This is a genomic window from Maribacter stanieri (assembly GCF_900112245.1).
Taxonomy (GTDB): domain Bacteria; phylum Bacteroidota; class Bacteroidia; order Flavobacteriales; family Flavobacteriaceae; genus Maribacter; species Maribacter stanieri.
On the sequence record NZ_FOYX01000002.1, the window covers coordinates 576,717 to 634,387 of the forward strand.

The window sequence follows — 57,671 nt, forward strand, 5'->3', positions numbered from 1 at the left end:
AAAGCCTATTTCGTTTTGGTAATACCGTATTCGTTCTTGTAATACTCCATTATTGGTGGAAAAGGTCCGTATTTGTGTTGTTCTGGAGAAAAATCATCTGCCCAAGGACCATAAGGCGTAGAAACCGGTTTTAACGTCTTATCAGGATAATCGTTTTCGGTATTCAATTTATGTGGTCTAGAAAAACTATTAATATATCCTGCTACATGAAATGCTTCTTCATCTGTTAGTTTCGGGTTGTCCCAAGTGGCTTGTAAATACGGCATGTTACTTTTAATAAATTCCGCAGAAGTTATTACCCTATGCATACCTGCACCATCGTTAAAACTATCTGGACCCCAAAGTGGCGGATACGTGTAGCTTTTACCATCGACAGTATTGAGAATTCCTTCGCCATTAGTACCATGACAGATGATACACTCTTTTTTATACACCTGACTTCCTTTTTCCAAATTGACCGCCACTGTAGGAATTTCTATATTTGGATATCCTTTAAATTCTGCTTTTCTATGTTCTGGCACTCCTTCGCTCAACCAATTCATATACGCTACAATCGCCTTCATCTGGTTAGAATCTACCGGAAGCATTTTGCCATTCATGCTACGCTCCATACATCCATTTATGCGATCTTCAATAGTACCTATTTTGTTACCACGACCACCAAACTGAGGAAATCGTTCTATAATACCCACCCAAGATCCAGAACCAGCTTGGGCTCCTTTTTGTAAATGACAATTGGCACAAGCTAAATTATTACCGCTATATCGATCTTCGGCACGCGCAGCATTCGGACCCATGTATTTTGAAGATTCGGCAATAAGATAGTACCCTTCCTTAACCGTCGCTGGCATGGAGGGCAACTCTGCTATTGCATCTTTAGGCTGCCAAACTTCGTTGGCTACAATTTCTTCAGTTTCAATAATCACCTCTCTTTCTGCACTTGGCTCATACGTTAATAGCCATGTAAAGACAAGACCGATTAAAACGAATACTATCGCAAATAGCTTAAAAAATTGTTTTGCCAATATTCGTAATTCATTCATAGAACTGTAATCTTACGCGAATTTAAATAACGAATCTATAATTTAAACATGATAACTACAGTAACCATAGTTACACTAACGTTAAATACTTTAGCTTACTTTTATTACTTTCAAAAATAGCGGACATTAGTAGTAATCAAAATTTTATTTCAACCAAATTATATTCTTTTTAAAATTGACGAACACATGAAAAAAGCACTTCTAATTGCAATAGTACTTATGGGAACACAAATAATCACTGCCCAAGAATGGACTACCCCTATCATTGATGGATACGGAAAAATTAAAGAATTTAAAGATGTGGCTACTCAGCCAGACCCAACTAAAGAATATAACCTTGTATTTGATCTTAAAGATGATCGTGAATTGGAAGGTATTAATGTAGGGTATTTCAAAATCGCTAGAATGATAAACATGCTAGGCGCCAGTGGGGTTTCTGCAGATAAAGTGAACGTCGTTGCAGCTATACATGGTGGCGCAACTTTCACTGCTTTAAACGATGCGAAATACAAAGAAAAATATAAAAAAGAAAATCCTGATGCAGCCGTTATAAAATTATTAAAAGACTACGGAGTAAAATTTTATGTTTGTGCACAAGCAACAGCATCTAGAGGCATTGTTGCCGAAGATTTGAACCCTAATACAGAATTAGGGCTATCTGCAATGATGGTACTTGCCAATTATCAAATGGATGGGTATATATTAATACCATAAATAATTACCACATGAAAGATTTTTGGAACGAGCGTTATGACGAAGAAAGTTATGCTTATGGGAGCTCACCAAATGAATTCTTTAAACAACAACTAGATAAATTAAATGTAGGTTCTATTTTACTGCCTGCCGAAGGTGAAGGTAGAAATGCCCTTTATGCACTATCTAAAGGTTGGGAAGTATTGGCTTTCGACTTTAGTGAATCTGCTAAAATCAAAGCCAAAAAATTAGCTACTGACCATGGCTTCGACTTAAATTATCAAGTAATAGATGTTCTTGAATTTAAATCTGTGAAAAAGTTTGATGTAATCGCCTTCTGTTATGCGCATTTTCCAGCAGCTATTAGAAAGAAAGCAAACCAACATCTTTTAAAATCATTAAAACCAAACGGACATATCATTTTTGAGGCATTCTCTAAAAATCAACTAGGAAAATCTTCTGGTGGACCTAAGAATATTGACATGCTCTATGCAATTGATGAAATTGAAAATGAGTTTAATGGAATAAGTTTTGAAATTTTAGAAGAAAAGGAAATAGAATTGAACGAAGGAATTTACCATATTGGTGATGCTTCGGTTATTCGTTTTACCGGCACTAAAATATAAAAAGGGACCAAATTTGGTCCCTTTTTTATAGCTTATTTATTAAAATTCATATTGAACAAAAACCGATAGATTTCTTCCTGAGTCATTGATGGGTTCCGTTCCAAATTCAGCCTGATTATTAAATGCGAAATTAAGGTGATTACTATATGTTTTATCGAAAACATTTAATGCAGCAACACCTAAGGTTAGGTTCTTCATTGGTATTACACCTAAACGTAAATCCATTATTTCATACCCTGGTGTAACCTGCTCACCAAAAGAATACGCAATATTATCTTGCTTGGCAGTCAGCCTATATTCTGCATTCACCCAAAACTTTTCTTTTTCAAAGCCTAATTTAAACCTTGTAACTAAAGGTGGTACCAGAGGTAATGACTCATTTAAGTCATTATTCTTCGCATATACATAAGCAAGTTCAGTGGTGAAATTGAAATGATTACAAAAGTCTACACCTGCCATAATTTCAAAACCTGTCTTGTACGCATCATCTAAATTTCTAAAAACCTTTGCGTTAGATGGTTCATTCATTGGCATGAATTTTCTTGTTTGTGTTTCATCTATGATAGCGACTATATAATTTTCGTAAAGGGAGTAATAGAATGAAGTGCTATACCTAAACATATCTAAAGTGTTTTCTGAAATAGGCATCTTCCCTTTAAAACCTACCTCAAACTGATTATTTACTTCTGCCTCTAAATTAGGATTACCAACATATTCATACGCGTCTTGACCTACGCTAAAATGATTAATAAAACGTTCTATCATATTTGCTGATCTAACACCACGACCATACGCCACTTCCATAATAAATTGCGGAGAATACACATATTTAATTGAAGCTGTACCACTAAAATTATGTTCGGTTCTTTTATCTAGATTAGTATATAAAGCAGCAAAATCAGCTTCTGGATCTTTAGATTCAGAAGTAACATTATCATAACGTACACCTGCAGTTAACATGGTTTTTTCTGTTATGGGGTATTTACCTTCTGCAAATAAACCAATATCATTTATATAGGAATCTTGCCATATCTTATCTTCAAATGTCAAGGGTGTTTCTAAAACTCCCATAGTATTGCTTTTTACTAGACGTGTTCTATTGCCATCTCGAGCAATATGCAAAACATCAACACCTGTAAATAGGGCAAGATTGTCTGTTGGTTTTAATTTTAACTCTACTTTACCACCTGCCGTTGTAGCATCAATTGCAGAAATTGCAGATGTCATCATAAAAGTTGGCCTATTGTAATTGGTCATTACATGATCAACATAACTATAATAGATTTTAGAATCTATGCTTTCTACAAGACCTGGCATACTGCCTAATTTATAATCTAAAGAGAGAATACTACTATTATCCTCTTCGGTATCCATAGGAAGACCAGCGTGTAAAACATCTCTACCGAATGACTGTCGCCAATGTGCTTGTAGTCTTTGATTTTCAGTAAAATTAACACCCGCTTTTATGCCATAATCCAAGCTTCTAAAAGAAGACGGAATTTCTGTACCGTCACCATCTTCATAATTACCAAAATCACGAAAACCAATATTACCTGCTACGTCATATTTTTCAGTTGCCTGTTGTAACCTCGCCATAGAGACCATAGAATTACCGTTGCTTTCATAACCACCACTTACACTACCGTGAATACCATAATCTTCTATCGTGGGTTTTTGGGTTACCATATTAACGATACCACCAAAAGTTGCACCATATCTAACAGAGTATGGTCCTTTTATAATTTCAATTTTTTCAATTTCTTCTGGTATCACATGGGTAGTAATGGGATCCATACGATTGGGGCAAGCATTCATGGCTTTTGTACCACCATCAAACTGCACATTTAACTGCTCATATTGCGTTGCTCTAAAACTAGGATCAATTGCATAATTCCCTCTTTTAATCAATGAAAAACCATTAACATCATTGAATAAATCAGCCACGTTTCTGGGCTGAACTATTTTTTTGACATAATCATTGGTCTCTAAGGTAAGTACTGGGTCAATTTTCATATTTCCTGTCACTAAAACTCGATTTATGGCAATAGGCGCTTCCTGTAAGGTGATTACTATTGGGGTATTAATGTCAAGTACTTGCTGTTGTATGGTTTTATACCCAACATAAGATATGGTCAATATCACATTTTCTTCAACATTTTTTAAAACAAAATCACCATCAAAATTAGTATATGTTGCTAATCCGTTATTAGTCAAAATGTGAGCACCATCAAGTGGTTGTTGGTCAATTTTAGAGATGATTTTTCCTGATAAATTTTGTGCGTATAATAAGGGTGTCGATAATAATACCGATAGTACCCAAAGATATTTTAGGTTCATTTTAAAAATTTTAATTAATAGAAATACTATCCAACCTCCTCTTAATAAGGAGTTAGATACATTAAATTGAAATGAAAATTCTTAAATTTTGGGAGGATGTTTGATACGTTCAAAGAAATGAAAATCGTAAAGAACACGATACAGTACATTATGCACAACTTTTCTAGGTTGTTGTACAAACTGATATGTAGTCAACGACCCAATAAACAATACTATTTCGTTTTTAAGCAAGTCTAAATTAATTGGTGTCTTTTCATTATCAGCTTTCTGAGATAACATTTGAGATAGGGCACATTTACCATCACATTTTAATTCTGGTCGTTCTTTATTCTCGCAAAAGCGCTCAACAAAATCATCTGTAAACACAGCATAATAGCTCATTACACTAGCAGTCTTAAAACAACTTGCCAATGAAATGAATGTAAACAGTATTGATATAGAAAAGCTTGATAACTTCATGCTTCAAAATTAAGCGCCCTTATTGATTTAAAATGTGACATTAGTCACATAACTAACTTAATCTTGACTGTACTAATTATTATGTACAAAAGCTAAATTACAAGGTTAAGCTTGATTGTATTTGTAAAAAATTGTTAAAAATTGATATGTGTAACCAAGGTTACATTGTAAACCTGTTTGATAATTTAATTTTATCAAAAAATATAAAACTATAAATAATATTTATTATGAACAACGAAAATAGTATACAGGAACAAGTGATTTCAATGCCTAGAATTGGTGATATAGCACCAGATTTTGAAGCTGTAACAACTAAGGGTAAAATTAAAATGTCTGATTTTGCTAAAGACAAATGGATTGTTATGTTTTCGCATCCCGCAGATTTTACTCCGGTTTGTACAACTGAAATGAGTGGATTTGCAACTCGTAAAAGCGAATTTGACGAACTTAATACCGAGCTTTTAGGCTTAAGTATAGACAGTGTTCACGCACACTTAGGATGGGTACAGAACGTAAGAGAAAATACAGGTGTGTATTTCGACTTTCCGATTATTGCAGATCTTGACATGAAGGTTTCTAAAGCTTACGGAATGTTACAACCCAACGAAAGTGAAACGGCTGCGGTAAGGGCAGTATTTTTTATTGATCCTAAGAAAAAAATTAGATTAATAATGTACTATCCATTAAATGTAGGCAGAAATATGGATGAAATTTTACGTGCCCTAGATGCATTACAAACTTCTGACAAGCATAAAGTTGCTATGCCTTTAGACTGGAAAAGAGGTGATAAAGTTATTGTATCATCTCCAAAAACCTTAGATGAACTAAATGCTCGTTTAGAAGATGATACTTTAGAAAAAGTTGATTGGTACCTTGCCAAAAAATCTTTATAATTATATTGAAATCGGTTTTGAAAACTTTTCAAAACCGATTCTTTGATAATCCTTAAAAACTGATCTTATGATAATCAAACAATTTGAAGATAAACCGTTGGCTCATTATTCATACGCGATTTTAAGTGGTAATGAAATGGCTTTAGTAGATCCATCTCGAGATCCCGAACCGTATTATAAATTTGCCGAGGAAAACGATGCTAAAATTGTTGCCATTTTCGAAACGCATCCTCATGCCGATTTCGTTAGTGGACATTTACAAATTCATAAAGAAACTGAAGCCGTAATTTATGTGAGTGAGCTAGTAGGCGCCGATTATCCCCATAAAACATTTGACGATGGCGCTACTGTAATAATGAATGAGGTAACCTTTACCGCAATCAATACCCCTGGACATTCACCTGACGGAATTACCATTGTAGCAAAAGACAAAAATACTAAACAAGCCATATTTACAGGCGACACTTTGTTCATAGGTGATGTTGGCAGACCCGATTTAAGAGAGAAAGCTGGTAATATGAAAGCGAAACGAGAGCAACTTGCCGAAGCTATGTTTACTACAATGCAGACCAAATTCAATCATTTACCTGATGACACCTTAGTTTATCCGGCACATGGAGCTGGTTCACTTTGCGGCAAAAACATGAGCAATGAATCTTCCAGTACTTTAGGCAATGAACGTCTTGGTAATTGGGCATTTAAAAATTTAACCAAAAAAGAATTTGTTGCCCATATTTTACAAGATCAACCATTCATTCCATCTTATTTTGGCTATGATGTAGATATAAATAAAAAAGGTGCATCAAATTTTAAAAATTTTATTTCTCAAATACCATTAAAAATAGGCGCTTTCAAAATTGAAAGGGATATTTTAATAATTGATACAAGAGATGAAGAAGAGTTCAAGAAAAATCATTTACCAAATTCCATTAATATTATGGCTCGAAATATTGATGATAAACTAGAAACTTGGCTAGGTTCCATAGTTGAACCTTCAGAGCCTTTTTATATGGTGGTGGAAAGCATAAGCGATAGACAGGACATACTTGAACGAATAGCAAAAATAGGGTATGAACAGCAGATAAAAGCAGTATTGACTTTAAATGACAACTACGAAAAGTCGGATAATTTTGACTTTACAAAGTTTGATCAAAACAAAGAAAATTTCACCATTTTAGACATAAGAAACAAAAGTGAATTTAATGAGAACAAATTTTTTGACAATGCTATTAACGTACCTTTAAACGAATTACGCAATTCAATAGATAAAATACCTACGAACAAGCCAATTGTTATTCATTGTGCTGGAGGTTATAGAAGTGCTGCAGGATATAGCATTGTATCAAAAGAGATTAAGAATACACCAGTATTCGACCTAAGTGAAAAAATTAATAATTACAATTAATAATTATGACAAATACAAATTTATCAAACATCGGATTAGACAAAAACAGCACTAACGATATCGCAACTCATTTAAATGATGTGTTATCTAACTACCAAATGTTTTATATGAATCTAAGAGGTTTTCATTGGAATATTAAAGGAAGAAAATTTTTTGAACTTCATATGAAATTTGAAGAATTGTATAATGATGCTTTAATTAAAGTAGATGAAATTGCAGAACGTGTACTTACTTTAAGCAATACACCTATTCATACTTTTGCCAAGTATATAGAAAGTTCTGAGATTAAGGCTATAGAAAATGTTGTTGACGGCGATAAGGCTGTTGACAATATATTAGAAAGCTTAAGTATCTTATTAAAAAAAGAAAGGGCTACACTTAAAATCGCTGCTGAGGCTGAAGATGAAGGTACAGTATCATTAATGAGCGATTATATTACACAACAAGAAAAATTAGTTTGGATGCTTTCTGCATATAAAGACTAACGCAAACGCTTATATACCTCAATCCCTAGAATTGGTTATATAATTTCTAGGGATTTTTCTTTTCCCTTATTTCTTGAGTAGTTTATTCTAATGAAAAACATAGTGTTAAATAACAGTTTATATGTATAATACTATAGGCTCTTAAATTATGTTTTAATTATGATTATTCTTCAAATATGTAACATAGGTTACCTAACCACCCTATGTATTTACCTAATTTTGTATAAAAATTACCTGTTATGGATGTTGAAATTCTTGCCCGTATCCAATTTGCTTTTACTATTGCTTTTCACTACATATACCCGCCATTAAGTATAGGAATTGGCTTAATTATGGTAATAATGGAAGGTTTATACCTCAAAACAGGAAATAAACAATATGAAATCTTAACCCGTTTTTGGTTAAAAATATTTGCTATTACTTTTGGTATTGGTGTTGCCACCGGTATTATTATGGAATTTGAATTTGGTACCAATTGGGCCGTTTATTCTAGGTACGTTGGCGATATTTTTGGTAGCGCATTAGCAGCCGAAGGTTTGTTTGCTTTTGGTTTGGAGAGTACCTTTTTAGGTATATTACTTTTCGGGTGGAACCGTGTATCGCCTAAGGTTCACTTCTTATCAACCATTATGGTTTTTTTAGGCTCAATGTTTTCTGCAGTTTGGATCGTGGTAGCGAATAGCTGGCAGCAAACACCTGCAGGTTATCATATTGTAGGCGAAGGTTTTAATGCCAGAGCCGAAGTAACAGATTTTTGGGCTATGGTATTTAACCCATCTAGTGTTGATAGGGTTATACATGTGTGGCAAGGAGCACTTTTAGCAGGTGCTTTCTTAGTATTAAGTGTACATGCCTATTATTTATTGAAAGGTAGATATGTTGAAATCTCGAAAAAAGCTTTTAAAATTGCTCTTGCTGTAGCAACCATCTTTTCATTAACTCAACTACTATCTGGGCACAGTTCTGCTGATGGTGTTGCTGTAAACCAACCTGCAAAATTAGCTGCTATGGAAGGGCATTATGAAAAATCTGCCCCTGCCGATCTCTACTTGTTTGGTTGGGTAGATAATGAAACGCAAGAAGTTACAGGAATAAAACTACCTGGCGGCTTATCGTTTCTCGTTCATCAAGATTTTAAGGCTCCTATTACAGGTTTAAATGCCTTCCCAGAAAATGAACGTCCAGGTCAAGTAAATGCTGTCTTTCAGTTTTATCATATAATGATTTCTATCGGAATGTTCTTAATTGCCTTAACCCTGTATGCCAGTTTTTTATGGTGGCGAGGTACTTTATTCGATAAAAAATGGCTTTTACATATTTTTGCGTTTGCCGTATTATTACCGCAGATAGCAAATCAAGTAGGCTGGTTTGCCGCAGAAATGGGAAGACAACCGTGGATCGTTTACGGACATTTAAGAACAGATGAAGGGTTTTCGCAAGAAGTATCTGCCAACCAAATTCTATTTTCATTGATACTCTTTTTAGTCGTTTACGCTGTACTTTTCCTATTATTTATTTATTCGGTGAATAAGAAAATAAAGCATGGTCCGTACGATGAAGCTAAAAATCCTGATGAATTTTTAAAATACGTTTAATCACAAATTATGGAAACTTTTTTAGGTATAGATTACCCTACCCTTTGGTATTTAGTCGTCGGATTATTATTTTCTGGATATGCAGTCTTAGAAGGATTTGACTATGGTGCAGGTTCATGGCATCTTTTTTTTAAAAAAGATTTGAGCAGGCGTATCGCCATCAATGCCATTGGTCCGTTATGGGATGCTAACCAAGTTTGGCTTATTATAGGTGGTGGTGCATTATTTGCAGGTTTTCCAGTTATGTACGCAACTATGCTTTCGGCGATGTACATTCCTTTCATGTTATTTTTACTTTTGTTGGTCTTACGCTCTTCTGCAATTAAGTTTAGAAGTGCCGAAAAGATGTTATGGTGGCGAAAAACATGGGATATCGTTTATTTCACATCTAATGTTCTAATAGCTTTTCTATTAGGTGTTGTACTCGGAAATATATTACAAGGTTTTGAATTGGAAGAAAACTTCAGTTACAAAGGAGGCATATTCTTTTCATTTCTAAGTCCGTATGCAATCATGGCAGGTTTTACCACACTATCGTTGTTTATGACACAGGGTGCTATATTTTTACTTCTAAAGACCGAAGGTCGTTTACATGCAAGACTGACCTTTTTACTTAAAAAAGGAATGATTTTTTTTATCTCAAGTTTTGCAATAACCTCACTGTATACTTTAATATTCATACACGGAGTAACAGACAAATTTAAAGAACAACCATTATTCTTTATTTTACCCATATTGGCTTTCTTGGCAGTGGCCAATGTACCTAGACTGGTTTCGAAGAAAAAATATTTTCAAGCACTGATATTCTCTTCATTGACAATGGCGTTTTTATTAATGTTGGTTGCTTTTCAATTATATCCTGTTTTATTACCGTCTACTATCGACCCAACTTATAGTGTTACTATTTATAACGCAGCATCATCTCAAAAATCTTTGGGTATTATGTTGACCATGGTCGTTGTAGGTGCACCGTTATTAGCGGGTTATCTTATTTTCCTCTATAAAACGTTTAATGGAAAAGTGCAATTAGACGATACGAGCTATTAATTGAAAACACTAAAAAAGATAAAGCTTCTTGTAGAATTTGACGGTTTTTAAATAAAAATAAATCCATAAAAAACTACCTTTTAAAAACATGGCTTCGAAATTAGTTTAGATTAGCCTATTCTTTCTCTTCTTTTTTCTTGTTGAGCTTATAAATAAGCCAAATAAAACCTACGACAAAGTGAAGCATGATGATACCTGCAATAATATAAATCAGTGTATTTGAACTTCCTCTCATTTGTAATCTTTCTTAAAAAACACCTTCAAAACTAATCATCACACAGAAATAGAAATATGATATTAATCAATTTTAGACTGTAAATCGGTCTTTTCTATTTTACTTAAAATTACATAGTGAATAATGGTCCATATGTAACAAATGTTGCTGTACAACATTAAGATTAAAGTGAACTTCGTGTAAACTTTAAACCTTGTCATAATGTCAAAAATAGTCATATTAGGTGCAGGAATTTCGGGACATGTTGCTGCTGCGCACCTTCGAAGAAAACTATCGAAAGAACATGAAGTTCTGGTTATTTCGCCCAATAGCAATTACCAATGGATACCATCTAATATATGGGTAGGTATAGGTCGTATGAAGTCTGAACAAATTCTATTTCCCTTAGCTCCAATATACAGGAAAAAAAATATCGGTTATAAACAAGCTAAAGTAACTACGTTTCACCCAGAAGGTGATATAGAAGTTGCAAAGCCTTTTGTAAAAATTGAATATGTAAACGATGAGAAAAAAGGACAAACCGAAAAAGTAACCTATGATTATTTGATAAACGCTACTGGTCCCAAATTAGCCTTTGACATGACTGAAGGTTTAAATCCGGGAACTAATAAAGCATATTCTGTTTGTACATATACCCACGCCGAACATGCCTGGCAAGCTTTGAACGACTTGATTCAGGAAATGAAACAAGGTAAAAAAGTAAAAATACTTATTGGCACTGGTCACGCAAAATCTACATGCCAAGGCGCAGCTTTCGAATATATTTTAAATGTTGAACAAGAACTGAGACGACACAATGTACGTGATAAAGCTGAAGTTGTTTGGATTGCCAATGAGCATCAATTAGGTGATTTTGGTATGGATGGCATGCTACTTAGTTACGGCAACAATATCATGAAATCTAGCGAAATGGTAGAGATGGTTTTTGAAGACCGTGGTATAAAATGGATTATTGGTGCAGGGGTCAATAAAATAGAAGACGGTATAGCTCATTATGAAACACTAGATGGTGAATACCATACTGAAACTTATGATTTTGCTATGCTAATACCTGCTTTCTCAGGGCATGGATTTAAAGCGTTTGATAAAAATAACGAAGATATTACAGAAAAGCTCTTTAAAGGATTTATGTTGGTAGATGCTGATTATACGCCTAAACCATATGAAGAATGGAGTGTACAAGATTGGCCTGAAACGTATCAGAATCCATCTTATAAAAATATTTTTGCACCAGGTATTGCTTTTGCCCCACCTCATGCAATTTCAAAACCTAGGGTTAGCAAAAATGGTACAACTATATCCCCAGCCCCACCTAGAACAGGAATGCCTTCTGGTATTACCGCAAAATTAGTGGCAGATAATATTATTGATATTATTAACGGAAAAAAAGAATTACACCACAAAGGTTCGTTAGGTAACATGGGTGCTGCGTGTATTGCATCGGCAGGATATGGAATGACAAAAGGTAGTGGCGTTAGTATTACCACCTACCCTATTGTACCTGATTATCACAAATATCCCGAGACACAAGGTAGACAATTAGGTAAAACTTTTGGTGAAATTGGGTTGGCCGGACATTGGTTAAAACTAGCCTTACACTATGCCTTTATCTATAAAGCAAAAATGAAACCTTTTTGGTGGCTAATTCCTGAATAGCTTAAGGAAGGGTACTCTAAATTTTAAATTAATTAAACTTAAGACCAAAAAAATGACACAGAGAATATCAAAATCGAAACGCTTTTATATGATGAACCCAATAATTCAATTTTTTAAGTTCATTTGGTTAAGCATAAAAATAATGTTAGTAGTGGCTGGTGGTCATGGCGGTACTAGAAAAGCAAATAATTAATGATTAAAAAAGGGATTTTTCTAACCACAATCGGTGTGGTGATCGGTGCTATTGCAGGGTATTTGTATTACGCAGAAATTGGTTGCCTTAATGGTACTTGTGCCATTACTTCTAAACCAATAAACAGTTCAATATATGGCGGTTTAATGGGCGGACTACTATTCAATATTTTTATTAAATCTACTAAAACATAAACTGAATATACATTTGTTTTTCAGTTGGTTGTAGAAGGCTCTCTTTATAAAAGAGTGCCTTTTCTTTTTTAAACAGCTATTTTTTTAAGAAAGAAATTTCCTTCGGTAACATTAGTTACTGTACAGGCTGTTTTAGCACCCTAATTTTGTATTAAATAAATGAATACGATGAAGTATAAATTAGGATTGATATTGTTATTCGTCTTTTATTCTGGACTTGCACAGCAAACTAAGTCTATTACAAAAGATGAAGTTCTAGCTAAAGTTAAGGAGCGCAATAACACGTTAAAAATGGCACAGCAAGATGTGTTATCAGCTAAGGGTGATTTTAATCAGACCAATGCTATTTTATTGCCCAATATTAGTGTATCGCATACTGGTATTGCTACCACTAACCCGCTGATGGCATTTGGATCTAAACTGAACCAAGAAATTTTGACTACGGCAGATTTTAATCCTGATGTATTAAATGACCCTAGCCAAATAGAAGATTTTGCGACCAGGGTTGAAGTACAACAGCCGCTTATAAACTTCGATGGAATTTATCAACGTAAAGCAGCAAAAGCTAAGTTAACAGCTACTGAACTACAGTCTGGACGAACAGAAGATTATTTAGCGCTTGAGGTTGAAAAAGCGTATATGCAATTACAACTCGCCTATAAAACGGTGAAGGTTTTAGAAAAAGCCCAAGAAACAGCTTTAGAAAATAAGCGTATAGCTGACAATAGCTACAAACAAGGCTACCTACAAAAATCTGATGTTCTTTCTGTAGAAGTGCGAGTTACAGAAATAGAGAATCAACTTCAATATGCAAAAAGTAATATTCTAAATGCCAGCAACTACCTATCTGTTTTAATGAATGCTGATGAAAATGAAATTTTAAAACCTTCAGATTCACTAGCTATCACTAATGATGCGACTGCAACGGTTGTAAACTTATCTGAAAACAGAAAAGATATTTTAGCCATGAATTCTGCTACCGAAGCATATAGACAAATGCATAAGGCAGACCAAATGGCTTTCTTACCTAGATTAAATGCCTTTGGCACTTATGAGTTACATGACGATGAAATTTTTCAAGGTCAAGCCCAAGGATATTTATTTGGCGCAGAATTAAAATGGAATCTTTTTGAAGGAAGTAAGCGTTTTGGAAAATCTCAAAAGAGCAAGGCTGAATATGACAAATCTAAACTACAGTTAGAACAGTATAAATCTGAAAGCCAATTAGAACTTAACAAAGCAAAAAGAGGTTATGAAGATGCTAAAAACAAATTAAAACTTACAAAATTGGCTCTTGAACAATCTGAAGAATCATTACGTATACGCACCAATAGGTTCAAGCAAGGTTTAGAAAAAACTACAGATTTACTAATGTCCGAAACGCAATACTCTCAAAAGCAATTAGAATATTACGCAACAATTTTTCAACATAATTACGCCTTGGCGTATGTACAATTTCTAACGAAAGAATAGAATAATTCCATTACTTAATACCAAGCATAAAGATGAAAAATAAAAAATATATAATCACGGCAATTTTAGGAGCAACAATCCTAATCTCTAGTTGTGGAAGCGAAGATAAAAAAGCTGTAGTTGATAACTCGCCAGCTATAGCCGTTCAAATAAAAACTGTTTCTGAAGATAGTAGTAGTCCGTTTTTAACCGTAAGTGGAAAAATTGAAGCCGCTAAAAGTGCAAATATTAGTACCCGTATGATGGGGTATGTAGATAAGATATATGTAAATGTTGGTGATAAAGTGAATAAAGGTCAATTATTAATGAGTGTTAATAATGCTGATGTATCGGCTCAATTAGCACAGGTAAATGCAGGAATCACTGAAGCTGAAGCTGCTTTTACTAATGCCGAAAAGGACTTTAATAGATTTTCAACTTTATTTAAAGAAAACAGTGCTTCACAGAAAGAACTAGATGATATCACAGCCAATTATAACATGGCTAAGGCACGCTTAGAGTCTGCTAAACAAATGAGAAACGGTGTAAATGCACAAATGGGTTATGCGAATATTCGTGCTCCTTTTAATGGTGTGGTCACCAATAAATTCATTAGTGCAGGTGATATGGCAAACCCAGGTATGCCTTTACTAGAAGTAGAATCTCCAGGAAAATATCAAGTTTTGGCAATGGTTCCGGAATCTGAAATTCTTGCTGTTAAAAATGATACTGAGGTTACCGTTCAGGTAAAAGCTTTAAATGAGAGTGTAAAAGGTAAGGTAACAGAAGTGAGTACTTCTTCTAAAAATACAGGAGGTCAATATTTGGTAAAGGTAATACTAGACAAAACCGATGCTCAGATTTTATCTGGTATGTACGCAACCGTACAATTTCCCGTAGCACGAAAAACAACAAGTTCTGCCGTAATGATACCTGTACAAGCCATTGTTAAGAAAGGTCAATTATCCGGAATTTATACCGTGAGCCAAAGCAACACAGCCTTATTACGTTGGTTGCGATTGGGAAGAACTTTTGGTGATCAAGTAGAAGTATTATCAGGACTATCGGCAGATGAACAATATATAGTTTCTGCAGAAGGAAAATTATTTAACGGAGCAAAAATCTCCAATCAATAAACGAGTCTGGGTTAGGGAATGAAGCGGTTACCCCACAGGCACTTTTTGTGCCGAGGAGTATGAGCGGAAAGCCCGACCGCCTGCCAACCGGCAGGTGGTAACACACAAATAAAATATAGAAATAATGAAGGAAGGTTTAGCTGGTAAAATTGCCAAATTATTTATAGGCAGCAAGTTAACGGTATTACTCATGATTGTTTTCATGGTCGTTGGGGTGTACAGTTCGTTTTTGATTCCGAGGGAAGAAGAACCACAAATTGACGTGCCAATGGCAGACATATTTGTAGGCTACCCTGGTGCGAGTCCTGCTGAAGTAGAATCTCGTGTTATTAAGCCTTTAGAGAAATTAATCTCGAACATTAAAGGTGTAGAATATGTGTATTCAACATCTATGAAAGAACAGGGTATGGTCATTGTTCAGTTTTACGTGGGCGAAGACATAGAGCGTTCTTTTGTGAAATTATACAATGAAATTAATAAGCATATGGATATTATGCCGCAGGGCGTAACATTCCCATTGGTAAAAACCCGTGCTATTGATGACGTGCCTATGCTTGGACTTACCTTATGGAGCGAAAACTATGACGGGTACCAGTTGAGCCAAATGGCACAGGAGCTAGAAAGCGAAATTAAAAAAGTAAATGATGTAGCTACTACCCATAAAATTGGTAATCAAGATCGTCAATTACGTGTGGTTTTAGATAAGGATAAACTAGCCGCCAGTGGCTTAGATTTCTTATCTGTTTCTGAAATGATTAAGGCTAACAATGCTCAATTGAGCTCTGGTAGTTTTGATAAGAATGATACCGAGTTTTTGGTAAATACCGGTAATTTTTTGGCTTCTGTTACCGATGTTGAAAACCTTGTGGTTGGTGTACAACAGAACCAGCCAATTTATTTAAAACAAATTGCGAGCATTATAGACGGACCAGAAGTTCCTCAAAGTTATGTGTCGTTAGGTTTTGGTCAAGCAAGCGATAAGGTATCAGATTATAAATCTGAATACCCAGCGGTTACCATTTCGGTAGCAAAAAGAAAAGGTGCCGATGCAATGAAAATTGCAGATATCGTTATTGATAAAGTTGACCATTTACGTACGACACTTATCCCAGATGATGTTCACGTAGAAATCACTAGAAACTATGGAGAAACGGCATCTCATAAAGTGTCCGAACTTTTATTACACTTAATAGGGTCTATAATTGCGGTAACATTAGTGGTTATGTTAGCAATGGGCTGGCGTGGTGGTTTGGTCGTATTTTTATCCGTACCCATTACATTTGCTTTGACGTTGTTGAGTTATTATATGCTTGACTACACCTTAAACAGAATTACATTATTTGCCTTGGTTTTTGTAACAGGTATTGTGGTAGATGACTCCATTATTATAGCCGAGAATATGCACCGGCATTTTAAGATGAAACGCCTACCCTTTAAACAGGCGGCACTCTATGCTATTAACGAAGTCGGTAACCCAACTATTTTAGCAACGTTTACCGTTATAGCTTCTGTACTACCTATGGCATTCGTATCTGGACTTATGGGTCCATATATGGCACCTATGCCTATTGGGGCTTCTATTGCCATGATCTTATCTCTTTTTGTTGCCTTGACCATAACGCCTTATTTAGGGTATATTTTCTTGAGAGAAAAAGATAAAAAAGGTGAAGTTGAAAAGAAAGAAAAGCCATTAGAGGAAACCTTTATTTACAGAATTTATAATAAATATGAACGCCCTCTAATTGAAAACAAAAGCAAACGTTGGTTGTTTTTAGGACTGACTTTTTTAATGCTAATGGGATCAATGGTATTGTTTTTCACCAAATCTGTAGCTGTAAAAATGTTGCCTTTTGACAACAAAAATGAGTTTCAAGTGGTTATTGATATGCCAGAAGGCACCACCCTTGAACGCACAGGTGTGGTTGCTCAAGAAATTGCTCAATATTTATCTTCTAGACCAGAGGTTGTTAATTACCAAAACTATGTAGGTACCTCTGCCCCTATTACCTTTAACGGTTTGGTTCGTCATTATGATTTACGTGGTGGTAGTAATATGGCAGATATTCAAGTAAACCTTATTGATAAAGACGAACGTTCTGCGCAGAGTCATGATATTGCAAGTTTACTACGTCCAGATATACAGAAAATAGCTGCTAAATACAATGCCAATGTTAAGTTGGTTGAAGTTCCGCCAGGACCTCCTGTGCTTTCTACAATTGTAGCTGAAGTTTATGGGCCTGATTATGAGGAACAGATTAAAATTGCGAGTAGTGTTAAAAATATCTTGAAAAACACTGATGATGTTGTTGATATCGATTGGCTAGTAGAAGCTGACCAAACTGAATATAAATTCGAAATCAACAAAGAGAAAGCAATGCTTTATGGTGTGGCACCACAGCAAATTGCCTATACCATGAACATGGCATTATCCAATAGAGCCATAACTAATTTATACGATGAAAATGCTAGCAACCAAGTAGGTTTACTATTGGCTTTAGATGAAAAGGAGAAATCAACAATTTCAGATATTTCACAGTTAAAGATTACTTCTAAACAGGGTAATATGGTACCTATTGCAGATTTAGTTGATATTAAAGAAACCATAAGTGCTAAAAGTATTTACCGCAAAAATCAAAAACGCGTGGTATATGTAATGGCAGATATGGCAGGAGAATTAGAGAGCCCCGCATATGCTATTTTGGGTATGGAAGAAAAGCTTAAAGAAATAGCATTGCCTAAAGGATATCAAATTACCGAAATGTACTTAGGTCAACCTGAGTTTGAAGATGACTATACCGTTAAATGGGATGGTGAATGGCAAATTACTCTTGAAGTATTCCGTGATTTAGGAATTGCCTTTATGGGAGCCATCATCTTAATTTATATTTTAATTGTAGGATGGTTCCAAAACTTTAAAGCACCTATTGTAATGATGGTAGCCATACCATTATCATTAATTGGAATTATTTTAGGTCACTGGATTATGGGCGCATTTTTTACCGCTACTTCATTTATTGGAATGATTGCCCTTGCTGGTATTATGGTACGAAATTCGGTACTACTTATAGATTTCATTAATCTACGTTTAGCCGAAGGTGTGCCCTTAAAACAAGCTGCTATTGAAGCTGGTGCGGTACGTACCACTCCAATTTTGCTTACTGCAGGCACCGTAGTTATTGGAGCTTTCGTAATCTTATTTGATCCTATTTTTCAAGGTCTTGCGATTTCATTGATGGGAGGTACTATTGTATCTACAGTTCTAACCTTATTGGTGGTACCATTGGTGTATTATATGATAGAAAAAAAGAATTATCCTGAAACGGATAGTACAGAAAATAACAAATAAAAAATTCAGGAATCAACAGCACTTTAGTGGTGTTGTTGATTCTTCTAAAAATAGAATAACATGTTAAACACATATTTTAGAGTTATAGTAGGTACAATGGTTTTATTGAGTGTTGTATTAGCTGTCTATGTAAATATCAACTGGCTATGGTTCATCGTTTTTATAGGTGTAAATATTATACAGTCGGCTTTTACGAAATGGTGCTTATTAGAGACTATTCTTAAAAAATTCGGAATTAAAAATTAGTGAAATATTTAATTCATGTGATTTGAAACATGATTAATACTGTGTTAAACTTGTAAAGCTGGTCTTATCATTAAAAAAATAAAAAAGCAGCTCATCATTTACTCATAACATACCGAATTTCAGAATTTTACACTACCTAAACTTCCTATCGCAATTAGGTCTCTAATTCAGAAAATAGTAATTCATTTAAGTTAATGTCATTCTTATGTAACCTTGGTTACATAAGAATGATTTTCTTTGCGCTTTCTTTAGCGGTTTTGAACTTGAATTAAATAGATAATGAATTTACTATATGACCCATGGCCATGGTATGTGGCCGGACCTTTAATTGCCCTAACGATGTTTATTCTACTTTATGTAGGAAAACAATTTGGAATGTCTTCTAACCTTAGAACCATGTGTTCTATTGGTGGTGCTGGCAAATACTCAGATTTCTTCAAGTTTGATTGGCGAGCTCAACGGTGGAATTTGGTTGTTGTAGTTGGTGCTGTAATTGGCGGCTTTATCGCTTCCCAATTTATGTCTGATAATACAGTGAGAATTAATCCTGAAGTTGCTCAACAACTTTCTACCGATTACGGAATTGAAAGCTCCGGTGACGCATACTTACCAACAGAACTATTTGCTTCTGAACATCTTACAGACCCATTTGTATTGGCAATTTTAATTATTGGCGGATTCATGGTGGGCTTTGGTGCTCGTTATGCCGGTGGTTGCACCAGTGGTCATGCCATATCTGGACTCAGTAATTTGCAGTTACCTTCTTTAATTGCCGTTATCGGATTTTTTATAGGTGGCTTAGTTATGATTCACCTTTTATTCCCTCTAATATTCAGTTAATATGAAATATATAAGTTATTTAACTATAGGAATCTTTTTCGGTATCATCATGTATAAATCTGAAGCAGCATCGTGGTTTCGCATTTATGAAATGTTTCAATTTGGATCTTTCCACATGTATGGTATCATAGGCTCTGCACTTGTTATCGGTGTTATTGGTGTTCAAATCATCAAAAAATATAAAATAAAGGCCATTGGTGGCAATGAGATGAATTTACATCCAAAGACCAAAAGTGTTGCCCGTTATTTAATTGGCGGTATTATTTTCGGATTAGGCTGGGCGTTGGCAGGTGCTTGCCCCGGACCTATGTATGTGCTTGTTGGTGCAGGCTACTCCTCTATTCTTGTTGTTATTGGAGGTGCACTTTTAGGTACTTTAGTGTACGGATTAGTAAAAAATAAATTACCCCACTAAATTAATAAAGTGGTTTAGCCTTCGGCGGCTAGTTTTGGTGAAAGCCATAACCACCCTACCCCTAGCAGAAAGAGGATATAAAACAATAATTGAGAAACAGGACGGTCCACAAAAACCGTCCTGTTTTTTTGAGTTTCGTTTGCGAATTGCTTTTTATTAGCTGCTATAATCATGGTACTAGTTAAAGCTTTCCAATCATTCTTTTCAAAAACATAATATGAAAAGTCTGTACTATCATTTTCAACTTGTAATGTATTCCACCCTATTTTCTTCGGATAAACAGTGCCTGAATAGTGACTTGGCAGTAATGCCTTTTGAACAAGTGATACCGAAATACTATCTTCATTTATAACACCCAACTCCTCTAAGTTTGTTCGAACTTCAAAATGAAATGGCTCATCTTTTCTTGGAATTTTAGTGTTGGATTCCCATGAAACTGCCTGCCCTTTCTTCTTTGCAATCTTATCTAAAATGGTGGTCCATACACCATGGTATACTTCACTTTTTCCATTCAACAAAAGCTGATAACTACTTAATAGTGATGTTGTTGCAATTTTTCCGTTACCCATTTGTCGATACGCAGCAAGGTTTGATACTCCGTCTAAATCAATGGGCTCTACTAATAATTGCTCATCAAACTGATACGGGTACTTTTCTGTTTCTGCAGCATAAATAGGTAATATCACAGTGTTAATCCTATCGCTTTTAAATTTGAAATAGGCATCGCTGCTTCGGGTATTAAAAAGGAAATCACTTGGTTGAATAAATAGTCCTAAACCATGCTCTGCTATACTCTTTTCAAATCTAGATTTGGCTGATTTCCCTAAACTCATATACGTTTCGGAATCTGTAATAACGATGTCAAAATTTTGCAATACCACATCAGTAAATTGATAAACCGGTTGTGTTGGCGTATTAAAATATTCAAACTTATATTTTCCTTTTGTCAATTGACTTCTAACAATGACTTCATGTCCAGATTCCGCCAAGAAATTCTTCAGATATTTTGTCTCAAACGTGGGGAAGGTATTTAAGATCAGAACACGTAATGGTTCTTTTTTTAGCACTTTTATTGGAATCGGATTCGTTTCTAAAATAACGCCAACACTATCTTTAACCGCTAATTGATAAACATAAGCTCCAGCTACTTTTGGACGAGTAGTTAGGTTAAAATCTACATTCTTATTTTCAATAAGCTGAATAGAATCTAACCCGTTACTTCTTGAATCTTGTAGTACTAAAAATGACTTTTCTATAGGAGTTGAATAACTACCTGAAACCTTTAATTCACATCCCAATACAAGTTGTTCTGTATAGTTCAATCTTGTAACTCCCATTGGCGCAGCATTTGGAATATAGGTTGTGGGAATACTATCGAACAAATAAAAATCATACGGCTCAATACCATCACCAAGTACAATAACATTGGTAAGGGAATCAAGCTCTTTACGAATCAATTTTACAGGATTATAATCTAAAACCTTTATACCCTTATAATAATTTAAAAGACTGTCTTTTACTACGGCATTATAATTATCGGTCAGCACTAATGCCTGACTATCATTAATCTCAACTTCTTTTGTGGGCTCTAGAATTAATATACCCAATGCCAAGATTGTTATCAAAGCCACAATAGAATTTACAACAAAACGACCCCTTTGTTTTGTTTGCCATTCTTTCCAAACATAAATATTAAAAACTACTAATCCGCAAAGTAAGATGGGGATTATAAGCTCTTTTTGTAAAAATGAGAAACCATCAATCATACACCTCTAGTTGTTTAAGAAACAATGAATTGATTTCGTCTATATACTCTTTTTTAGCTCCTGGTATTTGCGGTGTTTTCGGTAATGCTGATAACAATCCCTTTTGAACGAATTTATAATTATTCATTGTTCGCCCCGTATTATTCTCAATACGTTTTAAGCCTTGTAAGACTTGTAAATACTTACTTGGGTTAACTATTGCTAATTGCCCCAATTCATTGCCTGCAGCAGTGAAAAGTGCATTATCAGCCTCATTAAAAGTGCTTTCTTGCTGTATTAACTGTTCTAAACGAGCAACAGCATTCTCTAATGCTTCAAAAGGATTTTCCACCTCTTTGGTTTCGTTCTTTCGATAATTCTCAATTTCCTTTATAGTGCCAGTAAGCCTATTTTCTTCTTTAATTGGCGGTGGGTCAAAACCAATTCTATGTACATAAATACGGGCACTGTTTTTTATTTCTTGAATAAGGGTCAGTGCATCATATTGAAATGGCAATGATTTTTCTGGTTCATTTAATCGTAAATGCAATTCGGCATCCCACATGATATTCAAAGCTTTTCGCAATTTTGTCTTCAACGATTCTTCAAATAAGGTAGATTCTTCTGGGTCATCATGATTATGAAGGTAGTCGTGCAAAGGGTCTTCTGCCTCTTCTGCTTTTTCAGCCGCAACCAAATTATGCTCATTATCACCATCATGGTCGTGCGAATATTCTTTTAAGATATTTTCTTGATCTTCAGCATGATCATGATCCTCACCTTGTTCATCACTTTTGATCTCAGCCGGAGCTTCTTCCATTTCAGATTCATCTCCCATAAACTGACCATACTTCAAACGCAGTGCTTTTTGGTCAAACCCCAGTTCATTACTTCTGGACTTAAATTCTTTGCTTGTAATGCTTGGCTTATCTTTTATTAACTTCTCGGTATCAATAATCAGCTGGCGTTGACTTCTAAAATAATCGGGCATTTGGTCAACGCCCAAAGTCCCTTCTACGCCAAATTGCTCACTCACGGTATCTTTTATAACTGCGAAATACGTTTCGCTACGCGCCACATTTCGCTTGGGTTGTTTTTCATCAAAGGCTTCAATGTAAAAATAGAGCTCGTCACCCAATTCCATCTTTAAGGCATTTAAATCTAGTGTTTTCTTAGCCTTCACCGATTTTACACCTTTCGAAATAGTTTCCTTGAAATTCAATTTCTCTTCCCTAAACTTCACCGATTCTCCAGATCCCTTACTCACGGTGGCTATGATATAGGCTTCGTCAATTCCGTAATCATCCGTAATTGCACTTTGTAGTTCGACAATCTTTGTATCTGAAAAATCAAAATAGGTGTATTGTTCTAATCCTAAAATCTCAATTTCTGGCGGATTATCGGGTATTGCTTCCAACGAGAATAAATCTGACGTAAATTCAATGCCTTCTTCATTCTTAAATTTAAAATTGTAGAAGCCTGATTCTGATACTACTTGCTGTATACGATACCCCTTTTCGCCTTTTTGCAACGGAATTAGTTCCCCCATTCGGTCTAGGTAGACCTCTTGAACAGGATTATCAAATTCCAACAACCACTGAACCGTAGCGCCAGCAATTGCCTTAATATTTGGGTTGCTTACCACAATGGTTCCTTTTCGTGTATAAGACGGATATGTAACACTAATATCTTGACTGAAAATTTTTGGAATGACGGACTTATCACTAATACTATCAGTTGCGACAAACTGAATTTGTGTTTCATTAGCAGAATTTCTTAAAACACTTTCTACGCTTTTAAACAAGTCTAATTTCTGAACCACAACTCCAAGTAATACCAACCCTAGCATAACTAGTACCGCCTGTTTCAATTTGTTTGGCGGTTGTATAGCACCAAGTCTTTTAGTAAGCTCTTCAGATACTTTATAGCGTTGTAACTTGGCAAGATTCGATAATGAATCTTCTGGTTGTAGTAACAAACCTGTACTAAAAGACGCCTCATCTATATGTGTATCTATATAATTGCCCGTGGTAGCTAAACTATGTTTCCAAGGCTTCTTTATTACTAGAATTATAACCATTGAAACTACAAAGCTTAAAATACCAACCCATAGATTTTTAGATACTAAATAGAAAAGAACGACAATGCCAACAGCATACAAAACAGCTTCTGCGTATGACAAGATTTGCCAACGCCTGTGAAATTTCATCAAGTGTAGTTTGCCTGATTCCATTACTGTGTTCGTTTATAAGCTACAAAGCGTTCTACAAATAATAACACCAAAAGAACAACCCATAAATACGGATTCAAACTCCAGCTGGCTTTGTGAGTTTTAGATGCTTTATTTTCTATGAAATTAGTTTTTAAGTCTGCTTCTGTGACTGAGCGAATATCTGCTTTAGCCTGTAGCTCTTTCACTTCTTTATTGACATCTAAAATACTAAGTAGGTTCTCTGTTAATCTCCCAGATACCGCATTTTCTGTGGTTATTCTTTCTGTTATATAAAATGTATTTTCATCTTCCCCTTTTATTATCAGCGCATTAGAAATGGTGTCGTTCTTAAATACAAGTTTTTTTCGAGCTGAAACTAAAGCAGGTTTAGTACTCAACCAAATCGTTAGATCACTTTCTTTATTCTTCAATACTTCGTTATCTAAGGAACTTTCGACTTTTATTTCTCTATTCAAATACGTTGATAAAGCTGCCAATGCTGCTGTTATATACCTTTTATCGGCACTTAGACTTTCTGCATAAACCAAAGAAACTTCTAGAGCAGGTTGTTGAATTAATGGGATTTTTGTTGAATTTGAGTTTGAACTTAAAACCTGTAAACTATCGCCATTAGATGTCAATTGGTATACATCACCTAATTCAATATACTTCGTTGCTATTTTTGAAGCTACCGGACTGTTATTAGCTGTAAATAATGTTATATTTTTCTCTTTCTGATATGCTATTAAAGGCTTTTCAACAGTTTGTGCCGAGTCCAAAACTATCCAGTTGATGTGATGGTTGGTTTCAGGTCTGGGTCCTTTTAGTCCTTTTGCATATCCGTTAGTAAAAACAATAATACTATCTGTTTGCAAGGCATCCATTTCTGATGCAAATGACCAGTAATCTGCACTATTAAAATCTTCTGAATTAGCATACTCAGTATCGTTTATGGGTAACCCTGATTGTAAAAGTCTTATTTCTTGATCTGCCTGCAAATCATTAAAACGAGCCATGAATTTTTCATTCTTTGCAAATTCAGGTTCAACAATATAAGTCAGTTTGCTGTTGTTCACTTTGGATTGCCATTGCGGTTTTGCCATGACCAAAGTAATCAGCGAAATAATCGCCATACGCAATAGCAACAACCACCATTCGTTTAATTGAATGCTGCTGGATTGTCTCGATTTTGATTCTGATAACAATTGCACGCTACCAATCTTTATAGTTTTCGCTTCTTTCTTACTCCATAAATGGATAGCTATTGGAACTAAAAGTCCCAATAAAGCCCATAAATACGAAGGTTGTGCGAATGACATATTAACCGAGTCTTTTACGTTGTTTTAAAAATAATTGTAATGCTTCACCCAAATGTGCATCCATACGAAAGACATAGTGATCGATTCCGTTCGAAAGCAATTCTTCTTTGACCTTTTTCAATCTGCTTTCAAGAGCAGCCAAATATTCTGTTTTAGATTTTTCGGTATCTACTTTTACTCGTGCTCCTGTTTCCAAATCTTCAAAAGTGATATTTGGTCCGTAATTGAAATCCATTTCTGCAGAGCCCATAATTTGAAGTACGACCACTTCATTTCTCGCAGATTTTAATCCTTTAATAAACTTTGAGATCTCCTCACCCGTTTCATACATATCCGTCAAGAAAAATATCAATTCTTTTCCTCCTCTATTTGGTATGCGTTTATTTGAAATATGGGTTTCTGGCCATTTACCAGTATTTGAAAGATTGATGAGTTCTAGCAATAAGCGATTGTAATGCTTTTTATCTGCTTTAGGGTAAATACTAACCACATCATTTTCATTGAGCGCGAAAAGACCAACAGAATCGCCCTGCTTTTGTGCCATGTAAGCTAATGTAGCTACTAGCACACGGGTAAAATCCATTTTGGACAAGGTATCTTCTTTATGTAACATCGATGCGCTGGCATCCACGATGAATTTTATGGTTACCTGACTTTCAATTTCAGATTGCTTGATATAATATCTACCGGAACGCGCCAACATTTTCCAATCTAGCAACCGAAGATCATCTCCTGGTTCATAGCCACGGTATTGACTAAACTCCATTCCCGGACCAACACTGGCACTTCTATTTAAACCAGAAGTAAACCCCTCAACCACAATTCTGGATATCAATGATAGCCCCGAAACGGTATTGATGATTTCTGGTTTTAATAAATCGTGATAGTCTTGTTTTGCCATTTACCCAATAATCGAGATTTGATTGATTTTATGCTTTCGCCGAAATCAAAATTAGATTTATAATTCAGTACCCTTCGGGCTTGCCCCTAGGTTGTTTATTTACCTTTTACTTCTATAGTATTTAATAAATGACTAGCAACTTTATCTGAAGTAATACCTTCTGCCTCTGCTCTAAAATTAACCAACACTCTATGGCGAAGTACTGGCAATGCCACACTTTTGATATCATTTAAGGTTACCGCTAACCTGCCTTCTAACAAGGCATTAGCCTTTGCCGTTAAGATCATAGCTTGACCTGCACGCGGACCTGCACCCCAATCTACCCAGTCTTTCACATAAGAATCTGTTGTAGTTTCCGGTCGAGTAGCGCGAATGATATCACTTACAAAAGTGATGAGTGCATCGCTTATAGAAATTTCACGAACAAGCTGTTGTAAACGCACTATATCTTCTCCAGAAATTACTTTATTCAGTTTCTTTTTAAAGGTTCCTGTAGTAGCTTTTAAGATTGCTTCTTCATCTTGCTTGGTTGGATATCCTATTTTGATATACAGTAAAAAACGATCTTGTTGTGCTTCTGGTAATACAAAGGTTCCTGATTGTTCTATAGGGTTTTGAGTTGCTAGAATAAAAAATGGCTTGTCTAAGGGATACGTTTTATCGCCATAGGTTACTTCAAATTCTTGCATTGCCTCTAATAACGCTGCCTGTGTTTTTGGTGGTGTACGGTTAATTTCATCAGCCAAAATAATATTGGAGAAAATAGGTCCTTTGTTAAACTTAAAGAACTTTTTACCTGTAGTGTGGTCTTCTTCTAATATCTCGGTTCCAATAATATCCGAGGGCATTAAATCTGGCGTAAACTGTATTCTTTTAAATTTTAAATCAATGGCATTCGCCAATGTTCTGATCATTAAGGTTTTTGCCAAGCCAGGTACACCCTCTAACAAAGCATGACCACCAGCCAAAAATGTAATTAGTAATTGAGAGACTGTCTCTTCTTGACCTATAATTACTTTTCCTATTTCTTGTTTTAAGGCTTTCAACTTACCTGAAAGCATTTCTACCTCATCTGCTATGCGCTGTAATTCTTTATCCATTAAAATCTGTTTATGAGGTAAGGGCATATAATACTATGTTGACCCCAAACCGTGTATTGTCTATTTTATACCAACGCTTGTTTCTAAAATCATAATCCCACTCGCAACCATAGTCCTTATTACTATATAAGACTCCTATTCTACCGTTAACTTCTATTGCCTTTAAATAATCATGCACCAAATCATCTCCCCAACCATTCAACTCTTGCGAGGTTGTTGGCGGACCGTCTTCAAAATCGAAGAAAATAGAATAGATTTCGTGATCGTTGGGTATCTTTTTTAATTCGGACGGACCAAATATTTCCTCCATCTGCCTTTCAAAAGACTTTGCAAAAAGACCATCAATATCATGATTGCAATCATCGGCAAAAACGAAACCACCATTCCGTACATATTTTTCGAAATTCTCTTTTTCCTTCTTGGTAAACTCCACCAATTTATGTCCGGAGATATAACAAAACGGACTCTTGAAAATATCATCGCTTGCCAAGGTTATTATCTTTTCTTGAGTATTTACTTTCAACGTAGTATACTCAACCAAAGAATTCAACAAGTTGGAAGGCATACGCTGATCTACATCCCAATCGCCGGATTCATATTGTAACCTAGTAAAGAAAAATTCGTTGTTCAAAAGTGTATCGCTTATTTTATAATGAAGCTGCAAAAAGAAAACTGGTTGTCGTGAAGTTTCACAAACAACCAGTTTTAATTATAATTCTATCACCTATACCGCATCAGAAAGACTGGTGAACGTAAAGTCGCGAACCTTCATATATGGTATTAAATTACCATTGATACGCACCTGTTTACCAAGCGTTTCTAAATTGTTTAACATGATTATAGGACTCTCATTAAACCTGAAGTTTTTTACAGGATATTTAATTTTTCCGTTTTCGATATAGAACGTTCCATCTCTAGTTAGTCCTGTATACAGTAAAGTTTGTGGATCTACACTACGTATATACCATAAACGTGTAACCAAAATTCCTTTTTTAGTACTCTTGATCAAGTCCTCTAAACTAGCATCACCACCAGCCATGATAACATTGGTTGGGAAAGGAACAGGATCTACTCCTTTTTCTTTTGCCCAAAAACGATCGTAAGCTAAATTTTTAACCGCTCCATTTTCTAACCAAGTTGTTTTCTTTAGCGGTTGTCCTTCTCCATTCCAAGTAGCTGTTGGCACTTCTGGATTCAGTGGGTCTGACCAAATATTTACACGCTCATCTACAATCTTTTCTCCTAATTTGTTTGCTCCATCTTTGCCAGACATAAAACTTCTACCCTCATCTGCAGAACGTGCATCTAAAGACCTGAACATATTACGTAACAAATCTGAAGAAGCAGCAGGTTCTAAAATAACCGTGTATTTACCTGGTTCAATAGCTTTTGCCTCTCTAGACAATACCGCCTTGTCAATCGCTGTTTTAGCAGCTTCATCAGCATCAAATTTTGTTACATCATTAAAATCTCTAGAAACCCAACCAGAACCTGTACCATCATTAGTACGCATGGTTACTGTAAAATCTACATCGGTAGATTGATTGTATGCGAACAATCCTTTTGAATTGATCATAGCACTAAAACCGGCAGAATCATTTAAAAATCCTGCTGCAGTTACATCTTTTGCATCTGCTGGAATAATACTACTACTAGCTACTTCTGCCCTGTATTCTGGGGTTATGTTAGCTGTTGCTTCACTAAAACTAATAGATTCATCGTACATCTGTGGACCCAAAGGCTCCATAAATTCTGGATTCTCTGGTGAAAGGTTTGCCAATTCCTCAGCTCTTCTTACCACTTTTTCTAACGATGCATCATCAAATTCATCGATAGTTGCCGTACCAGATTTTTTTCCAAAGCTAGACTGTACAGCCAAACTTTGATTGGAACTAAAACCTGATGTTGATACCGTATTACGTGCATATCTAATATTACCGCTATTATAACCGCTTAAATTAATCTCACAGGTATCGGCTTTGGAAAAGCTCAATGCTTTCTCCAATATTTTTCTTGCTTCTTCTTTTGTATAAATTGCCATTGTTGTTCTGTTTTAAGAGTATCCCTAATTAAATAGTTCTACCTGTGTTAATTACGTTTACATCATTGAACCTTGCGGTAGAACTACCGTGAGACACAGCACTAGATTGTGATGGCTGACCCTTACCGTCAAAGAAAGTTCCAAACAAACGGTAATCGCTTTCATCGCAAATCTTAACACAAGAATTCCAGAACTCCTGAGTATTAGATTGGTAAGCTACATCTTCTAGCATGCCAACAATTTCACCATCTTTAATCTCATAAAACACTGTACCACCAAATTGGAAATTGTAGCGTTGCTGATCAATAGAATAAGATCCACGACCCGCGATGTAAATACCTTTCTCAACATCTTTAATCATCTCAGAAATAGAATATTTTTCCTTTCCTGGTTCTAATGATACATTTGGCATACGTTGAAACTGAACATCGTCCCAACTTTGAGCATAGCAACAACCATGAGATTCATTTTGATCGATCATATGAACTTGATCACGTATTGCTTGGAAATTTGTTAGTACACCATTACGTACTAAATCCCATTTCTTCGTTTTCACTCCTTCATCATCATACCCAACAGCACCTAAAGAACCTACTTGAGTTTTATCGGCAACAAGATTTACTACATCACTACCGTATTGGAAGTTTCCAGATTTTAATTTATCTAAAGATGCAAAACTTGTTCCTGCGTAATTAGCTTCATAACCTAGTACACGATCCAACTCTAATGGGTGACCTACAGATTCGTGAATTGTTAGTCCTAAGTGATTAGGCTCTAAAACCAAATCATACTTACCGGCATCAACCGATTTAGCAGTTAATTTCTCTTTTGCCTGTTTTGCCGCAATGGTAGCATCTTCTACCATATCATAACTATTTCTATATAAACGTAGACCTGCTGGACCTTCTAGTTTTTCAGATTCTAAGCCATCCATATATTCATACCCCATACCTACAGGAGCACTCATGTTCTCTCTAGTCTTAAAGTTTCCTTTAGCTTTATCAATAGCAGTCACTCTAAACGTAGGCCATAATCGGTGAATATCTTGATCAATATAAGAACCGTCTGTAGAGGCAAAATACTTCTGCTCATTAACCATGAATAAAGCAGAGTTAACATAATCAGCACCATTGTCCAATGCAGCTGCGTTTGCAGTCAATAATAAATCTACTTTTTCTGAAACCGGTACCTCTTTGAAATTCTTTTTTATAGGTGTTTTCCAAGAAACCTCACCGTATGCATTTACAGGGGCTAGTTTAACTGGATCTTTTTGAATTTTTGAATTTGCTTTTGCAATAGCAACTGCCTGCTCCGTTGCCTTTTTAATTCCGTCTGCAGTAACACTATTTGTTGATGCAAAGCCCCAAGTGCCATTAGCTATTACACGAATACCTATACCAAAAGATTCTGTATTCACTACATTTTGTACTTTATCTTCTCTAGTAAACACATACTGGTTTAAGTATCTACCTATTCTAGCATCTGCATATGTAGCTCCTAAAGACTTAGCTGTATTTAGGGCAACATCCGCCATGTTCTTTTTAATCAAAACATCCATTCCTGGTTCTAGTAAAGCTTCCGTCGGGATATCATTACCTAGCAATAATGAAGGCATCATTAAAGCTCCGGCACCCAGCCCGGCGTACTGTACAAAATCTCTTCTTTTCATGTGTTAGTTTTAAATTGGTTCTCAAGGATAGATATTCTAAGTGGACATCTTACCTCAACATTTATGGTATTATGAATGTTATAATTGCAAAACTGTATTACTATAACTAAAGACAAAACTTAATATCATCCTTCACAGAATTCGTGACATTAATTACAGCTCTCTAAAAATAGACAGGGTTTTTTAACAATTATGTTAACCTTAACATAAAATATAACTTAAAAATAAGTTTTTGAGAATAATGTAAAAATGGGGTGTTGATTTTTTGTTTTCTCAACTAACTAGAAAAAAAATTAATTATTGATATTCTATAAAGTGATTAGAATACTCTCTTCTAAATTTCACCTACCGATGCATCTTATCTAAAATCTCAATAATCTCAGTTTTCTTGCGGACGGATACCGGAACATTCTCTCCATTTTTCAACATTAAATAACCACCATCAGTTTTTATGTAGGCACTTATGCATTGAAGATTTACTAAATGACTTTGGTGTACGCGTACAAAATCGTGACTACTTAAAAGGTCCGCAAAGTACTTTAAGGTCTTTGTTACGAAAATCTTGCGTTTATCTTGAAGGTGGAAAATGGTATTATTACTATCGGATTCACACCGAATGATATCATCTAGACTAACAATGATAATCTGGTCTAGCGTGTGTAACGATATTTTATTGGGTTTTTTCTCGGGTGCAGAAATAGTCTCCTTTAAAATTTGTAAACGTTCTTTATTGGGCTGTAACTGCTCTTTTGCCCTCGCGATTGCCAAACTCAAATCTTCGTTTGAATAGGGTTTTAATACATAGTCGATTGCGGCAAATTTAAAGGCACGTATAGCAAACTCATCACTTGCGGTTACAAATATTATCTTGGATTTTAAATCGGGGAAAATCTCTAAAATATCAAACCCTGTACCATCACCCAGCATGATATCCAGGAACAGAATATCTGGTTGATTTTTACGCAATACCTTGGCAGCTTCCACTACACTCTGTGCTGTGGCGATAATTTCAATATCTGTATGTTGCGTCTCTATATCCTTCTTTAAAAGGGTTAAAGCGTCAATCATGTCTTCTACTATAATCGCTGTATGCATAGGTTTCTAATAATCTGTTAGTAATGGTATTTTAAAGGTAATCTTGGTGCCATCAATGCTACCATCTTCATTCTTAATTTCACTTATGTGCAGGATATTCTTTCCTGCTATTGATTCTAATCGTTCTTTGGTCACGGTCAATGCCATTGATTGATGGTCTGTTTTTGGCTTTTCATTTTGCGATTTAAAAATACCCAAACCATTGTCAATTATACTGCAATGCAAATGTGTTTTAGAAGTAGTAAACCCAATCGTAAGTTTACCTGGCTTATCGCCTTTTAAAATTCCATGTCTAATCGCATTCTCTACAAAAGGCTGAATCAACATTGGCGGAATTAAAATCTCTTCTGCATCTGGTGTCGTTTGTATATCTATAGCATACTCAAAAGGTTTTTGTGCCATCAGCTTTTCTACTTCTACATAATGTCGCAATGCCTTTATTTCTTGGTCTAAACTGATATGCTCCTTTCTAGAATTCTGAAGGGTTTCTCTAAGCAGAATGGCAAAGCTATTAATGGTCGCATCCATCTTTTCTGGTTTCGTACCTGCCATAGCTTTTACCCCATTCAACACATTGAATATAAAATGCGGATTCATCTGTAATTGCAATGCTTTCTGTTCTAAGGTCAAAAGGTAATTCTGAGTTTTCAAGCGTTCTTGTTCTGCTTTGTTCTTTGCTTTTATCTTACGAATGTAAAACAAGCCAATACCCAATAACACTACAATAGCCAATGCCAAAACAGACCATTGAAACCAGTCTTTTTTGTACAGCGGACTATCAATAAAAAAGCTAAATTTTATTGGCTCGCTTTCTTGCCATCTAAAGTTTCTAGATTGTACAGAAAAATCATGTGGACCATATGCCAGACCAGCAAAATTCTGTTTGTTTTCTTTTACCCACGGACTCCACTCTGTATCATCTAATTTTGTTCTGTATTCTATTTCATTGGGGTGGTCAACATCTACCGTTCTAAAGGAAAAACCTAGTTGCGTTTGATCAGGAGTTAATTGCAATACCTTGTTACTATTCGTCCAGTCTTTTAAAACTAATGAATCTATATTTTTATAACGCTCCTCTACCCCCGTAAAATATACCGTTGGTGGTAACGATGCTTTCTTACTTTCACTTGGTATATGTTTTGTTAGCCCATAAATAGCACCGAACCACAGATTACCTTGTTCATCTTTATCTACCGCATTTAAACAGGTTTCTATCCCTAGAAATCCGTCATTTCTACCAAAGTGATATACGTCTGCAATCTCATTAGCTTTGTTCAATTCTATTTTATCGACTCCCCTTTCTGAGCCTGCCCACAGATACCCTTGATCATCAAAAATGAGCTGATAGATATTATTTGAAGATAAATTCTTGCTTCCTTTTAATTGTTGAAAATTTACGGGATTGGTGCTATTTGCATACCAAATACCTTTACCAGAAGTACCTAAGTAGATAGTTTCTTCATGGAAAAAAATTGTACCAATAGCTGTTTGCTGCTCCAAATCAGTTTCAATACTCGTCACCTTATTATTTTCTATATAGCCCAAATGACCATTTTGTGTGGAATACCACAGCTTACCATCTGGACTTTTAACCATGCCTTTTATCAGCATGTCGGTAATTCCATTTCGCTTAGAAAAGGTTTTTCTAACCACCAGGCTGTCATTGTCAGAGTAGTAATTGAATTTTACCATACCATGAGCATAGGTAGCTGCCCATATAAAATCATCATCGGTAATTACGGTACGCACCCAATCTGACGGAAAGCCTTTGCTTTCATCAATAATATGATTGGCGGTTCTTTCAACGGAAACCGTATCTATCTGAATTAAAAAAGTTTCGCTTGACGAGAACACCAAACTATCGACCATTTTAGTTTCACGAAATAGCAGTCCTCTATTATCTGACCCAGCCCAAATATTACCTTTTGAATCGCTATCAATCGTTTTAATCTTTACATCGAAAAAGGAACCATCGCTTGGTAATGAATGAATACCTGAAGAATCTATTTTTGATAATCCAGCTTCTGAAGTGGAAAACCATAATCCGTCTGGGGCATTATGAACCGCATAAATACGATTGCCTTTTAAGCCCGTTCGTTGGTCATAATGCTTAAAATTATTCTGAAAGTATTTGTAAAATCCGCCACCAGAAGTTGCAATCCAAAGGTTACCATTATCATCATTAATGACTTTTCTTATATGCGGAGTTGCTAATCCACCAGCCGTATTTAATCGTTTTATCTCTGAAAATTTTTTGGTCTCTACAATCGTAATACCATCATTATCAGTGGCTATCCATAATTCATCTTCATTTTGAATTGACATGGAATTGATGCGCGATGGTTCTGGCATTAAAAACTGATTATCAGTATTCTCTGCGTCCATTATGAAAACGCCATCATCAAATGTTGCGGCAATTATCTTGTTATTATGTAATAGAACCGACTTAAAATTATTAACCTCAACTTTCAATTGTTCAGTTGCAGATTCACTTAGTTCATTCAACTTCCATAAGGCATTGTTGGTAGCTAACCAATACCAATTTCCATCAAAAAGTATGGTGTTAATTTCACTTCTATCAATCTCTGGATTGATAGTGATTTTTTGAAGTTCTTTGTTTTTAGCATACCTATAAACTCCCTTTTTAGTTCCAATGAATAGAACGTTTTTTGCGGAATAGATTTGGAGTATTTGGGGAGATTCAAAATTTATAAAGCGATTCTTGACTTTTATAGATAGTCCTTTTCTACTCCCAACAAATAAAGAATCGTTTGATGTGTATAACGCATCTATGTAGTTAGAAGGTAATCCATCACTTTCATTCCAAACTTCAAAGACATCTCCGTCAAAATTTGCTAATCCGCCACCTTGTGTTCCCAACCACAAATAACCCATTTCATCTTGCAGTATATCATATACTTGAGACTGTGGTAAACCATCTGCAATTGTATAAGATCTTAGCTGACTGTTTTGCGCAAACAATTGTATTGTTCCGAAGAAACAAAACACAATCAATACGTATTTCAAATAAAGTTTCAAAAAAAGGTTTTCTATTTTAAGGTTTCAAGTATCATTTTAACGCTGATACCGTTATAATATTTGATACAGCGAAGGGTCATTTACCGTAACGCTTTGATATTCATTTTGGTCATTAGATTGCAAAATAGGTGCCAATACACACAGTACCGTTGTTTTTCCTTTTATTAATAATGTATTGCCTTCTACAGTACTTCTCCATCGGAATTTCTCTATCGGAATATTCAATTTAAAAAGTACCTCTGCCATTTCTGGCGATTCTGAAATCCAATCCATAATTGCCTCTTTGTTTTCCAATTTAGGCATATCATCCGTGTTGTCAAAAGTAAACTCCCAATCTACCGGAATATTAAATTTGAAACTGTACGCTTCACCAAAAGACGATTCTTGTCTTGTCTTTAAGGCTGTAAACCAATCGATATTTACATCTGGATACGCTTCCTTAAATTCTTTAGAAAGATAAGCAGGTCCTTTAGATTCTGCCGTTGGGTAATAGCCATAATATGGTTTCGCTAAATAATGTTCTGCAAATTTTCCGCCGAATACATTAAAGTATGTTGATGCAGATACTTGTTTTGCTCCCAACGTATTTTTTAATTCTTGTATCAAATCTTGATTTTCACCTAATCCACAAGAATGAAAAATCACTTCTGAATTCAAAGTAGCTTCATTTTTAATTGATTGAATTTCCTGTTCTTGAATAGCATTTCGTAAGGTCTTCACCGTAATTCGCTCACCAGATTTTGTTGTCTTTAATGACACTCCTAACCAAGCATTACTATGGCTAACAATATGTATTTCTTTAAAACGAATGTGATTCTCCTCTGCTCTATTTATAAAATTTATAATCTCATCTATAGAAAACAAATCCGCTACAACCTGCATTTCTATCTTAGTGAAATACCGTTTTGCATTCGTGTAATACGTATTATCACCTTCATCAAAACCTGCAATAAACACTATAGATTCTTGCACTTTCGCTCTGCTAAAAGGCGATGCAAGCGCCGTCTCCGAGCTTTTCGAAAACGGCTTCTTGCAGCCTAGCACTAAAACACAAACCAATACCAAGATTGTATACTTATTCATTTTTATCTTTTAATAGTCCGTACTTACTATAGCATCTTTTGTAATTGCCTGAGCCTTTTCCTTTTTCATCAACTTAGAACCATTCCAGGTATACGGAGTTGTAATGAATTCTACATTGTTCTGAGACAAAGCATCATCTAGTGTTTTGATGTTTTTTGTAATGGTAGTCTTCAATAAAATAGTACTCTTAACACCTTGCATATCCGATGGAAAAACAAAAGACTCTGTCTTCAAATAATTGGTGTCTGCATAGTCAATTAAACTAGCCACTTTTTTAAATCGTCCGTTATTCCAAAAGATATAGCTTTTCCCTACTTGGTAACCCGAATCCGAATCGGCTAAATCTACCGTAATTACATCTTCTACGTTGAATAAACCTAAACTACCATGGTTTTCAATATGAACAGGAATTGCACCAAGGCTATCTAAAACCATCTTGTCTAACTGCACTCCATTTTTAAAAGCACGTAATTGGTATTTTGCTTCTGCAACGCCCGACGCATTCAATGCAATACTTTCATACCCATATACAAACTTCACCTGATTGTCTGCAATGCTTCCAAAGGATTTTTGAGCAATCATTCCTCCCCAAACCCATCCGGTCTGGTCTCCTGTTGTTACTCTGTACCAGTGGCTTTTTATACCGTCAATTTCCTTGGCATACAAACTCTTTTCCCAAAGCACCATTTTAGTACCAATATCTAAAAGTGTTATCTTTTCACTTCTAACAGAGGGCTTTTCACGAAGGAAAACTTTGTGCGCCAATAAATATTCATAGGTTAGTTCTTCTGTTGGAATTTCTTTGTCCATTATCTCAAATTCTACTTCTTGTGCGTTTTGAGCGAACATGTTTACAAATGCAAATAAGCATAGGAATAAAGCACTTTTCTTTAAATTTCTCATAATTCTAAATTTTAAGGGTTATTAATAATTAATTGCAGTAATAGCGTCTTCTGTATCAAAGTCATCATCGTTCCAAGCAATGCTGCGAAGCACCTTAATGTCTTTGATCGTAAATGTTTCTGTGTATTGTAATGCTGCTCTTAGAATTGTTCCTTCCTTGCCAAATGACTGATTAGGAAAAATGTAGTGTATATCTGAAATAGGTTCATACCCATATTCATTTTTGACACTTGGTAGCGCGATAAAATCATTATCATTGGTTACCAAATAATAGAACTCTTCTGTACTTGCGCAACAAGCGGAATATTCTAGGGTTACTTTTAGTACTTCTGATACATTTTCTAATTCAGGATTCTTTAAAACTGAAATGCGTATTTCGTCTAACAATCCAAAATCTGAAATAGTCAATATCCCTAAGCTATTACCTGGGTTCTCTGATACAATTACATCTAGTGCCCATGTATCTTCTTCCTCTTGTCCAATAGTTCTTTGGTTGGCTACATTGTATTTATCCGTTAATTGAAACTCTTGTGCATTGGTAATACAAACACTTAGTACAGCGATAAATAAGATTAAATTTTTCATAGTATTTATTTTAGTTGTTTTGTTTCTATACCTCTAAATTAGGGTAGACATAGCGTGTTTTAGATGCTGTTCTAGTATTCGTAGACCTTCATCTAGAATTCGTTGAATGCTCCGTATTACTGGGCATGAAAGAGTACTATTTACTTGCTTTTACAAAAAGAAAAACCTGCAAGAATTTACATTCCTACAGGTCTTCTTCTCTCTACAGAGAACCAACTAACCAAAAACTAACTCACTACTTTTTCAAAGTCAATATCATTTCTTTTTGGACTGATTTCATAGCTATTTCAGAAAAGTCCAATCTTATCTTATCCTCAGAAATCCATTTTCCATTTTCCAGCTTTTCAACACCGACAATTTTACCTTGGGCATTAAATTTTATGCGTAGACTTTCATACCTACCTAAGTACTTTGTTACTAATTCTGAATACATCACTTTAAATTCCATCGTTACTTGTCTTTTGTCTTTTTTCTCTATTTTGTCTTCAAAAGTTATTGTAAAAGTTCGTTTGAACTTGCTGGTTTCTTTGACTACCGCTTCAGCCCCTACTGCTGAATTATTTACATTATTTGGCATTGGCAACGGTTGTTTTACTTTCATCAATGAACCGTCTTTATTAACTATGGCTACATCTACAGCAACAAACGAGGTATAATTGGTAACTAAGTTGTATTTAAGTCCTAATTCCACAACCTCAGCTTTCACATCTTCATTAAACAGCTTCTTGTAATCATCTAACTCCCCTATTCGCTTTCTAGCCCACAAATAACCCAATGCTTTGTTCCGCTTGCTTAACTGTCCATCAGATACATTGTAAACTTCTCTAAACCGCTTCTTACCTTGATATCCGGTGACAATAATTTTCCCTTCTGCCTTGCCTCTATATTTACCATGAATTATTACCGGTCTTGCTGCAAAAACATCTGGTATACTTTTTTGAGCTAGATCATACATATCAAATCCTTTAGATTCAATTTTTACTCGTGTCAATAATGGTGTGGCAATGTAGTTAGCAAAGTCTTTGGCTACTTCTTGCGCTTCCTCCGAAGTTGTCGCAATGAAAGATTCGCTATTCGATACTTTAGCCATACCCTCAATTAAATATCTATTTACACTAGAACCTATACCAAAAGTGAAGACATTTGCTTGATCTAGGTTTGAACTAATAAGCTCAAAAGCTTCCTTCTCGACGCTTACATACCCGTCAGTTATAATTACCATAGAACGGGCAACGTTTAACTCTTTCCTTGGTAATTTGTATGCTTCATTCAGTGCGCTTAATAATTGTGTTCCGCCACCGCCTTGACCTTCCGATAAAAACCGAATAGCAGCTTCAATATTCTGTTCATTAATCTCTACCGGAGTGGGACTGAAAATTGTTGAGCTCGATGCGAATAACTGCACATTAAACGTATCTGTCATTCGTAATCCGCATAAAAGATTACGCATTAGTTCTCTTGACACCTCTAAAGGATACCCATTCATAGAACCCGATACATCAACAATAAATAAATACTCACGCGCCGGAATGTCTTCTAAAACAACATTCTTGTTCGGTTCCATTTGATAGGTAAAGAAATTTTCGTCTTCGCCTTCGTATAGCAGTAAACCCGATTGTATTTGGTTGCCGCTTAGGTTGTATTTCAAGATGAAATCTCTGTTCGATGGATTTTTATTTTCCTCGGATAAAAAAACCTCAGCAGTCTTCGCATCTGGATAATTGACATTTACATTATGTGTAGTACTATTCATATTCTGAATGATCATACCCGCATTTAGGGTAACTGTCATATCAAAATCAAAACTATCTGCAATACCCTTAGCCGTATATGGCATATTGAAGCTTTCTTCATTTTCAGCACTTTCTCCAGTAAATCGTGGACCCACTACCGCTGGAGCAACGAACTGATATTCGCCATTTAGCGGTACTAACATTTCGGTATAGTAAATGTCGATCGTAATATCATCGCCAGGCATAATATTACCCACATTCATTTGAAATACATTAGGTCTATGTTGCTCTAACTTGGCAGCACGCTTACCTTCTTCAATTGCGCTATCGTATACTTTTTGAGCTTCTTGTTTTTCAAATATTTTGGCGTTCACAATTCGGTTGCCTATAGTCATTTGCATTTTATGTACCGCTGCTTTTGTAGAAAGGGGAAAGACATATTTAGCTTCAATTGCCTGGTTTCCTTTATTCTGATATACTTGCGTAACCTTTACATGGGCAATAGTACCCGAAATTTCAACTTCTGTTTTTGAAGATTTTAAGGGTATAACAGCATCTTCGGTAGATACCAATAAATAAGGACTATTATCGTACTGAGAAAAACCTGCGAAGAACGAGCAGCAAAGTATAATGGTGTAAAATAGTTTCATGATTGTTGAATTAGATTAATATTTCTTATTCAAATCTAACAGTGAACAATCGCTATATAGGGTGGCTTTTAGTATTCGTCGGGTATGAACTAGAATTCGTTGCTTCTAATAAGAGTCTAAATACTATTCAATCTTTAAAATACATTTTTAAGCTGGGTGCAGATAAAACGTAGAGATACTTGTAGTGCGCTGACAAAAAAATAATCAGCCACAAATTGGAGCAAAAAAATGGATTCTACCTCCATGTAAATAAGGTAGAATCCAATATTAAAAAGCAATAAAATTTATTTGTAAAAATCTAACTCGGCAATGGCTGCAGAATCATTTGCGCCTGCAATTTCTAAAGCCATTAGTTTAATATACCGTGTTGAAAATGAATTTTTAAACTTATGCATTCTAGGGGTAGGATCATTAATAAGATTACCAAACTCGAAATTTTCTATTGCTTTCCAATTTTGCCCATCCAAACTACCATAAATGATTCCTTTTTGAATCATTCCTGTAGCAACAGACGTTGGTGGTGTATACTTAAAAGCACTAATACTAGTCTGCTCCCCTAAATCTAAAGTAACATACTGTTTATTTATACGGTTCTTTTCAGACTGCCAAAAAGTATCTTTATTTTCATCAATTAGCATATCGCCATTATGTTCTTTAACTGAACCGTTATCATCAATTATTTTCCACTTATTTTTAAGTAAGCCAAAGTTGTGTTCAGACATACTGCCTACTTCACCATTCATAATTGCTAATGCCTTTACCATACCATTTGCAAATGCAAATGGCTCTTTATATTCTGTAGAACTTTCTGAAGGCAACTCACCGTTTGTGGTATATACAATTTTCATTCCCTTAGTAAGATTACCACTTGCATTTTCACCATGAGGATTCCATTTAAAATCAGCCATTTTAGGTGCTATATCCACTAATCCTAATTTTGTTCTATGCATCTCTAAAACGGGCGGTCTACTTTTGTAGTAATGCGCTGAAACATTTTGTAGAACCGGAATAGCCCTATAATCTAAAATGCGTAATCGAAATTTATTTGTTGTTACCTCAGGAAATCTAAGTATTCTTTTATACCCAATATTTGTACTAGAAACAACCTCTTGCCAGTCTCCATTTATCCAGACATCTAATGCATGTTTAGATACACGCTCACCATGCCTTTTAACATCTTCTTGAATGACAAACCTATTGATCTTAGCCTCTTTTGGTAGTTTAAACTCAAGTATTAATTTATCATTATCTAAAACCATAAATGTATCCTCATTGGCATCCAATAATTCTACAGGACCTTCGGCTTTTTCCAATAAGTCAATACCATAGGTTTCCTTAATACGCTTACCCGTTTCTTGCAAAACCTTAACATCTTTCTCAGAAAATATACCTTCTCTATTTGGCGGAATGTTCAACAAGAAAATTGAGTTGCCACCAACAGACCTTTCGTAGATATCAAAAACATCATCTGTGTTTCTTACCTGCTGTTCATCATCGTTTCTATAAAACCAACCCTCTCTAATAGACGTGTTTGTTTCTGCGGGTTGGTAATGCAAGTACTTCCCTTTCATTAGTTTATCTATACTTGCAACATCTTCACCAGTAATATCGGCGAACAAGTTCATTGTTCTTGGATCTTCGGTGTATGGTATCGCATTCCACTCCGTATCTCTGGTAGCTCCAGCCTCATTACCACACCATCTTGTGCCTTCTTTACCAAAAACAACCGCGTTAGGCGCCAAAGCTGTAATCAACTTCTTCCAGTCTCTATATTTGTACTGCTGTCCGCCTTTTCTCTTGGGATGGGCTCCATCAAACCAAACTTCGTCAATAGGACCATATTCGGTAAGTAATTCAAATAATTGGTTCAAGAAATACTCATTGTAGTCATCGACTTCAAATTCAAATGTTGTTTTATTTTCTAATGGACGACCTTCAACCTCTCTAGGAATTGTGCGTTTGGTATACTTACTTAAATTACCATATAACCCCTCTTTACTTTCAATTTGAAATAAATCTGCAGGCGACAAATAAACCCCTAATTTTATACCAAACTTTTTACAAGAAAGAGACAGCTCTTTTAAAATATCTCCTTTACCATCTTCAAAAGGTGAAGACATCACCCCATGTTTAGTATACCTACTTTGCCATAACACAAAACCATCGTGATGTTTTGCAGTTATTATAACCTTTTTCATACCGGCATCCTTCATTGCTCTGCACCACTGGTCAGTATCTAAATTTTTAAGATTAAAAACCGCTGGGTCCTCCATTCCATTTCCCCATTCCAGTTTTGTAAAAGTGTTTGGTCCAAAATGTACAAATGCTATAAATTCATCTTTCAGCGCATTCATTTGATTTTCTGATGGAATTACATGTGCTGCTTTTAGAAGAACAGAATCCCTTGAATCATCGTCATCAATTGGGATAGTATTAGCTGCTGGCAACAATATAGCTTGCTTTGAATTATTGGTACATGAAGAAAAAAACAGTACCAGAATGGTAATTTGTAAAACGGTGATAAAACTCTTTGTTGTTAGTTTGGTCATTAGTTTGGTATTTGATTTCTTTTGATTGCAATTAAAAAATTAGAACAACTTCAAATCTATTCTTTTTTTTTGGAAAGCTATATCTATTACTAGTACTCTAAAAGTGCTAAACATTTCTCTCAAAAAAGTAATTATTAAAAATAAAGCTTAACCATAGATATTGTCCTCTTTTATCAAGATTTAATGGTAGTTCTATCATAACTGACCAATATCATGTTCAACTACCGCTATGATCTATAATTTTAAGGCATCATAAATAATAATAATAGGTCATGAGAAGAAATTTGGATAAAAAGGAATGTGTAGCGCTCCTGGAAGAAAACTACGTTGGCAGATTAGCTTATATTTCAGGTGGATCTCCACATATTGTACCTATAACCTATTTCTATGACCCAGAAACCAATTCAATAACCAGCTATTCTTCTGAAGGTCATAAAATACAGGAGATGAGAAAAAACATAGCTGTTTGTTTGTCCATCGACGAAATAGCTTCTATCTCTAATTGGAAATCTGTGTTGGTTCAAGGTACTTTTGAAGAACTTTCAAGTATTGATGCCAAACATATGTTACATCAATTTTCTGATGGGGTAAAAAATGTGATTCGTAAAAAATATGGTGAGAACCCCAATTGTATTAGTGAGTTTTCAGCCAAAATAGATACCGAAGATGCACCCATTGTTTTTCGAATTCATATTACAGAACTAACTGGAAAAATTAGAATAACAGATATCTAAATATTAGATTGCTTTAAAAACAGTATAAAAAAAAGCTCTCATTTAAAATGAGAGCTTTGTTATTTAATTACTTTGAAACAGAAATCGTTTTTCAAAACTGTCTTTTAATAATTTTCTTGCAGAGGACAATAAGTCTTCTACTTGACTAAGTGTTGCTTTCCGTATTTCTGCAATTTCTTCTGTAGTTAACCCTTCATTTGCATAGAGTTCAAAAACTGTTCTCATTGGCATATTCATTTTATCAAGTACTAATTGAATATGACGGTAAATACGTTCTTTGTTCAAAGATTCATCCAATTTATCTGCCAGTTGTTTTTCTTCTTCCGTTATAAAAACCTGGTTAAGAGAATAGTTACTCTTATCAACAGATTTATCATCAAGCTCCTCTAGAAGTAAGAAGTCACCGTCGCCATCTTGGGTATAGTTTTCTTCCATAGCATCCCATTCTGGTTTAGAATAGGTATCAATATTATCAAAAAACACATGATCAAACTCCTCCTCTACCAAACTATCCTCTAATAATTCATCTACTTTTTTAAATAGAAAAATGTGTAATTCATTTTCCGTTTTTATATCATCTATATTGTCATAAACTTCTATAAATAATTGATCTGTAAAATCATTGGGATTAAACATTCCCTTATTCAATTTACCATTAGCAACCGCACTATTAAGTCTTTTAGAGACATACCTATATATTTGAGGTAATACCTTTAGTAATTCGGAATTAAAGGATTCTCTATTCCCCTTACGTTTAAAAGAAACCAACTTAGAGTATGTTTCTTTCATAATTATGCGCACATCGTTTATTACAGTTTCCATTTGATTATTATTCTATTATTAGTTGTATAAATTTGAGGTTATTTTGCTTCATATAATATGATAAATATCAGTGAACTAACTAAAGATTTCAGGTACTTTAGTATCTTATTGTTCTAACTCTTACTATCTGCAAATCAATAACTGTTCATGATCAACCCTTCAGACTTCGGTATTGCCGGACTAACCAATGAGCAAGTGAATGCTTCGAAAAAAGAGCATGGCACAAATACTTTTAACTATAAAAAAGAAAACAGCTTTTTAGATGCACTTAAAAGCATTGTTAAAGAGCCAATGGTTATTCTTTTACTCATTGCTTCTTCAATCTACTTTATAACCGGTAACTGGGGCGACGGCATATTTTTAGCTTCTGCTATTATTTTAGTTGGTTCCATATCACTGTATCAAGATTCTCGAAGTAGAAAGGCATTGGAGAATCTTGAAAAATTAACGCACCCAAAAAGTAACGTAATACGTAATGGTACCGTTGTTGAAATTGATAGTCAAGATATTGTTGTGGGCGATTATCTCATGGTTGAAGAAGGCACTACCGTTTCTGCCGATGGTGTCATTGTACATTCCAATGATTTTTCTGTAAACGAGTCTATTTTAACTGGAGAATCGCTTTCCGTCTATAAAAACTCCAATAGTTCCGACAACTTAATTTTTACTGGAACTACTGTTGCTAGCGGTCTCGCTATTGCCCAAATAACAGCTATTGGAAATTATACAAAACTTGGTAAAATCGGAAAAAGTCTAGAGGATATTAACGAGGAAAAAACGCCCCTAGAAGTCAAAATTTTCAACTTCGTAAAATTGATGTCCATTTGGGGTGGTGTCATATTTCTTTTGGTCTGGCTAATTAATTATATACGTTCTGGTGTTATACTAGATAGTTTATTAAAAGCTTTAACCCTTGCAATGAGCATACTACCCGAAGAAATTCCTGTGGCATTTACCACTTTTATGGCTTTAGGTGCATGGAGATTAATGAAAATGGGTATTGTAGTCAAACAAATGAAAACTGTAGAAACCTTAGGTAGTGCTACCGTTATCTGTACTGATAAAACCGGCACTATTACCCAGAATAAAATGGCTTTGGCAAAGCTGTTCACCTTAGAAACCGAATCTGTCATAAACGCTAATGATGATTTAGGTGCAAATGAAAAAGAACTAATTACTATATCTATGTGGGCTAGTGAACCTATACCTTTTGACCCCATGGAAATTACTTTACATGATGCCTATAAAAAAATAACTTCCTTAGATGAGCGTACGAACTATAAAATGGTTCATGAATATCCATTAGGTGGTAAGCCACCCATGATGACCCATGTATTTAAGAATGCGAAAGGAAAACGAATAATAGCTGCTAAAGGTGCACCAGAAGCTATAATGGCAGTATCTAACCTTACCCCTTCTGAAATAAAGATAATTCAAGAAACTCTTGTCAATTTAGGAAAAGACGGTTATAGAATGCTTGCCGTGGGTAAAGCAGTTTTTGACGAGGATACTTATCCAGAAAAACAACAAGATTTTAAATTTGATTTTAAAGGAATTGTTGCATTTTATGATCCACCAAAAGATAATATTTCGCAAGTTCTTAAAGATTTTGAAAGTGCCGGTATTAAAGTTAAGTTGGTAACTGGTGATAACGCCAATACTGCTATGGCAATTGCTAAACAGATTAATTTTAAAGGTTATGAAAAATGTATTTCGGGTGATGAATTAATGAAGCTCACCGATGCTGAGCTGCAAGAAAAAGTGAAGCATATCAATGTTTTCTCACGCATGTTCCCCGATGCCAAATTAAGAATTGTAAATGCATTAAAGAAAAACAATGAAGTAGTTGCCATGACAGGTGATGGTGTAAATGACGGACCAGCGCTTAAGGCTTCGCACATTGGTATTGCTATGGGTAAAAAAGGAACTGAAATAGCAAAGCAAGCCGCTTCTTTGATTTTGGTAGACGATGATTTATCTAAAATGGTAGACGCTGTTGCCATGGGAAGAAAAATATATACAAATCTTAAAAAAGCAATTCAGTATATCATCTCAATTCACATTCCCATCATTCTTACAGTATTTATCCCTTTAGCATTACGGTGGATATACCCTAACATATTCTCCCCGTCACATGTCATTATTCTAGAGTTAATTATGGGACCTACTTGTTCTATAATTTTTGAAAACGAACCTTTAGAAAAGAATTTGATGTTCAAAAAACCTAGACCATTTTCAACTACATTTTTCAACTATAAAGAACTTACCACTAGTATTATACAAGGTATAGCCATAACTATAGGTGCGTTGTTTACCTATCAGTACACTATTTACCTTGGGTTCACTGAAAATACCACGCGTACTATGGTGTTTATGGTTTTAATAGTTGCAAATATTTTTTTAACCTTGGTAAATCGGTCTTTTTATTATTCAATTTTCACCACTTTAAAATACAAGAACAATTTAGTACCGCTGATTATTGGCTTAACTATTATATTATCGTTGGCATTATTATATATACCTGCCCTAACCCGCTTTTTTGAATTTGAAAGTCTATCATTTTCTCAGTTAGGTTTAACCATAGCTATAGGTAGCGCTTCAGTAATTTGGTATGAATTGGTAAAATGGAGAAAGCGTTCTAAAAAGAATATCTCATCATAGTTTTTGACCATATGCCAAATCGCCGGCATCACCAATACCTGGTATAATATAGCCTCTTGAATTTAGTTCTGGATCAACGGCTGCAATCCATAAATGAGTGTTCTCTGGGAATATATTTTCTATAAAACTAATACCTTGTTGAGATCCAATAACAGATATGATATGAATTGCCGAAGGTGTACCATGGCTTTTTTTTAAAGCTAAAAGAACATTTTCTAAGGTTCTACCCGTAGCCAACATTGGGTCTGTTAGTACTAGTACTTTACCCTCTAAAGAAGGAGCAGCGAAATAGTCTACAATAACCTCAAAATCATCATCGTCGCCTTCATGTTTACGAAATGCCGAAATAAAACCATTTTCAGCAGCATCCAAATAATTTAAAAGTCCTTGATGTAATGGTAACCCTGCTCTTAATATGGAACATATGACCACCTGATCATGGCTTAAACTCATAGCTTTGTTTCCTAAAGGAGTTTCTACATTTTGTGGGCTGTATGTCAATTCTTTACTGAACTCATAACATAGTATTTCTCCTATTCGTTCAATATTTCTACGAAAACGCATGGCATCTTTCTGAATCTGCGAATCGCGTATTTCTAATATAAATTGATTAAGAACTGAGTTTTCTTCTCCTAAGTTATGGATGATCATGAATGCTAATTTATTTTCTAAGATACTGTTTTCAAAAATAAAACTTGACATTATAAATGCCACCATTCATCTTGTCAAGTTTTACCAAATCATTTAAATACCAACTAGCTATGCATTTAGCATACCTCCATCAATAAGATGTGTGCAGCCTGTAATGTATTTGCTTTCATCTGAAGCTAGAAACAACGCTATTTCACCTATTTCTTTTGAAGTGGCATAACGCCCAAAAGGTACTGTAGATGTGAATCCGTCTTTAACGGCATCTGGACTATCAGGAGACATATCACTTTCTATTCTACGCATCATATTATTATCTACAGGGCCAGGATGAATCGTATTCACTCTAATTTTGCGTACTGCATTTTCTGCAGCTGCAACTCTCATAACTCCAACAATAGCATGTTTTGTAGCCACATAAGCCCCTAAACCTGCAAATCCTTTTAAGCCCGCAACTGATGAAGTTATAATAACACTACCACCTTCTTCCATTTTAGGTATAATGTGCTGGCAACCCAACCAAACACCTTTTAAATTTACAGCAACTACCTTATCAAATATATCTTCTGGATACTCTGAAATTGGACTTGAAGTACCTTCTATACCTGCATTGGCAAAGAATATATCTATTTTACCATAGGTTTTTAAAGCATGATTAAGAAATTTGATATTATCTTCTTTCTTTGAAACATCAGCTTGGAAAAAGGTTACGTTCTTGTCACTAAAATTAGCTCGAGACTCTTCAATAGCTTCTGGGTTATTATCTACCAGAACAACTTTTGCCCCTTGTTCTATAAATAGTTTTGCCGTTGCAAGACCTATACCTCCTGTACCACCTGTAATAACCGCTACTTTGTCTTTTAATCTATTCATGGCAAATTAATTTTTTGTTTCTAATTTATTTATTGACCACCCTTGTTCAGCAGTATGTGTAGCCACTAAATTTTTGTTTAAAATTTTGGCTCCTATTTCTGGCATTTGATACCTTTTTACGGTCATTTGTATGTGGTCTCTTTTCTCAAAATAATCGGTTATTTCACCTGTAGCACTTACACGTACATCAAAAAATTTATACTCGTAAATCTTTAATTTGAATTCATTTTCTCCTTTAATGGTCTTATCGAAAAGCACCGCAGTTGTAAAACCGTCCTTAAATGGATATATATTTAAAAATTGTGGTTCTATAACCACCTTACCGGATGTATCTATAAAACCAAATACAGGAACACCATCTTCAACAGTTTGCTTAATTAGACACAAACCTTCATTAAACAAAGGATACTTAACTCCTAGAACACCTGTTTTAGTTTCGTCTGATTTTGGGCTCACATAAATATCATCTCTAAAAGCTATGACCATTTTACCCTCTTCGTTAATAAAGCCCCATTGCTTGCCTTTACGTACTGCCGCCAAGCCTTCACTAAAAGGAGCTATTTCGTCAATATTTTTTAAAACTTGTGCAGAAATCGGCAAGGTTACCATTAATGCCATTATCCATAAGATTAATACTTTTTTCATAATTTCTAGTTTTTAGAATGTTCTACTAAAGTATCTTACTAATTAGGTAATTACTATGACGAATATCAGTAATACCAAATCTTATTAATATAATTTGACGATAAAAATTTACTCTAACAATATACCGTAAGTAATTGTTAATTAGTTTCTTATATTTTTATTTCTATTCTATCAAAAAAATATTTATCCCTTTTTTATCAATCCATATTATAACCATTAAATAGGTGTAGAATTATAACTGCATGATATTTATCATAGGTTTTTTTGATACCCTCCAATACTTTTAGAGTATCAAAAAAAAATAGCCATGAAAAATATTCTTATTCCTACAGATTTCTCAAGCAATGCAGATCACGCTATTGCCTACGCTATTAATATTTTTAAATGTGAACGTGCTAATTTTTATTTTCTTCATGCGTATGCGGATGAAGTATATGGTCCTTTTCATAATCTTGATAAAGAACCTTTTGAGAAACAAAGACAAATTCATTCAAAAAGCTCTGAGAATAAACTAACGAAACTTGTTAACGATACAAAGACGAAAACGCATAATCCAATGCATAAATATGAAATGATTTCTTCATTTGAATCTTTGGTCGATGCCCTTAATAATGTTGCAGACTCTAAAAATATCGATTTGATAATTATGGGTACCAGAGGTGCTACCGCAAATTCCAAAATAACCTTTGGTAGTAATACTGTACAAGTTTTCAAATATGTTAAATGTCCTGTTTTGGCTGTTCCTGATCATTATGACTATAGTCAACCTAAAAAAATACTATTTCCAAGCAACTACATGCTACCGTATAAACGCCGAGAATTAAAACTGCTAGATATTTTAGCTGGAGAATTCAAGGCAGAAGTCCATAGCCTTTATATTTCTGATTTTGAGGATTTGAGTATAAGACAATTGGATAATAAAAAATTCTTGGAAGAATCTTTGCCGCATGCTAGACTATCTTTTGTTAGAACTACTGTTGACAATAGAGCTAAAGCAATATTGGCATACATCAACGAAAATAAGATGGACTTACTGGTTATGGTAAATTCAAGACATTCATTTTTAGAAGATATGCTTTACCAATCTACCATTGATGAAATAGGGCTCTCCCCTACCATACCGTTTTTGGTAATGCAAAATCTGTCCCGTTAATTAAAACCCTACAACCATGAAAAAAATACTTATAACAACAGATTTCTCTGAAAATGCCTGGAATTCAATTTTTACAGCAATAAAATTATATACAGAGGTTGATTGCCACTTTTATATATTACACGCCTTTGAACCCTCTCCTTTAAACTTAATGGGTTCTAAAAATCATCAAAGACTTAGTGTAATCTATGATTCTCTTTCTAAAAATTCCAAAAAAGAATTAGAGGAGATACTAACCTATTTTGCAATAAATCACAAAAATCTTAAGCATCAATTTAGCACACTTTCAAAACCGGGAAATTTAGAAGATGCCGTTGAACTTGCTGTTAACGAAAATGACATAGATATTCTGATCATTGGAACTCAAGGAGCTACTGGTGCCAAAGAGGTGTTTTTAGGTAGCAATACTGTGAAGGTTTTAAAGAAAGTAACAAATATTCCCATTCTTACAGTTCCTACAGGTTACAATTTTCAAAGCTTGAAATCTGTTTTTTTTGCTACCGATTTTACTGTTCCCTATAAAAAGAATGGATTGGAGCCAATTATTGAACTTTCTAAAATATGGAAGTCAACCATAGAAATAGTGCATGTTTCGGTTGAATTTATCTTGAACGAACATCAAGAGTCAAATAAAGAGGTTTTGAAGGAAAGATTATCTGGTCTTGATTACAAATTCAAAAACTTACCGTTTGAAATTGATGTCTCTAAGAGTATTGACAAATATACAGAAAATTCTCATTCTAGCATTTTAAGTTTAATACGCCATCAACATACCTTTTGGGAAAAAGTAATAGGTGAAGCCGTAGTAAAAAAGGTTGCTTTTCATTCTAAAATACCTGTTCTGTTTTTACCACAATAGCCACATTTCTGTTCTAACAATTAAAATTTTACAATGAAACATATATTAATACCCACAGATTTTTCTGATAATGCATGGAACGCGTTAGTATACGGAATTTCCTTTTTTAAAAAGACGCACTGTACCTTTCATATTGTTCATATCAACGCAATTAACACCAATTCTAGTGGTGAAGCAGCTATGTATGTTTCTCCCGATCTTTTAGAGAAAACAATATTGGCGGAAAGTAGAGAAAAACTTAAAGTACTTATTAAGAAAGTTGAGAAACTACCATTAAATACAAAGCATTATTTTAAAACTCAAGCTATCTATGGTTTTCTTACAGACCAATTGAAAGATCAGGTTAAAGAGAAAAATATAGAACTTATAATAATGGGTACCAAAGGTTCTTCTGGTCTTAAAGCTGTGTCTATAGGTAGCAATACCGGTAATGTAATTACCAAAGTGCCATGTACAATTATGGCCGTACCAGAATCTGCTACTTATGAAAGTGTAAAGGAAATAGGTTTTCCTTCAGATTTAAATTTAGCTTATGAAATAAAAGTTTTAGATACTATCAAAGACATAATTCTATTAAAAAATTCTGCCTTAAGGTTATTATATATTTCGAGCAAAGGTGAAGAACTGAATACGAACCAAATTAAAATCAAAAATTTATTACTGGACTATTTTAAAGAAACGGAATGCACCTTTCATGAAGTAACGGGTAAAAAAATAGATGAATCGGTTCAATGCTTTACCGAGAGTAGAAATTTAGATATGTTAATAATGGTGGCTAAAAATCTAAATTTTTTAGAAAGTATTCTATTTAGACCTACGGTAGAAAGAATTAGTTATCATACTAAAGTACCCTTTTTGGTCATACATGAGTAATATACCTTTTGGTGATCTCTAAAATTAAAAACAGCTTTAAATTCTATCATTTATAGCCGTTTTAATTTCAGCTACGGGCATAACACCAGAGTGTCGCCATAAAGGTTTTCCATTTTTAAAAAGAATTAAGGTAGGTACACTCTTAACATTATATCTTTTTACTATACCCTTTTTAATCTCTACATCTATTTCTAGACTATTTAGAGCATTACCCATTTCTTCTTGAATCTGCAGAACAGTAGGTTTCATTAATTTACATGGTGTACACCAAGTGGCATAAAAAAATACCAGCGTTGGAACATCTGATCCTATCGATTTCCGAAATTTCTTTTTCATTGCTTTTTATTTAACAACTAATAATAAAGCTAAATAAAAATATTGATGATGACGAATATCATACTATTTGTCATGATCTATTTTTAATTTTAAAGTATTAAATAACAGTACTATGACACGTATTTTATTACCAACAGACTTTTCAGAAAACTCTTTAACTGCCATTCGATATGGTTTAACACTATACAAAGATTTAAAGTGTTCTTTTTTTCTTTTAAATAGTTACATGCCTCCGGTCTATCATACAGAATACCTAATGGGTAGCCCAGCACAAATTGGTCTTGGAGATATCGTTCAACAGAATTCTCAAGATAACCTTGAAAATCTGAAGAAAAAATTAGAAAAAGAATTTGAAAATCCATTGCATACTTTCACTACCCATTCTGCACTTAATGTGCTTTCTAGCGAGGTAGCAAGAACCGTAGAAGCAGAAGGTATAGATGTTATTATTATGGGCACACAAGGTGCTACAGGTGCAAAAGAAATACTATTGGGTACTAACACGGTACATGTTATTAAAAATTCTAAATGCCCAGTATTGGTTATTCCTTCTGGTTTTGAATATGAAGTACCAGAACAGATACTTTTCCCTAATGACTTTGAGGTTTCATTAAATAAAGAAAGCCTGGCTTCTCTTCTTAAAATTGTAAACTCTCATGTGTCGCAAGTAAACGTTATGCATGTTTATACGGGCAATGAACTTACTATTGTTCAAAAGAAAAATAAAGAACAACTTGCTAATGTACTATCTGAAAACGGATTTTTTCACGAGGTAAAAAGCAATGAGATTATTACCGCAATCAATGAATTTCAGATTAAGCAAAAAATAAATTTATTGGTTATGGTGCAAAACAAACACACCTTTCTAGAACGCTTATTTATAGAACCGGTAATTAAGAAAATTGGCTTTCACGTTACCGTTCCTTTCTTAGTAATACTACAATAATAATTATGAAAATTAAAAACATTCTTGTAGCAACAGACTTTTCTAATGAAGCCTATAATGCGCTTTATTATGCTACTCAAATTTTTGCAACGGAACAATGTACTTTCCATATTGTTCATTCATACGATGATATTGTAGTAAGTGCTAAAAGTGCACTATTCACAGGACAGAAAGAGATGGAAAAATTACAAAACTCATCTCAAGAAAACCTTACCAAGACAATGCACAAAATTGTACTTGATACGGAAAATGAATTACATAAATTCAAAACCATATCTAGCAAAGGAAATCTTACTAAAGTAATAGCCAATACCATAGACACCAATGAAATTGACCTCGTAGTTGTGGGTAACAAGGGTAAAACAGGGGCTAAAGAATTATTTATGGGCAGTAATACCATTCAAATTGCAAATACTATTACTAAATGCCCTATTCTAGCCATACCCAAAGAGATTGCCTTTAAACCTGTAAATGAAATAGCCTTTGTTACCGACTATAAAAAAGGGTGTACAAAAAATACTATTTCAATGTTATTGAATATCGCTGCTATAACCGATGCCTCTATTGCTGTTTTACATGTTAATGAAGAAGAATTAATGACAAGCAAACAGGTTTCTAATCAAAAATTATTAGATAAGTGCTTAACTAAAATACCGCATAGTTATGATGAAATCTGGAACTATGCCGACAAAGCGAATGTTATACAAGATTTTATTGTAGAAAGAGATATAAATATACTGGCAATGGCATACCATAGAAGAAAATTCTTTGAACGATTCTTACATGAGCCGGTTATAATGGATTTAAGTATTTATGCTAAAATCCCATTTTTAATTTTACCCTTACAAGACTGATATTTATCATAGTAATTCATTTGTTTGAACTATACATTTAAGAAATAATATAAATCTGTCACCTATGAATAAGCGTATTTTAATACCTACGGATTTTTCTAAAAATGCTTTAAACGCAATTAGATATACAATTGATTTATATGCTAAATTAAATTGTGATTTTTATTTTTTAAATGTATTTAGTTTTGAACAATACACAACCAATAGTTTAAATATTCCTGAAGAAGGCAGTGCTGTTTTCGAAGAGGCAAAACTAGATTCTGAAAAGAATTTTGTAAAGCTAATAGATACGCTTGCTTTACATATAGACAACCCCAAGCACAATTATTATACAGTATCTACTTCTAATTTTCTATCCGAAGCTATCAAAAATCTAATAGCAGAAAAAGATATAGATTTAGTGGCAATGGGTACAAAAGGTGCTTCAGGAACAAAAGGTGTTCTTTTTGGTAGTAATACTGTTATGGCAATGGAAAAAATCAGGGAATGCCCTGTTTTGGCAATTCCTGAGCATGTTTCGTTTATGTCACCAAAAGAAATTGTTTTCCCTACAGATTTTAAAGATGTTTTTAAAAGATCGGAATTTAGATACCTTATAGAATTGGCTAAAATGCACAATGCAGAAATTGCCATTTTACACCTTGACAAGAAAAAAGAACTGACCGAAACTCAACTAAACAATAAGCAGTTGTTAGCGGCAATTTTTAGTGAAACACCTCATCATTTTCATACAATTACAGAAAAAAGTTTAGGTAAGGGTATAGAAAGTTTTATTGAAAGTAGAGATAGTGATATGGTGGCATTCATTAATCGTAAACATTTCTTTTTTGGAAGTGTTTTCTCTAGACCTCTAATTAAAGAAATTGGCTATGACAGTGATGTTCCAATTTTAGCATTGCATTGATTTTAATTTTAGATCGTGATAAGATAATTTTTAAGCATTTTTAGTTGGTTAATGTTTAAAATTAAAACCGTCAAAGAAATCATTTCATTGGCGGTTTTTTTAAAATCTCCATATGGATATACTTTCAACATTATTAGAAAACGCTACACTAGTTAAAATATTAAAACTAATTGCGTGGATACTCTTCATTATTTTCATAATCGGGTTTATTAGAAAAATTCTTAAAAAAAGAATTGAAGATATTTCTATTAGATATAAAGCACAAAAGGGTGTAGAAATAGTTGGTTACGTACTTATTATTTTTATGATATTAATGGCATTTACCGTTGATAGTTTTAAAGATTATACCATAATAATTGGACTATTTACGGCAGGTATCACCTTTACACTACAAGAATTAATTTTAAGTATTGCAGGGTCTTTTTATATATTTTTTGTTCGCGTTTACAAACCTGGTGATCGTATCGAAATCAATAATATTACGGGAGATGTCATTGATATTGATAGTATTTATACAACGATAATGGAAATTGGTGAATGGGTAAGCAGTGACAATTATTCTGGTAGAATTGTAAAGATTAGCAATGCATTTGTTTTTAAAGGACCTATTAAAAATTATTCGATGGATTTTCCTTTCGTTTGGGATGAATTAAATATTCTCATCGCCTATGGTTCTGACGCTGACCTCGCAAAATCTATTATGATGAACAGTGCTAATGAACTGCTATGTGATTACACTGAAAAATCTAAGGCAAAATGGGAAGAAATGGTGGCTCATTATTACATTGAAAATGCGACAATAGAACCAACCATTGCGATGAACCTTACAGATAATTGGATTCAATTAAACCTTAGATACATTACTGATTATAAAAGAAGAAGAAATACAAAACACACCTTATTTCAACAAATTGAACAAGCAATTTCTAAAACTGATGGTAAGGTAATCTTAGCATCTACAACACTACAGTTATTAGAAATTCCGCCACTTAATGTTAATTTAAAAAAGTAATATGCAAAACCGGGAATCTATTGATATTATAAAATCTTCAGGGCAAAAAATGAAGTTTTCATTAGACAAGCTTAGAGATTCACTTAAGCATAGTGGTGCAAACCATGAGTTGGTGGAAGATATTGTAAGTAAAGTTTACGATGAGCTTTTTGATGGTATCACCACTAATGAAATCTACAATAGAGCATATGCTCTACTTAAAAAGAATAAATCTGTATTTGCATCTAAATATAAACTTAAAAAAGCCATTTACGAATTAGGTCCGACCGGATTTCCTTTTGAGCGTTTTATTGCTGAAATATTAAAATATTCTGGCTACAACGTAAAAGTTGGTGTCACATTAACTGGATCTTGTGTTACTCATGAGATAGATGTTGTGGCAGATAAAAAGGAAAAGGTTACTATTATAGAATGTAAATTTCATAATGAAGAAGGGCGCAATTGTAATGTAAAAGTGCCATTATATATACATTCTAGATACAACGATGTAAAAGACCACTGGGTAACTAATAAAAATAATACTAAGCCATTAGATCTTGGCTGGGTGGTTACCAATACTAGATTTACCCAAGATGCTATTACCTATGGTAAATGTGCCAATCTCTATTTGTTAAGTTGGGATTACCCAGAGAAAGACGGACTCAAAGATAGAATTGATCGTTTAGGGCTCTACCCTATTACTGTCTCAAGTCTTTTATCTAAAAGAGAAAAACAATTTTTACTGAGCAGAAATGTGGTTTTATGCAGACAACTCATAAAGGATAAATTTTATTTGGATCATTTAGGAATATCTAGCGTAAGAAAAACAAAAATTCTAGAAGAAATTGAACAACTCTGTAAATCTTAATAGCATGAAAAAAGTTAGTCTAAAATTTTTAGGTGCCTCTGGTACGGTTACCGGTTCTAAATTTTATTTAGAAACTCCTGAATTGAATATTATGATAGATTGCGGCATGTTCCAAGGTCTCAAAGAGCTAAGGGAAAAGAACTGGGAGCCACTACCAATAGATGCTAGTAAAATAGATGTAGTACTATTAACGCATGGTCATTTAGACCATACCGGTTATCTACCTAGATTAGTAAAAGAAGGGTTCAAAGGTTCAATAATTGGTAGCTACCCTACTCTATCAATTGCACAAATCATATTACTTGATAGTGCTAAAATACAAGAAGAGCAGGCAAAGAAAGCAAATGAAGAAGGCTATTCCAAACACCCTAAAGCTTTACCATTTTATGATTTAAAAGAAGCTCAAAGAACTATTGATTTATTTTCTGGCAGACAGAAAGATGAATGGGTTCAGCTGTCAGATAATATTAGATTCAAATTTAGATACAACGGTCACATCATTGGATCGACCTTTATTGAATTAGAGATTTTCGAAAAACTATTTGCTTTTTCTGGTGATGTTGGTAGATTAGACGATAAACTTT

The 57,671-nt window shown here is 34.5% G+C and carries 50 protein-coding genes (1 of these 50 only partly in view); 27 read left to right on the plus strand and 23 right to left on the minus strand.

Annotated elements, in window-relative coordinates; genetic code table 11:
* Window positions 1-5: 5 nt before the first annotated feature.
* The gene (locus tag BM296_RS13040) at window positions 6-1,043 is read right to left on the minus strand and encodes a c-type cytochrome (RefSeq protein ID WP_091903476.1); all 1,038 of its coding nucleotides are present in this window, start codon (window positions 1,041-1,043) and stop codon (window positions 6-8) included.
* Between the two features lie 186 nt (window positions 1,044-1,229).
* Here BM296_RS13040 and BM296_RS13045 point away from each other — a divergent pair, with 186 nt between their 5' ends.
* Together BM296_RS13045 and BM296_RS13050 are read left to right on the plus strand one after the other, a co-directional pair.
* On the plus strand, window positions 1,230-1,757 hold the full coding sequence (locus BM296_RS13045) for a DsrE family protein (RefSeq protein WP_091903478.1): 528 nt from the start codon (window positions 1,230-1,232) through the stop codon (window positions 1,755-1,757).
* An 11-nt stretch (window positions 1,758-1,768) separates the two neighbouring features.
* The gene (locus BM296_RS13050; protein WP_091903480.1) at window positions 1,769-2,362 is read left to right on the plus strand and encodes a class I SAM-dependent methyltransferase; all 594 of its coding nucleotides are present in this window, start codon (window positions 1,769-1,771) and stop codon (window positions 2,360-2,362) included.
* Between the two features lie 39 nt (window positions 2,363-2,401).
* Here BM296_RS13050 and BM296_RS13055 read toward each other — a convergent pair whose 3' ends face one another.
* On the minus strand, window positions 2,402-4,699 hold the full coding sequence (locus tag BM296_RS13055; RefSeq protein WP_091903482.1) for a TonB-dependent receptor: 2,298 nt from the start codon (window positions 4,697-4,699) through the stop codon (window positions 2,402-2,404).
* Window positions 4,700-4,780: 81 nt separating this feature from the next.
* Window positions 4,781-5,158, minus strand: a complete 378-nt coding sequence (locus tag BM296_RS13060) for a hypothetical protein (protein WP_091903484.1) — start codon at window positions 5,156-5,158, stop codon at window positions 4,781-4,783.
* Between the two features lie 227 nt (window positions 5,159-5,385).
* Here BM296_RS13060 and BM296_RS13065 point away from each other — a divergent pair, with 227 nt between their 5' ends.
* The 14 genes from BM296_RS13065 to BM296_RS13125 all read left to right on the plus strand — a co-directional run bounded on the left by BM296_RS13065 (window position 5,386) and on the right by BM296_RS13125 (window position 20,296).
* Window positions 5,386-6,051, plus strand: coding sequence for a peroxiredoxin (locus BM296_RS13065; protein WP_091903486.1), 666 nt, complete (start codon window positions 5,386-5,388; stop codon window positions 6,049-6,051).
* 67 nt (window positions 6,052-6,118) lie between these two features.
* Entirely contained in the window at window positions 6,119-7,456 is a 1,338-nt protein-coding gene (locus BM296_RS13070) for an MBL fold metallo-hydrolase (protein WP_091903488.1), read from the plus strand.
* 5 nt (window positions 7,457-7,461) lie between these two features.
* A complete protein-coding gene (locus BM296_RS13075; RefSeq protein ID WP_027067560.1) occupies window positions 7,462-7,941 on the plus strand; it encodes a Dps family protein in 480 nt (159 codons plus the stop codon).
* A 239-nt stretch (window positions 7,942-8,180) separates the two neighbouring features.
* Entirely contained in the window at window positions 8,181-9,536 is a 1,356-nt protein-coding gene (locus BM296_RS13080) for a cytochrome ubiquinol oxidase subunit I (RefSeq protein ID WP_091903490.1), read from the plus strand.
* 9 nt (window positions 9,537-9,545) lie between these two features.
* Window positions 9,546-10,583: a cytochrome d ubiquinol oxidase subunit II gene (gene cydB, locus BM296_RS13085; RefSeq protein ID WP_091903491.1), complete on the plus strand. Its 1,038-nt coding sequence runs from the start codon at window positions 9,546-9,548 to the stop codon at window positions 10,581-10,583.
* A 436-nt stretch (window positions 10,584-11,019) separates the two neighbouring features.
* Window positions 11,020-12,474, plus strand: coding sequence for an NAD(P)/FAD-dependent oxidoreductase (locus tag BM296_RS13090; RefSeq protein ID WP_091903492.1), 1,455 nt, complete (start codon window positions 11,020-11,022; stop codon window positions 12,472-12,474).
* A gap of 52 nt (window positions 12,475-12,526) precedes the next feature.
* Complete coding sequence (locus BM296_RS19430; RefSeq protein ID WP_170861966.1) at window positions 12,527-12,667, plus strand: hypothetical protein; 141 nt, start codon at window positions 12,527-12,529, stop codon at window positions 12,665-12,667.
* Entirely contained in the window at window positions 12,667-12,861 is a 195-nt protein-coding gene (locus BM296_RS13095; protein WP_091903494.1) for a DUF6132 family protein, read from the plus strand. The genes BM296_RS19430 and BM296_RS13095 overlap by 1 nt, the downstream gene beginning before the upstream one ends.
* 168 nt (window positions 12,862-13,029) lie before the next feature.
* Window positions 13,030-14,334 carry a TolC family protein gene (locus BM296_RS13100; protein WP_091903496.1) on the plus strand — a complete coding sequence of 435 codons (1,305 nt, stop codon included), beginning with the start codon at window positions 13,030-13,032 and terminating at the stop codon, window positions 14,332-14,334.
* A 32-nt stretch (window positions 14,335-14,366) separates the two neighbouring features.
* Window positions 14,367-15,449, plus strand: coding sequence for an efflux RND transporter periplasmic adaptor subunit (locus BM296_RS13105; protein WP_091903498.1), 1,083 nt, complete (start codon window positions 14,367-14,369; stop codon window positions 15,447-15,449).
* A gap of 124 nt (window positions 15,450-15,573) precedes the next feature.
* The gene (locus tag BM296_RS13110; RefSeq protein WP_091903500.1) at window positions 15,574-18,795 is read left to right on the plus strand and encodes an efflux RND transporter permease subunit; all 3,222 of its coding nucleotides are present in this window, start codon (window positions 15,574-15,576) and stop codon (window positions 18,793-18,795) included.
* A 60-nt stretch (window positions 18,796-18,855) separates the two neighbouring features.
* Entirely contained in the window at window positions 18,856-19,041 is a 186-nt protein-coding gene (locus BM296_RS13115) for a YgaP family membrane protein (RefSeq protein ID WP_091903503.1), read from the plus strand.
* 279 nt (window positions 19,042-19,320) lie between these two features.
* Window positions 19,321-19,881 (plus strand): YeeE/YedE family protein, encoded by a 561-nt coding sequence (locus BM296_RS13120; RefSeq protein ID WP_091903505.1) that lies wholly within the window; start codon window positions 19,321-19,323, stop codon window positions 19,879-19,881.
* A 1-nt stretch (window position 19,882) separates the two neighbouring features.
* Entirely contained in the window at window positions 19,883-20,296 is a 414-nt protein-coding gene (locus BM296_RS13125) for a DUF6691 family protein (RefSeq protein WP_091903507.1), read from the plus strand.
* A 14-nt stretch (window positions 20,297-20,310) separates the two neighbouring features.
* Here BM296_RS13125 and BM296_RS13130 read toward each other — a convergent pair whose 3' ends face one another.
* The 15 genes from BM296_RS13130 to BM296_RS13200 form a co-directional block, all read right to left on the minus strand.
* Window positions 20,311-22,062 carry a hypothetical protein gene (locus tag BM296_RS13130; protein ID WP_091903509.1) on the minus strand — a complete coding sequence of 584 codons (1,752 nt, stop codon included), beginning with the start codon at window positions 22,060-22,062 and terminating at the stop codon, window positions 20,311-20,313.
* A complete protein-coding gene (locus BM296_RS13135) occupies window positions 22,055-24,250 on the minus strand; it encodes a tryptophan-rich sensory protein (protein WP_245787016.1) in 2,196 nt (731 codons plus the stop codon). The genes BM296_RS13130 and BM296_RS13135 overlap by 8 nt, the downstream gene beginning before the upstream one ends.
* 23 nt (window positions 24,251-24,273) lie before the next feature.
* Entirely contained in the window at window positions 24,274-25,572 is a 1,299-nt protein-coding gene (locus BM296_RS13140) for a BatA domain-containing protein (protein ID WP_091903513.1), read from the minus strand.
* A 1-nt stretch (window position 25,573) separates the two neighbouring features.
* Window positions 25,574-26,473, minus strand: coding sequence for a DUF58 domain-containing protein (locus tag BM296_RS13145; RefSeq protein WP_091903515.1), 900 nt, complete (start codon window positions 26,471-26,473; stop codon window positions 25,574-25,576).
* A gap of 95 nt (window positions 26,474-26,568) precedes the next feature.
* A complete protein-coding gene (locus tag BM296_RS13150; protein ID WP_073245979.1) occupies window positions 26,569-27,573 on the minus strand; it encodes an AAA family ATPase in 1,005 nt (334 codons plus the stop codon).
* 10 nt (window positions 27,574-27,583) lie between these two features.
* A complete protein-coding gene (locus BM296_RS13155) occupies window positions 27,584-28,204 on the minus strand; it encodes a DUF4159 domain-containing protein (RefSeq protein WP_073245342.1) in 621 nt (206 codons plus the stop codon).
* 93 nt (window positions 28,205-28,297) lie between these two features.
* Window positions 28,298-29,614 (minus strand): TldD/PmbA family protein, encoded by a 1,317-nt coding sequence (locus BM296_RS13160; protein WP_091903517.1) that lies wholly within the window; start codon window positions 29,612-29,614, stop codon window positions 28,298-28,300.
* 28 nt (window positions 29,615-29,642) lie between these two features.
* Window positions 29,643-31,283, minus strand: a complete 1,641-nt coding sequence (locus BM296_RS13165; protein ID WP_027067578.1) for a TldD/PmbA family protein — start codon at window positions 31,281-31,283, stop codon at window positions 29,643-29,645.
* Window positions 31,284-31,628: 345 nt separating this feature from the next.
* The gene (locus BM296_RS13170; RefSeq protein WP_091903519.1) at window positions 31,629-32,378 is read right to left on the minus strand and encodes a LytR/AlgR family response regulator transcription factor; all 750 of its coding nucleotides are present in this window, start codon (window positions 32,376-32,378) and stop codon (window positions 31,629-31,631) included.
* 6 nt (window positions 32,379-32,384) lie between these two features.
* A complete protein-coding gene (locus tag BM296_RS13175) occupies window positions 32,385-35,405 on the minus strand; it encodes a ligand-binding sensor domain-containing protein (RefSeq protein ID WP_143099071.1) in 3,021 nt (1,006 codons plus the stop codon).
* 63 nt (window positions 35,406-35,468) lie between these two features.
* Window positions 35,469-36,500, minus strand: coding sequence for a hypothetical protein (locus tag BM296_RS13180; protein ID WP_143099072.1), 1,032 nt, complete (start codon window positions 36,498-36,500; stop codon window positions 35,469-35,471).
* A 9-nt stretch (window positions 36,501-36,509) separates the two neighbouring features.
* Window positions 36,510-37,403: an SH3 domain-containing protein gene (locus BM296_RS13185; protein ID WP_143099073.1), complete on the minus strand. Its 894-nt coding sequence runs from the start codon at window positions 37,401-37,403 to the stop codon at window positions 36,510-36,512.
* Window positions 37,404-37,424: 21 nt separating this feature from the next.
* Complete coding sequence (locus BM296_RS13190) at window positions 37,425-37,988, minus strand: hypothetical protein (RefSeq protein WP_091903528.1); 564 nt, start codon at window positions 37,986-37,988, stop codon at window positions 37,425-37,427.
* Window positions 37,989-38,223: 235 nt separating this feature from the next.
* A complete protein-coding gene (locus BM296_RS13195; protein WP_091903530.1) occupies window positions 38,224-40,371 on the minus strand; it encodes a VIT and vWA domain-containing protein in 2,148 nt (715 codons plus the stop codon).
* A 284-nt stretch (window positions 40,372-40,655) separates the two neighbouring features.
* Window positions 40,656-42,920: an alpha-L-fucosidase gene (locus BM296_RS13200; protein WP_091903532.1), complete on the minus strand. Its 2,265-nt coding sequence runs from the start codon at window positions 42,918-42,920 to the stop codon at window positions 40,656-40,658.
* 272 nt (window positions 42,921-43,192) lie between these two features.
* Between BM296_RS13200 and BM296_RS13205 the strand changes: the two genes are divergently transcribed.
* Entirely contained in the window at window positions 43,193-43,654 is a 462-nt protein-coding gene (locus tag BM296_RS13205) for a pyridoxamine 5'-phosphate oxidase family protein (protein WP_091903534.1), read from the plus strand.
* 63 nt (window positions 43,655-43,717) lie between these two features.
* Here BM296_RS13205 and BM296_RS13210 read toward each other — a convergent pair whose 3' ends face one another.
* On the minus strand, window positions 43,718-44,476 hold the full coding sequence (locus tag BM296_RS13210; RefSeq protein ID WP_091903536.1) for an RNA polymerase sigma factor: 759 nt from the start codon (window positions 44,474-44,476) through the stop codon (window positions 43,718-43,720).
* A 147-nt stretch (window positions 44,477-44,623) separates the two neighbouring features.
* On the opposite strand from BM296_RS13210, the gene BM296_RS13215 reads away from it, so the two are divergent.
* Entirely contained in the window at window positions 44,624-47,137 is a 2,514-nt protein-coding gene (locus BM296_RS13215) for a cation-translocating P-type ATPase (RefSeq protein ID WP_091903538.1), read from the plus strand.
* On the opposite strand, the gene upp is transcribed toward BM296_RS13215, so the two are convergent.
* From upp to BM296_RS13230, 3 genes are all read right to left on the minus strand, one after another.
* Complete coding sequence (gene upp / locus BM296_RS13220) at window positions 47,132-47,788, minus strand: uracil phosphoribosyltransferase (protein WP_091903809.1); 657 nt, start codon at window positions 47,786-47,788, stop codon at window positions 47,132-47,134. The two genes, BM296_RS13215 and upp, sit on opposite strands and share 6 nt — an antisense overlap.
* Before the next feature lie 108 nt (window positions 47,789-47,896).
* Complete coding sequence (locus BM296_RS13225; RefSeq protein ID WP_091903540.1) at window positions 47,897-48,658, minus strand: SDR family NAD(P)-dependent oxidoreductase; 762 nt, start codon at window positions 48,656-48,658, stop codon at window positions 47,897-47,899.
* Between the two features lie 6 nt (window positions 48,659-48,664).
* Window positions 48,665-49,303 (minus strand): WG repeat-containing protein, encoded by a 639-nt coding sequence (locus BM296_RS13230; protein ID WP_091903542.1) that lies wholly within the window; start codon window positions 49,301-49,303, stop codon window positions 48,665-48,667.
* Between the two features lie 307 nt (window positions 49,304-49,610).
* On the opposite strand from BM296_RS13230, the gene BM296_RS13235 reads away from it, so the two are divergent.
* Genes BM296_RS13235 through BM296_RS13245 form a run of 3 tightly spaced genes read left to right on the plus strand, consistent with a single transcriptional unit; the run spans window position 49,611 to window position 52,188 of the window.
* Complete coding sequence (locus tag BM296_RS13235) at window positions 49,611-50,456, plus strand: universal stress protein (protein WP_091903544.1); 846 nt, start codon at window positions 49,611-49,613, stop codon at window positions 50,454-50,456.
* Window positions 50,457-50,472: 16 nt separating this feature from the next.
* Window positions 50,473-51,315, plus strand: a complete 843-nt coding sequence (locus BM296_RS13240; protein ID WP_091903546.1) for a universal stress protein — start codon at window positions 50,473-50,475, stop codon at window positions 51,313-51,315.
* 33 nt (window positions 51,316-51,348) lie between these two features.
* Window positions 51,349-52,188 carry a universal stress protein gene (locus BM296_RS13245; protein WP_091903548.1) on the plus strand — a complete coding sequence of 280 codons (840 nt, stop codon included), beginning with the start codon at window positions 51,349-51,351 and terminating at the stop codon, window positions 52,186-52,188.
* 36 nt (window positions 52,189-52,224) lie between these two features.
* Here the strand turns inward: BM296_RS13245 and BM296_RS13250 are convergent, their stop codons facing one another.
* Window positions 52,225-52,524 carry a thioredoxin family protein gene (locus BM296_RS13250; protein WP_027067593.1) on the minus strand — a complete coding sequence of 100 codons (300 nt, stop codon included), beginning with the start codon at window positions 52,522-52,524 and terminating at the stop codon, window positions 52,225-52,227.
* Window positions 52,525-52,636: 112 nt separating this feature from the next.
* Here BM296_RS13250 and BM296_RS13255 point away from each other — a divergent pair, with 112 nt between their 5' ends.
* The 6 genes from BM296_RS13255 to BM296_RS13280 form a co-directional block, all read left to right on the plus strand.
* Complete coding sequence (locus BM296_RS13255; protein WP_091903550.1) at window positions 52,637-53,470, plus strand: universal stress protein; 834 nt, start codon at window positions 52,637-52,639, stop codon at window positions 53,468-53,470.
* A 5-nt stretch (window positions 53,471-53,475) separates the two neighbouring features.
* On the plus strand, window positions 53,476-54,324 hold the full coding sequence (locus tag BM296_RS13260; RefSeq protein ID WP_091903552.1) for a universal stress protein: 849 nt from the start codon (window positions 53,476-53,478) through the stop codon (window positions 54,322-54,324).
* 64 nt (window positions 54,325-54,388) lie between these two features.
* Complete coding sequence (locus BM296_RS13265) at window positions 54,389-55,228, plus strand: universal stress protein (protein ID WP_091903554.1); 840 nt, start codon at window positions 54,389-54,391, stop codon at window positions 55,226-55,228.
* Window positions 55,229-55,340: 112 nt separating this feature from the next.
* The gene (locus BM296_RS13270; protein ID WP_091903556.1) at window positions 55,341-56,240 is read left to right on the plus strand and encodes a mechanosensitive ion channel family protein; all 900 of its coding nucleotides are present in this window, start codon (window positions 55,341-55,343) and stop codon (window positions 56,238-56,240) included.
* A gap of 1 nt (window position 56,241) precedes the next feature.
* Window positions 56,242-57,087 carry an ATP cone domain-containing protein gene (locus tag BM296_RS13275; RefSeq protein WP_091903559.1) on the plus strand — a complete coding sequence of 282 codons (846 nt, stop codon included), beginning with the start codon at window positions 56,242-56,244 and terminating at the stop codon, window positions 57,085-57,087.
* A 4-nt stretch (window positions 57,088-57,091) separates the two neighbouring features.
* Window positions 57,092-57,671 carry the 5' end (the start) of an MBL fold metallo-hydrolase RNA specificity domain-containing protein gene (locus BM296_RS13280; RefSeq protein WP_091903561.1) on the plus strand. Its footprint extends 791 nt past the window's final position, so the window shows 580 of its 1,371 coding nt (coding positions 1-580); its start codon is at window positions 57,092-57,094; its stop codon lies beyond the right edge, outside the window.

Excerpts from the sequence above, each read along its gene's own strand:
- BM296_RS13040 (WP_091903476.1), bottom strand. The coding sequence starts at position 1,043 with ATGAATGAATTACGAATATTGGCAAAACAATTTTTTAAGCTATTTGCG.
- BM296_RS13045 (WP_091903478.1), top strand. The coding sequence starts at position 1,230 with ATGAAAAAAGCACTTCTAATTGCAATAGTACTTATGGGAACACAAATA.
- BM296_RS13050 (WP_091903480.1), top strand. The coding sequence starts at position 1,769 with ATGAAAGATTTTTGGAACGAGCGTTATGACGAAGAAAGTTATGCTTAT.
- BM296_RS13055 (WP_091903482.1), bottom strand. The coding sequence starts at position 4,699 with ATGAACCTAAAATATCTTTGGGTACTATCGGTATTATTATCGACACCC.
- BM296_RS13060 (WP_091903484.1), bottom strand. The coding sequence starts at position 5,158 with ATGAAGTTATCAAGCTTTTCTATATCAATACTGTTTACATTCATTTCA.
- BM296_RS13065 (WP_091903486.1), top strand. The coding sequence starts at position 5,386 with ATGAACAACGAAAATAGTATACAGGAACAAGTGATTTCAATGCCTAGA.
- BM296_RS13070 (WP_091903488.1), top strand. The coding sequence starts at position 6,119 with ATGATAATCAAACAATTTGAAGATAAACCGTTGGCTCATTATTCATAC.
- BM296_RS13075 (WP_027067560.1), top strand. The coding sequence starts at position 7,462 with ATGACAAATACAAATTTATCAAACATCGGATTAGACAAAAACAGCACT.
- BM296_RS13080 (WP_091903490.1), top strand. The coding sequence starts at position 8,181 with ATGGATGTTGAAATTCTTGCCCGTATCCAATTTGCTTTTACTATTGCT.
- cydB (WP_091903491.1), top strand. The coding sequence starts at position 9,546 with ATGGAAACTTTTTTAGGTATAGATTACCCTACCCTTTGGTATTTAGTC.
- BM296_RS13090 (WP_091903492.1), top strand. The coding sequence starts at position 11,020 with ATGTCAAAAATAGTCATATTAGGTGCAGGAATTTCGGGACATGTTGCT.
- BM296_RS19430 (WP_170861966.1), top strand. The coding sequence starts at position 12,527 with ATGACACAGAGAATATCAAAATCGAAACGCTTTTATATGATGAACCCA.
- BM296_RS13095 (WP_091903494.1), top strand. The coding sequence starts at position 12,667 with ATGATTAAAAAAGGGATTTTTCTAACCACAATCGGTGTGGTGATCGGT.
- BM296_RS13100 (WP_091903496.1), top strand. The coding sequence starts at position 13,030 with ATGAAGTATAAATTAGGATTGATATTGTTATTCGTCTTTTATTCTGGA.
- BM296_RS13105 (WP_091903498.1), top strand. The coding sequence starts at position 14,367 with ATGAAAAATAAAAAATATATAATCACGGCAATTTTAGGAGCAACAATC.
- BM296_RS13110 (WP_091903500.1), top strand. The coding sequence starts at position 15,574 with ATGAAGGAAGGTTTAGCTGGTAAAATTGCCAAATTATTTATAGGCAGC.
- BM296_RS13115 (WP_091903503.1), top strand. The coding sequence starts at position 18,856 with ATGTTAAACACATATTTTAGAGTTATAGTAGGTACAATGGTTTTATTG.
- BM296_RS13120 (WP_091903505.1), top strand. The coding sequence starts at position 19,321 with ATGAATTTACTATATGACCCATGGCCATGGTATGTGGCCGGACCTTTA.
- BM296_RS13125 (WP_091903507.1), top strand. The coding sequence starts at position 19,883 with ATGAAATATATAAGTTATTTAACTATAGGAATCTTTTTCGGTATCATC.
- BM296_RS13130 (WP_091903509.1), bottom strand. The coding sequence starts at position 22,062 with ATGATTGATGGTTTCTCATTTTTACAAAAAGAGCTTATAATCCCCATC.
- BM296_RS13135 (WP_245787016.1), bottom strand. The coding sequence starts at position 24,250 with ATGAAATTTCACAGGCGTTGGCAAATCTTGTCATACGCAGAAGCTGTT.
- BM296_RS13140 (WP_091903513.1), bottom strand. The coding sequence starts at position 25,572 with ATGTCATTCGCACAACCTTCGTATTTATGGGCTTTATTGGGACTTTTA.
- BM296_RS13145 (WP_091903515.1), bottom strand. The coding sequence starts at position 26,473 with ATGGCAAAACAAGACTATCACGATTTATTAAAACCAGAAATCATCAAT.
- BM296_RS13150 (WP_073245979.1), bottom strand. The coding sequence starts at position 27,573 with ATGGATAAAGAATTACAGCGCATAGCAGATGAGGTAGAAATGCTTTCA.
- BM296_RS13160 (WP_091903517.1), bottom strand. The coding sequence starts at position 29,614 with ATGGCAATTTATACAAAAGAAGAAGCAAGAAAAATATTGGAGAAAGCA.
- BM296_RS13165 (WP_027067578.1), bottom strand. The coding sequence starts at position 31,283 with ATGAAAAGAAGAGATTTTGTACAGTACGCCGGGCTGGGTGCCGGAGCT.
- BM296_RS13170 (WP_091903519.1), bottom strand. The coding sequence starts at position 32,378 with ATGCATACAGCGATTATAGTAGAAGACATGATTGACGCTTTAACCCTT.
- BM296_RS13180 (WP_143099072.1), bottom strand. The coding sequence starts at position 36,500 with ATGAATAAGTATACAATCTTGGTATTGGTTTGTGTTTTAGTGCTAGGC.
- BM296_RS13185 (WP_143099073.1), bottom strand. The coding sequence starts at position 37,403 with ATGAGAAATTTAAAGAAAAGTGCTTTATTCCTATGCTTATTTGCATTT.
- BM296_RS13190 (WP_091903528.1), bottom strand. The coding sequence starts at position 37,988 with ATGAAAAATTTAATCTTATTTATCGCTGTACTAAGTGTTTGTATTACC.
- BM296_RS13195 (WP_091903530.1), bottom strand. The coding sequence starts at position 40,371 with ATGAAACTATTTTACACCATTATACTTTGCTGCTCGTTCTTCGCAGGT.
- BM296_RS13200 (WP_091903532.1), bottom strand. The coding sequence starts at position 42,920 with ATGACCAAACTAACAACAAAGAGTTTTATCACCGTTTTACAAATTACC.
- BM296_RS13205 (WP_091903534.1), top strand. The coding sequence starts at position 43,193 with ATGAGAAGAAATTTGGATAAAAAGGAATGTGTAGCGCTCCTGGAAGAA.
- BM296_RS13210 (WP_091903536.1), bottom strand. The coding sequence starts at position 44,476 with ATGGAAACTGTAATAAACGATGTGCGCATAATTATGAAAGAAACATAC.
- BM296_RS13215 (WP_091903538.1), top strand. The coding sequence starts at position 44,624 with ATGATCAACCCTTCAGACTTCGGTATTGCCGGACTAACCAATGAGCAA.
- upp (WP_091903809.1), bottom strand. The coding sequence starts at position 47,788 with ATGATCATCCATAACTTAGGAGAAGAAAACTCAGTTCTTAATCAATTT.
- BM296_RS13225 (WP_091903540.1), bottom strand. The coding sequence starts at position 48,658 with ATGAATAGATTAAAAGACAAAGTAGCGGTTATTACAGGTGGTACAGGA.
- BM296_RS13230 (WP_091903542.1), bottom strand. The coding sequence starts at position 49,303 with ATGAAAAAAGTATTAATCTTATGGATAATGGCATTAATGGTAACCTTG.
- BM296_RS13235 (WP_091903544.1), top strand. The coding sequence starts at position 49,611 with ATGAAAAATATTCTTATTCCTACAGATTTCTCAAGCAATGCAGATCAC.
- BM296_RS13240 (WP_091903546.1), top strand. The coding sequence starts at position 50,473 with ATGAAAAAAATACTTATAACAACAGATTTCTCTGAAAATGCCTGGAAT.
- BM296_RS13245 (WP_091903548.1), top strand. The coding sequence starts at position 51,349 with ATGAAACATATATTAATACCCACAGATTTTTCTGATAATGCATGGAAC.
- BM296_RS13250 (WP_027067593.1), bottom strand. The coding sequence starts at position 52,524 with ATGAAAAAGAAATTTCGGAAATCGATAGGATCAGATGTTCCAACGCTG.
- BM296_RS13255 (WP_091903550.1), top strand. The coding sequence starts at position 52,637 with ATGACACGTATTTTATTACCAACAGACTTTTCAGAAAACTCTTTAACT.
- BM296_RS13260 (WP_091903552.1), top strand. The coding sequence starts at position 53,476 with ATGAAAATTAAAAACATTCTTGTAGCAACAGACTTTTCTAATGAAGCC.
- BM296_RS13265 (WP_091903554.1), top strand. The coding sequence starts at position 54,389 with ATGAATAAGCGTATTTTAATACCTACGGATTTTTCTAAAAATGCTTTA.
- BM296_RS13270 (WP_091903556.1), top strand. The coding sequence starts at position 55,341 with ATGGATATACTTTCAACATTATTAGAAAACGCTACACTAGTTAAAATA.
- BM296_RS13275 (WP_091903559.1), top strand. The coding sequence starts at position 56,242 with ATGCAAAACCGGGAATCTATTGATATTATAAAATCTTCAGGGCAAAAA.